This is a genomic window from Shinella sp. AETb1-6 (genome assembly GCF_009826875.1).
GTDB lineage: Bacteria > Pseudomonadota > Alphaproteobacteria > Rhizobiales > Rhizobiaceae > Shinella > Shinella sumterensis.
Genome location: NZ_WUMM01000013.1, coordinates 56,114 through 111,964 on the forward strand (window position 1 = coordinate 56,114; position 55,851 = coordinate 111,964).

General features: G+C 62.6%; 55 protein-coding genes. 21 read left to right on the forward strand and 34 right to left on the reverse strand.

The genetic code is table 11. From position 1 onward, the window contains the following. The first annotated feature begins 176 nt into the window (after window positions 1-176). The 8 genes from GR158_RS20275 (at window position 177) to GR158_RS20310 (ending at window position 9,866) form a co-directional block, all read left to right on the forward strand. Window positions 177-1,982, forward strand: a complete 1,806-nt coding sequence (locus GR158_RS20275; protein WP_160872399.1) for a sensor histidine kinase — start codon at window positions 177-179, stop codon at window positions 1,980-1,982. After that, a complete protein-coding gene (locus GR158_RS20280; protein ID WP_160872355.1) occupies window positions 1,979-3,322 on the forward strand; it encodes a sigma-54 dependent transcriptional regulator in 1,344 nt (447 codons plus the stop codon). The genes GR158_RS20275 and GR158_RS20280 overlap by 4 nt, the downstream gene beginning before the upstream one ends. Window positions 3,323-3,527: 205 nt before the next feature. Then, entirely contained in the window at window positions 3,528-4,511 is a 984-nt protein-coding gene (locus tag GR158_RS20285; protein ID WP_134650305.1) for a tripartite tricarboxylate transporter substrate-binding protein, read from the forward strand. Between the two features lie 95 nt (window positions 4,512-4,606). Next, a complete protein-coding gene (locus tag GR158_RS20290; protein WP_160872356.1) occupies window positions 4,607-5,068 on the forward strand; it encodes a tripartite tricarboxylate transporter TctB family protein in 462 nt (153 codons plus the stop codon). Window positions 5,069-5,077: 9 nt separating this feature from the next. Beyond that, window positions 5,078-6,583, forward strand: coding sequence for a tripartite tricarboxylate transporter permease (locus GR158_RS20295; RefSeq protein WP_134650307.1), 1,506 nt, complete (start codon window positions 5,078-5,080; stop codon window positions 6,581-6,583). Between the two features lie 96 nt (window positions 6,584-6,679). Beyond that, on the forward strand, window positions 6,680-7,672 hold the full coding sequence (locus GR158_RS20300; RefSeq protein ID WP_134650308.1) for a tripartite tricarboxylate transporter substrate binding protein: 993 nt from the start codon (window positions 6,680-6,682) through the stop codon (window positions 7,670-7,672). A gap of 149 nt (window positions 7,673-7,821) precedes the next feature. After that, window positions 7,822-9,291, forward strand: coding sequence for a sensor domain-containing diguanylate cyclase (locus GR158_RS20305; protein WP_160872357.1), 1,470 nt, complete (start codon window positions 7,822-7,824; stop codon window positions 9,289-9,291). Window positions 9,292-9,488: 197 nt separating this feature from the next. Beyond that, window positions 9,489-9,866, forward strand: coding sequence for a response regulator (locus GR158_RS20310; protein ID WP_134650310.1), 378 nt, complete (start codon window positions 9,489-9,491; stop codon window positions 9,864-9,866). A gap of 23 nt (window positions 9,867-9,889) precedes the next feature. On the opposite strand, the gene GR158_RS20315 is transcribed toward GR158_RS20310, so the two are convergent. Next, window positions 9,890-10,777: a LysR family transcriptional regulator gene (locus GR158_RS20315; protein ID WP_160872358.1), complete on the reverse strand. Its 888-nt coding sequence runs from the start codon at window positions 10,775-10,777 to the stop codon at window positions 9,890-9,892. Window positions 10,778-10,931: 154 nt separating this feature from the next. On the opposite strand from GR158_RS20315, the gene GR158_RS20320 reads away from it, so the two are divergent. Further along, window positions 10,932-11,828 carry a DMT family transporter gene (locus tag GR158_RS20320; protein ID WP_160872359.1) on the forward strand — a complete coding sequence of 299 codons (897 nt, stop codon included), beginning with the start codon at window positions 10,932-10,934 and terminating at the stop codon, window positions 11,826-11,828. A 123-nt stretch (window positions 11,829-11,951) separates the two neighbouring features. Here the strand turns inward: GR158_RS20320 and GR158_RS20325 are convergent, their stop codons facing one another. The 8 genes from GR158_RS20325 to GR158_RS20360 form a co-directional block, all read right to left on the reverse strand. Beyond that, window positions 11,952-13,301, reverse strand: a complete 1,350-nt coding sequence (locus tag GR158_RS20325; protein WP_160872360.1) for an LLM class flavin-dependent oxidoreductase — start codon at window positions 13,299-13,301, stop codon at window positions 11,952-11,954. A gap of 9 nt (window positions 13,302-13,310) precedes the next feature. After that, on the reverse strand, window positions 13,311-14,546 hold the full coding sequence (locus GR158_RS20330; RefSeq protein WP_160872361.1) for an SfnB family sulfur acquisition oxidoreductase: 1,236 nt from the start codon (window positions 14,544-14,546) through the stop codon (window positions 13,311-13,313). 16 nt (window positions 14,547-14,562) lie between these two features. Further along, entirely contained in the window at window positions 14,563-15,795 is a 1,233-nt protein-coding gene (locus tag GR158_RS20335; protein ID WP_160872362.1) for an SfnB family sulfur acquisition oxidoreductase, read from the reverse strand. Window positions 15,796-15,814: 19 nt separating this feature from the next. Continuing rightward, complete coding sequence (locus GR158_RS20340) at window positions 15,815-16,468, reverse strand: methionine ABC transporter permease (protein WP_134650316.1); 654 nt, start codon at window positions 16,466-16,468, stop codon at window positions 15,815-15,817. Beyond that, complete coding sequence (locus tag GR158_RS20345) at window positions 16,449-17,585, reverse strand: methionine ABC transporter ATP-binding protein (RefSeq protein WP_202402374.1); 1,137 nt, start codon at window positions 17,583-17,585, stop codon at window positions 16,449-16,451. The genes GR158_RS20340 and GR158_RS20345 overlap by 20 nt, the downstream gene beginning before the upstream one ends. Further along, entirely contained in the window at window positions 17,573-18,376 is an 804-nt protein-coding gene (locus GR158_RS20350; RefSeq protein WP_160872363.1) for a MetQ/NlpA family ABC transporter substrate-binding protein, read from the reverse strand. Before GR158_RS20350 ends, GR158_RS20345 begins: the two co-directional genes overlap by 13 nt. Before the next feature lie 35 nt (window positions 18,377-18,411). Continuing rightward, complete coding sequence (locus GR158_RS20355) at window positions 18,412-19,251, reverse strand: MetQ/NlpA family ABC transporter substrate-binding protein (protein ID WP_160872364.1); 840 nt, start codon at window positions 19,249-19,251, stop codon at window positions 18,412-18,414. Between the two features lie 270 nt (window positions 19,252-19,521). After that, entirely contained in the window at window positions 19,522-21,963 is a 2,442-nt protein-coding gene (locus GR158_RS20360) for an FAD-dependent oxidoreductase (protein ID WP_160872365.1), read from the reverse strand. A 92-nt stretch (window positions 21,964-22,055) separates the two neighbouring features. Between GR158_RS20360 and GR158_RS20365 the strand changes: the two genes are divergently transcribed. Then, window positions 22,056-22,973, forward strand: a complete 918-nt coding sequence (locus tag GR158_RS20365) for a LysR substrate-binding domain-containing protein (RefSeq protein WP_160872366.1) — start codon at window positions 22,056-22,058, stop codon at window positions 22,971-22,973. Window positions 22,974-23,030: 57 nt separating this feature from the next. Here the strand turns inward: GR158_RS20365 and GR158_RS20370 are convergent, their stop codons facing one another. The 6 genes from GR158_RS20370 to GR158_RS20395 all read right to left on the reverse strand — a co-directional run bounded on the left by GR158_RS20370 (window position 23,031) and on the right by GR158_RS20395 (window position 27,562). Next, entirely contained in the window at window positions 23,031-23,765 is a 735-nt protein-coding gene (locus GR158_RS20370) for an aspartate/glutamate racemase family protein (RefSeq protein ID WP_160872367.1), read from the reverse strand. Between the two features lie 66 nt (window positions 23,766-23,831). Beyond that, window positions 23,832-24,671 carry an ABC transporter substrate-binding protein gene (locus GR158_RS20375; RefSeq protein ID WP_160872368.1) on the reverse strand — a complete coding sequence of 280 codons (840 nt, stop codon included), beginning with the start codon at window positions 24,669-24,671 and terminating at the stop codon, window positions 23,832-23,834. A gap of 23 nt (window positions 24,672-24,694) precedes the next feature. Further along, window positions 24,695-25,357: an amino acid ABC transporter permease gene (locus GR158_RS20380; RefSeq protein WP_160872369.1), complete on the reverse strand. Its 663-nt coding sequence runs from the start codon at window positions 25,355-25,357 to the stop codon at window positions 24,695-24,697. Then, complete coding sequence (locus GR158_RS20385) at window positions 25,357-26,001, reverse strand: amino acid ABC transporter permease (RefSeq protein WP_160872370.1); 645 nt, start codon at window positions 25,999-26,001, stop codon at window positions 25,357-25,359. Before GR158_RS20385 ends, GR158_RS20380 begins: the two co-directional genes overlap by 1 nt. Continuing rightward, window positions 25,998-26,762, reverse strand: a complete 765-nt coding sequence (locus GR158_RS20390; RefSeq protein WP_134650325.1) for an amino acid ABC transporter ATP-binding protein — start codon at window positions 26,760-26,762, stop codon at window positions 25,998-26,000. Before GR158_RS20390 ends, GR158_RS20385 begins: the two co-directional genes overlap by 4 nt. A 293-nt stretch (window positions 26,763-27,055) precedes the next feature. Then, window positions 27,056-27,562 (reverse strand): NmrA family NAD(P)-binding protein, encoded by a 507-nt coding sequence (locus GR158_RS20395; protein ID WP_160872371.1) that lies wholly within the window; start codon window positions 27,560-27,562, stop codon window positions 27,056-27,058. Window positions 27,563-27,741: 179 nt separating this feature from the next. On the opposite strand from GR158_RS20395, the gene GR158_RS20400 reads away from it, so the two are divergent. Further along, the gene (locus GR158_RS20400; RefSeq protein ID WP_160872372.1) at window positions 27,742-29,331 is read left to right on the forward strand and encodes an ABC transporter substrate-binding protein; all 1,590 of its coding nucleotides are present in this window, start codon (window positions 27,742-27,744) and stop codon (window positions 29,329-29,331) included. 85 nt (window positions 29,332-29,416) lie between these two features. On the opposite strand, the gene GR158_RS20405 is transcribed toward GR158_RS20400, so the two are convergent. From GR158_RS20405 to GR158_RS20470, 14 genes are all read right to left on the reverse strand, one after another. Further along, a complete protein-coding gene (locus GR158_RS20405) occupies window positions 29,417-30,109 on the reverse strand; it encodes an RraA family protein (protein WP_160872373.1) in 693 nt (230 codons plus the stop codon). Between the two features lie 28 nt (window positions 30,110-30,137). Continuing rightward, the gene (locus tag GR158_RS20410) at window positions 30,138-32,498 is read right to left on the reverse strand and encodes a molybdopterin-dependent oxidoreductase (RefSeq protein ID WP_160872374.1); all 2,361 of its coding nucleotides are present in this window, start codon (window positions 32,496-32,498) and stop codon (window positions 30,138-30,140) included. 26 nt (window positions 32,499-32,524) lie between these two features. Continuing rightward, window positions 32,525-33,547: an ABC transporter substrate-binding protein gene (locus GR158_RS20415; protein ID WP_160872375.1), complete on the reverse strand. Its 1,023-nt coding sequence runs from the start codon at window positions 33,545-33,547 to the stop codon at window positions 32,525-32,527. A gap of 41 nt (window positions 33,548-33,588) precedes the next feature. Further along, entirely contained in the window at window positions 33,589-34,968 is a 1,380-nt protein-coding gene (locus GR158_RS20420) for an FAD-binding oxidoreductase (RefSeq protein WP_160872376.1), read from the reverse strand. Between the two features lie 20 nt (window positions 34,969-34,988). Next, window positions 34,989-35,648 (reverse strand): 4-carboxy-4-hydroxy-2-oxoadipate aldolase/oxaloacetate decarboxylase, encoded by a 660-nt coding sequence (locus GR158_RS20425; RefSeq protein WP_160872377.1) that lies wholly within the window; start codon window positions 35,646-35,648, stop codon window positions 34,989-34,991. Between the two features lie 16 nt (window positions 35,649-35,664). Then, entirely contained in the window at window positions 35,665-36,855 is a 1,191-nt protein-coding gene (locus GR158_RS20430; protein ID WP_160872378.1) for a mandelate racemase/muconate lactonizing enzyme family protein, read from the reverse strand. Window positions 36,856-36,899: 44 nt separating this feature from the next. Beyond that, window positions 36,900-37,568: a 4-carboxy-4-hydroxy-2-oxoadipate aldolase/oxaloacetate decarboxylase gene (locus GR158_RS20435; protein ID WP_160872379.1), complete on the reverse strand. Its 669-nt coding sequence runs from the start codon at window positions 37,566-37,568 to the stop codon at window positions 36,900-36,902. Window positions 37,569-37,583: 15 nt separating this feature from the next. Continuing rightward, window positions 37,584-38,501: a DUF1932 domain-containing protein gene (locus GR158_RS20440; RefSeq protein ID WP_160872380.1), complete on the reverse strand. Its 918-nt coding sequence runs from the start codon at window positions 38,499-38,501 to the stop codon at window positions 37,584-37,586. A gap of 5 nt (window positions 38,502-38,506) precedes the next feature. Further along, window positions 38,507-39,295 carry an RraA family protein gene (locus GR158_RS20445; RefSeq protein WP_160872381.1) on the reverse strand — a complete coding sequence of 263 codons (789 nt, stop codon included), beginning with the start codon at window positions 39,293-39,295 and terminating at the stop codon, window positions 38,507-38,509. A gap of 150 nt (window positions 39,296-39,445) precedes the next feature. Then, the gene (locus tag GR158_RS20450; RefSeq protein WP_134650337.1) at window positions 39,446-40,333 is read right to left on the reverse strand and encodes a LysR family transcriptional regulator; all 888 of its coding nucleotides are present in this window, start codon (window positions 40,331-40,333) and stop codon (window positions 39,446-39,448) included. Between the two features lie 35 nt (window positions 40,334-40,368). Further along, window positions 40,369-41,271 (reverse strand): ABC transporter permease, encoded by a 903-nt coding sequence (locus tag GR158_RS20455; protein ID WP_134650338.1) that lies wholly within the window; start codon window positions 41,269-41,271, stop codon window positions 40,369-40,371. Continuing rightward, on the reverse strand, window positions 41,264-42,070 hold the full coding sequence (locus GR158_RS20460; RefSeq protein WP_134650339.1) for an ABC transporter ATP-binding protein: 807 nt from the start codon (window positions 42,068-42,070) through the stop codon (window positions 41,264-41,266). Before GR158_RS20460 ends, GR158_RS20455 begins: the two co-directional genes overlap by 8 nt. 74 nt (window positions 42,071-42,144) lie before the next feature. Then, window positions 42,145-43,155, reverse strand: coding sequence for an ABC transporter substrate-binding protein (locus GR158_RS20465; protein WP_160872382.1), 1,011 nt, complete (start codon window positions 43,153-43,155; stop codon window positions 42,145-42,147). A gap of 461 nt (window positions 43,156-43,616) precedes the next feature. Continuing rightward, a complete protein-coding gene (locus tag GR158_RS20470; protein ID WP_160872401.1) occupies window positions 43,617-44,708 on the reverse strand; it encodes a D-TA family PLP-dependent enzyme in 1,092 nt (363 codons plus the stop codon). Window positions 44,709-44,868: 160 nt separating this feature from the next. Between GR158_RS20470 and GR158_RS20475 the strand changes: the two genes are divergently transcribed. From GR158_RS20475 to GR158_RS20505, 7 genes are all read left to right on the forward strand, one after another. Further along, entirely contained in the window at window positions 44,869-45,708 is an 840-nt protein-coding gene (locus GR158_RS20475; RefSeq protein ID WP_134650342.1) for a transporter substrate-binding domain-containing protein, read from the forward strand. Between the two features lie 89 nt (window positions 45,709-45,797). Then, window positions 45,798-46,460 carry an amino acid ABC transporter permease gene (locus tag GR158_RS20480; RefSeq protein ID WP_134650343.1) on the forward strand — a complete coding sequence of 221 codons (663 nt, stop codon included), beginning with the start codon at window positions 45,798-45,800 and terminating at the stop codon, window positions 46,458-46,460. 4 nt (window positions 46,461-46,464) lie between these two features. After that, window positions 46,465-47,130: an amino acid ABC transporter permease gene (locus GR158_RS20485; protein WP_134650344.1), complete on the forward strand. Its 666-nt coding sequence runs from the start codon at window positions 46,465-46,467 to the stop codon at window positions 47,128-47,130. A gap of 11 nt (window positions 47,131-47,141) precedes the next feature. Continuing rightward, window positions 47,142-47,912: an amino acid ABC transporter ATP-binding protein gene (locus GR158_RS20490; RefSeq protein ID WP_160872383.1), complete on the forward strand. Its 771-nt coding sequence runs from the start codon at window positions 47,142-47,144 to the stop codon at window positions 47,910-47,912. Window positions 47,913-47,931: 19 nt separating this feature from the next. Beyond that, window positions 47,932-48,327, forward strand: a complete 396-nt coding sequence (locus tag GR158_RS20495; protein WP_134650346.1) for a RidA family protein — start codon at window positions 47,932-47,934, stop codon at window positions 48,325-48,327. A 13-nt stretch (window positions 48,328-48,340) separates the two neighbouring features. Continuing rightward, window positions 48,341-49,150 carry an IclR family transcriptional regulator gene (locus GR158_RS20500; RefSeq protein WP_134650347.1) on the forward strand — a complete coding sequence of 270 codons (810 nt, stop codon included), beginning with the start codon at window positions 48,341-48,343 and terminating at the stop codon, window positions 49,148-49,150. Window positions 49,151-49,262: 112 nt separating this feature from the next. Next, window positions 49,263-49,508: a hypothetical protein gene (locus GR158_RS20505; RefSeq protein ID WP_160872384.1), complete on the forward strand. Its 246-nt coding sequence runs from the start codon at window positions 49,263-49,265 to the stop codon at window positions 49,506-49,508. A 63-nt stretch (window positions 49,509-49,571) separates the two neighbouring features. Here the strand turns inward: GR158_RS20505 and GR158_RS20510 are convergent, their stop codons facing one another. Beyond that, window positions 49,572-50,108, reverse strand: coding sequence for an acyloxyacyl hydrolase (locus GR158_RS20510; RefSeq protein ID WP_134650348.1), 537 nt, complete (start codon window positions 50,106-50,108; stop codon window positions 49,572-49,574). Between the two features lie 223 nt (window positions 50,109-50,331). On the opposite strand from GR158_RS20510, the gene GR158_RS20515 reads away from it, so the two are divergent. From GR158_RS20515 to GR158_RS20520, 3 genes are all read left to right on the forward strand, one after another. After that, a complete protein-coding gene (locus GR158_RS20515) occupies window positions 50,332-50,634 on the forward strand; it encodes a DUF982 domain-containing protein (RefSeq protein ID WP_134650413.1) in 303 nt (100 codons plus the stop codon). Window positions 50,635-50,730: 96 nt separating this feature from the next. Continuing rightward, window positions 50,731-50,901 carry a hypothetical protein gene (locus tag GR158_RS25205; RefSeq protein ID WP_202402375.1) on the forward strand — a complete coding sequence of 57 codons (171 nt, stop codon included), beginning with the start codon at window positions 50,731-50,733 and terminating at the stop codon, window positions 50,899-50,901. Between the two features lie 160 nt (window positions 50,902-51,061). Further along, a complete protein-coding gene (locus tag GR158_RS20520) occupies window positions 51,062-52,543 on the forward strand; it encodes a phospholipase D-like domain-containing protein (protein WP_160872385.1) in 1,482 nt (493 codons plus the stop codon). 122 nt (window positions 52,544-52,665) lie between these two features. On the opposite strand, the gene GR158_RS20525 is transcribed toward GR158_RS20520, so the two are convergent. Genes GR158_RS20525 through GR158_RS20540 form a run of 4 tightly spaced genes read right to left on the reverse strand, consistent with a single transcriptional unit; the run spans window position 52,666 to window position 55,821 of the window. Then, window positions 52,666-53,346, reverse strand: coding sequence for a transporter substrate-binding domain-containing protein (locus GR158_RS20525; protein WP_160872386.1), 681 nt, complete (start codon window positions 53,344-53,346; stop codon window positions 52,666-52,668). After that, on the reverse strand, window positions 53,346-54,116 hold the full coding sequence (gene hpaI, locus GR158_RS20530) for a 4-hydroxy-2-oxoheptanedioate aldolase (RefSeq protein WP_134650351.1): 771 nt from the start codon (window positions 54,114-54,116) through the stop codon (window positions 53,346-53,348). Before hpaI ends, GR158_RS20525 begins: the two co-directional genes overlap by 1 nt. Window positions 54,117-54,124: 8 nt before the next feature. Beyond that, on the reverse strand, window positions 54,125-54,907 hold the full coding sequence (gene hpaH / locus GR158_RS20535) for a 2-oxo-hept-4-ene-1,7-dioate hydratase (RefSeq protein ID WP_134650352.1): 783 nt from the start codon (window positions 54,905-54,907) through the stop codon (window positions 54,125-54,127). Window positions 54,908-54,927: 20 nt separating this feature from the next. After that, entirely contained in the window at window positions 54,928-55,821 is an 894-nt protein-coding gene (locus GR158_RS20540; protein WP_134650353.1) for an intradiol ring-cleavage dioxygenase, read from the reverse strand. Between the last annotated feature and the right edge of the window lie 30 nt (window positions 55,822-55,851).

The following is a 55,851-nucleotide window of genomic DNA, read 5'->3' on the forward strand; positions in this document are numbered from 1 at the left end:
GGAAGGCCCCGTCGAAACCCGTGAGCCTGGCCCGTTCTCGAAGGAGAAAAGCGATCAGGGCCGTTTCGATCGGGGACTTGGAAAGCTGCCGATAGCCCTCTACACTTGCCCAACGGCCGAATGCCGCGACCGGGAAGGTGGGGAGGAGCCTGCGTTTCGTGACCTATCGTGTGATCATGGCGTTGTCTGGGCTGTGCGTGCTCGCCTATGTCGTGGTCGTGTATGGCGACCGGCTGGCGACGCGCAGCTATCTGGACGAAGCGTCGCTGCAGGCCGGATCGGCGTTGCGGCTGACGGTCTCGGCGCTCAGCGGCCATCTCAGCCGCTACGAGCCGCTGCCGGCGCTGATCGCCGACCATGACGACATAAAAGAGCTCGTCAGCGATCCCGACAATGCGGCCCTGGTGGAGGCGGCAAACCTCTATCTCAAGGAGATCAACGCGCTTCTGGAATCCTCGGACATCTATGTCATGACGATGGATGGCTCGACTGTAGCCGCAAGCAATTTCGAGTCGGAGACCAGCTTCATCGGCGAGAATTTCAGCTACCGGCCCTACTTCCAAGATGCCGCGAAAGGTGGCCAGTCGCGTTTCTATGCGCTTGGAACCACCTCCCTGAAGCGTGGCTACTACTTCGCCTCGCCCGTCCATGTTGGCGAGGCAATCCGCGGCGTGATCGTCTTCAAGGTCGATATAGACACGATCGAAACCTTCTGGCGCGGCGGCGAATACAAGATCCTGGTGTCCGATCCGGAAGGCATCATCTTCATGACCGGCAGCCCGGAATGGCTCTATTCGAGCCTTCTGCCCTTGTCGCCCGACCGGTTGGAACGCACGCAGGCGTCGCGCCGGTATGCGGAAGCCATGCTGAGGCCACTGCCGCTCAAACATGGGGAGCTTGGCTCTCATGACCTGATGACCGTTGCGGATGGCGGTTCGGCGCGGGAATATCTGGTCCTGTCGCAATACATGCCCCAGGCCGACTGGACTGTCAGTGTGCTCATGGACACCGGCTCGGTCCGCAGCCAGGCGCGGACGATGCTGATCGCCGTTGTTCTGTTCTTCTGCCTTGCAGGCCTCGCGCTGGCAATCGTCCTGCAGCGTCGGACGCGCGCCGCCGAGCGGCTGCGCATGCAGATCGAAGCGCGCAACGAGCTGGAGCGGCGGGTCGAGGAGCGGACGGCCGATCTTGCCCTCGTCAACCGGCAGATCGAGCTGGAGATTGCCGAACGGCGGCTGACGGAACAGGAACTGCGAAAGACGCAGGGCGATCTCATCCAGGCGGGAAAGCTTGCCGGCCTCGGCCAGATGTCGGCCGCGCTGTCGCATGAGTTCAACCAGCCGCTCACCGCGGCCAAGACCTATGCCGACAGCGCCGCGATGCTCATCGACCGCGGCCGCGTCGAGGAAGCGCGCGACAATGTTCAGCGCATTTCCCGGCTTGTCGACCGGATGGCGGCAATCAGCCGTCACCTGCGCAACTTTGCGCGAAAGCCCAACGAGAAGCTCGGGCCCGTCCCGATCGAAACCGTCGTCGGCGACACGCTGGAGATCGTCGCGGCGCGCCTCAAATCGGCCGATGCCCGGCTGGATATCGATCTCGGTCCCCAGCCTCTGTGGGTCCAGGCCGGGTCGGTACGGTTGCAACAGGTGCTGGTCAACATCATCACCAATGCCGCCGATGCCGTCGAAGGTCTGGAGGACCGCCGCATCGAACTTGTCGGACGGGCGCAGGACGGCAAGGTCATCCTGACGATCCGCGATCATGGTCCGGGGGTTCCCGCGGCAATTTCCGAACGGATATTCGATCCCTTCTTCAGCACCAAGGGCGTAGGCCGCGGCCTGGGGCTCGGCCTCTCCATATCCTATAATATCATCAAGGATTTCGGCGGCGGCCTGTCCGTATCCAACAAGGTTGAGGGCGGCGCGGAGTTCCGCATCGAACTGGACGGCGCATTGCCGGCGCAGGAGGCCGCCGAATGAGCCGGATCCTGCTGATCGATGACGAGGAGGAGATGCGTCGTTCGTCGGCCCAGGCTCTGGAGCTTTTCGGCATGGAGGTCGATACGTTCGCCAGTGCCGAGCCGGTGCTGGAGCGCGTCGGCTACAGTTTCGATGGTGTCGTGGTGAGTGATATCCGCATGCCCGGCATGGATGGAATGACGCTTCTGCAGCGGGTGCGCGAGCTTGACGCCGAAATACCCGTTATCCTGCTGACCGGCCATGCGGATGTCCAGCTGGCGGTGACGGCCATGCGCGCAGGGGTCTATGACTTCCTCGAGAAGCCGTTCACGGCGCAACATCTGGCCGGCATCATCCGCCGCGCGATGGATCGGCGCGGCCTCGTTCTGGAAAATCGTCGTCTTCGTGCGGTCGCCGGCAAGCGGGACGATATCGAGGCCCGTCTGCCGGGCCGCACACAGGTCATGGTCGATTTGCGCTACAGCCTGCGCGCCATCGGCGCCACCGATGCGGATACGCTGGTGATCGGCGAAACGGGTGTCGGCAAGGAGGTCGTCGCCCGGGCCCTGCATGACATCAGCGCCCGGGCGGACCGACCGCTGATCGCCATCAACTGCGCGGCGCTGCCCGAAAACCTGATCGAAAGCGAGCTTTTCGGCCATGAGGCGGGCGCCTTTCCCGGTGCCATCCGGCCGCGTTACGGCAAGTTCGAACATGCGCGCGGCGGCACGATCCTTCTCGACGAGATCGGCTCCATGCCCTTCGACCTCCAGGCGAAGTTTCTGCGGGTGCTGCAGGAGCGGGTGATCAGCCGGCTTGGCTCGAACGAGGTCGTTCCCCTCGACGTGCGCTTCATCGCCACCAGCAAGGTCGACCTGGAGGCCGAGGTCGCGGCCGGACGGTTCCGCGCCGATCTGCTCTATCGCCTCAACGTCGCCACGCTGCATGTGCCGTCGCTTGCGCAGCGCCGCGCCGATATCCCGCTGCTTTTCCTTCAGCTGGTGCGCGAGGCCTCGGCACGCTACGGCCGGGCCGACATGGAGGTTCCGCACGATGTGATCGCTGAGGTGGCGAGCCGCAACTGGCCGGGCAACGTCCGCGAACTGCGCAATGCCGCCGACCGGCTCGTGCTTGGCCTCGACCCCCAGCGCGATGAGGCGCAATCCGAACCGCAGCGACTGGCCGACAAGGTGGCGGCCTACGAGCGTAGCGTCATCGCCAGTGCGCTCGCGGCGCATGCCGGGCGCATCCGGCCGGTTTATGAAATGCTCGGCATCTCCCGCAAGACCCTGTACGAGAAGATGCAGAAATACGACCTCGACAAGAAGATGCCCTTCACCGACGACGACTACGCGGCATAGCTGAAATGCGTGTTGGGTGGAAATCCACCCATGCCTGTACCCGTTTGTTTCCATTTCGACCCATGCTGCGGCGCACCGCGGCAGAAAATGCCCGGTGACCGCCGACGCGCGATTGCCCGCCGGGCCTTCCTCTTCACAGATTGGGATATTACGACCGGTGAGGGAGGAGCCACACCGGCGGGAACCGTCCATCCGGGAGGATTCGATGAAGTTTATGAACGCCGTGCTGGCCATGTCAGCCGCTGCCGCCGTTTCGATGGTCTTTGCGCCGGCGATGGCGCAGACCTACCCCGAACGCAACATCACCATGGTCATTCCCTTCTCGGCCGGTGGCCCGACCGACACGGTGGGTCGCCTCGTCGCGGAATCGATGTCGAAGGATCTTGGCCAGCAGATCATTGTCGAGAATGTCGGGGGCGCGGGCGGCACGCTGGGTGCCGGCCGGGTCGCACAAGCAGATCCGGACGGTTACACCATTCTCCTGCACCACATCGGCATGGCGACCAGCGCCACGCTCTATCGCAAGCTTGCCTATGACACGCTGAACGCTTTCGAATATGTCGGTCTCGTCACCGACGTGCCCATGACCATCGTTGCCCGCAAGGATTTCGAGCCGGCCGACCTCAAGAGTCTCGTCGAGTATGTGAAGGCGAACAAGGATACGGTGACCGTCGCCAATGCCGGCATCGGCGCCGCGTCACATCTCTGCGGCATGATGTTCATGAGCGCCGTCGAGACGCCGCTGACGACCGTGCCCTACAAGGGTACGGGTCCGGCCATGACCGATCTTCTCGGTGGCCAGGTCGATATCATGTGCGACCAGACCACCAACACGACGAAGCAGATCCAGGGTGGCACCATCAAGGCCTATGCGGTGACCTCACCCGCACGCCTCGACGTGCTTCCCGACGTGCCGACCGCCATCGAAGGCGGGCTTGCCGATTTCCAGGTCGGTATCTGGCACGGTGTCTATGCACCGAAGGGCACACCGGCAGAGGCCATCGAGCGCCTGTCGAAGTCGCTGCAGGTAGCGCTCAAGGATCCGAACGTCATCGCCCGTTTCGCTGAACTGGGCACGGTCCCTTCGCCGGAAAGCGACGCGACGCCGGCGGCGCTGAAGGCGAAGCTCGAAAGCGAGATCGCCCGCTGGAAAACCGTCATCGAAGCCGCCGGCCAGTACGCCGACTGAGGACACCTTCCGATCCGGACGTGCCGCGTGGCTCCTCTGCCGCGCGGCTCGTCTGCTCAGGATCGGCCCCCTTCCGGTCGAGAACAGGAAACACCATGAAATCGCTCGCGGTTGATACCACCAATGCGCTTTGTGGCGCGATCTTCATCGCCCTTGGGGCCTTCTTTGCCTATCAGAGCTTCGAACTTGAGCTCGGCACGGCCTTGCGCATGGGGCCAGGCTATTTTCCCTTCGTGCTGGCGCTGATCCTGATGCTGCTCGGCATCGTCATTCTCATCCAGTCGGTGCGGACGGATAGCGGCCCGTTGGGGCCGATCGCGCTGCGCGGCATGCTCTTCATCCTTCCCGCACCGATCTTCTTCGGGCTGACCGTGCGCGGCCTCGGTTTTGCGCCGGCGCTCTTCTTCTCGGCGCTGATCGCCGCCTTCGCCTCGACGCGGATGCGGCCGCTGATGGCAGTCGTTCTTGCCGCCGCCATCACGGTCTTTTCGATTGCGGTCTTCAGTTATGCGCTGGGCCTGCCGTTCGAACGTTTCGGCCCCTGGGTTCGGTTCTAGGAGGCGGCCATGGATCTCGTCAGCAATCTCGCCCTCGGTTTCGCGACCGCCGCCTCTCCGGCAAACCTGCTCTTCTGCCTCATCGGCGTGCTGCTCGGCACCCTGATCGGCGTCCTGCCGGGCATCGGCGCCACGGCGACCATCGCCATGCTCCTGCCCATCACCTTCCAGCTGGAGCCGGTCTCGTCGCTCATCATGCTCGCCGGCATCTATTATGGCGCCCAGTATGGCGGCTCGACGACCGCCATTCTCATCAACATGCCCGGCGAGTCCTCGTCCGCCGTGACGGCCATCGACGGCTACCAGATGGCGCGCAAGGGACGGGCCGGCGCCGCATTGTCGATCGCCGCGCTCGGATCGTTTTTCGCCGGTACGGTCTCCACCTTCCTTGTGGCGATCTTTGCCATTCCGCTGACGGCGCTCGCCCTGCAATTCGGGGCGGCCGAGTACTTCTCCCTGATGATCGTCGGTCTCGTCTCCTCGATCGCGCTGGCGCACGGGTCGATCGTCAAGGCGCTCGCCATGGTGTCGCTCGGCCTGCTGCTCGGCCTCGTCGGCACGGATATCTATACCGGCACGCCGCGGTTCACCCTCGGCATTCGTGAATATGCGGACGGGTTGAACTTTGTCGCCGTCGCCGTCGGTGTCTTCGGCGTGGCGGAGATCCTGCGCAATCTGGAAGGCGAGAAGACACGATCGGTTCTGATGGCGAAAGTCAGCGGTCTCTGGCCGACACGCGATGATTTCCGTCGCATGGTCGCCCCCGTCCTGCGCGGCACGGCGATCGGATCAGCGCTGGGCATCCTGCCGGGCGGCGGCGCCATCCTTGCCGCCTTCGCCTCCTACACGGTGGAAAAGCGCATGTCTGCGACGCCGCAAGAGTTCGGCAAGGGTGCGATTGCAGGCGTTGCCGGTCCGGAATCGGCCAACAATGCTGGTGCGCAGACCTCGTTCATTCCGCTTCTGACGCTCGGCATTCCCGCCAATCCGGTCATGGCGCTGATGGTCGGAGCGATGATCATCCAGGGCATCGTGCCCGGGCCGAACGTTGCGGTCGAGCAGCCGGCGCTGTTCTGGGGCATCATCGCCTCCATGTGGATCGGCAACCTGATGCTCGTCGTCCTCAACCTGCCGCTCATCGGCCTCTGGGTGAAGCTGCTGACAATCCCGTACTACGTGCTCTTTCCGATCATCATGGCCTTCTGCTCGATCGGCGTCTACAGCGTCAATTCCAACGTCTACGACCTCTATGCCGTCGCCTTCTTCGGGCTCGCCGGCTACCTCTTGGTCAAGCTGCGCTGCGAGCCGGCACCGTTGCTTCTCGGTTTTGTGCTGGGACCGTTGCTGGAGGAGAACCTTCGGCGCGCCATGATCCTGTCGCGCGGCGATCCGACCACCTTCGTCACAAGGCCGATCAGCGCCATCCTGCTTTTGATTGCGCTCGCCGTGCTCGTCGTCGTCTTCCTTCCCTCGGTCAAGGCCAAGCGCGAGGAGGTTTTCCAGGAAGAGGATTGAGAACAGGGTTCATACCGCCTGGAGGGGCGGGCCCCGAGGTGGCGGGCGGGCGCGCGAGGCGCCCGCCTGCATGGTTTGAAAGAGAGGAGAAACGCAATGAAAATGTCCAAACTGACGCGCCGCATGGCGCTCTCTGCCGGATTGTCGCTGCTGTCCCTGCTGGCGGTGAATGCGCCTGCCTTGGCTGACGGCTTCCCGGAAAGGCAGGTCACCCTTGTCGTTCCCTTCGCCGCCGGGGGCTCGACGGATGTGGTGGCGCGGATCATCGCGCAGAAGATGTCGGAAGATCTCGGCCAGCAGGTGATCGTCCAGAACGTCGCCGGCGCTGGCGGCAATCTCGGTGCGGACAATGTTGCCCGTGCCGATGCAGACGGCTACACGATCCTGATGGGCACGGTTGCCACCCATGCGCTTAACCCGCTCATCCTCAAATCGACGCCCTATGATGCGGAAAAGGATTTCGCTCCGATCTCGCTGCTCGTCGTCGTACCGAACGTTCTGGTCGTCAACCCTGCGCTGCCGGCGAAGAATGTCGAGGAACTGCTGGCGCTGCTGAAAGGCGCGCCGGATCAATACAGCTACGCCTCATCGGGGAACGGCACGCCGCTGCACCTCTCGGGAGAACTCTTCAAGAGCATGGCGGGCGTCGAGATGGTCCATATTCCCTATAAGGGTGCGGGACCGGCGCTGAACGACGTCATTGCCAATCAGGTGCCGATCATGTTCGACAACCTGCCGTCCTCGTCCGGTCATATCAAGGCCGGCACGCTGCGCGCCCTGGCGGTGACGACGAAGGAGCGGGCCGCATCCTTCCCCGATGTCCCGACGGTCGCCGAATCAGGCATTCCCGGTTATGAAACCTATACATGGAACGCCCTTTTCGCACCGGCGGGCACGCCCCCTGAAGTGATCGCCCGCCTCAATCAGTCGGCGAATACGGCGCTGAAGGATCCTGCGGTGGCCGAGCGCATGAAAGAATTCAGCGCCACCATCGTCGGCTCCACGCCGGAGGAACTGGGCGCCCATGTGAAGGCCGAAATCGCCAAGTGGACGCCGGTCGTCCGTGACGCGAAGGTCCAGATGGATTGAGCGGAACAGAGCGCCCGGGAACCTGGCTTCCCGGGCACCATTCCTCACATATCAGGCATTCAGAAAGCAGCGGTTTACCTCTTCGTCTTAAGGTAATGTCTTCCCGACAGGGTTGCCACGGCAGCTCTAACTCTCTCTGGGCAATGCCGATGACCGCTGCTTTCGATTCCGATATTTTCAACCTCGCGCCGATCGCCATGTGGATCGAAGATTTCAGCGGGGTAAAGGCGCTTTTCGACGCGTGGCGCGCAGAGGGTGTCACCGATATCAGGGCCTTCCTGCGAGAGGATCGGGACCGGGTCATCGCCTGTTCCAAGTGGATCCGGGTTGTCGGCGTCAACGCCAAGACGCTGGACCTGTTCGAGGCCCAGGACCTTGAGCACCTGACGGCCAATATCGCCGCAATCTTCCGCGACGACATGCTGGATACCCATATCAACGAGCTGGCAGCACTATTCGATGGCGAGCTGACCTTTTCGAGCACGACCGTCAATTACACGATCACCGGCCGGCGGCTCGATATCCAGCTGCGCGGCGCCGTGCTGCCCGGTCACGAACATACGCTCGGCAGGCTGCTTCTGACGACCGAAGATATTACCGAGCGCGAGGATGCCCGCCGTGCGGAAGAAGAGCAGAGGCGTCAGGCGGAAGGCATCTTCGAGCACTCCCCTGTTTCGCTGTGGATCGAGGACTTCAGCCGCATTCGCACGTTGATTGAAGACATCCGCGATCGCGGCATCACCGACTTCCGCACCTTCATGGACGTGCATCCGGAGTTCGTGCAGCAGTGCATGAGCGAGATCAGGGTGATCGACGTCAACCAGGCGACGCTTAATCTCTTCGGTGCAAAAGACCTCCGCGACCTTCTGCAGCGGCTTGGTGAAATCTTTCGCGACGATATGCAAAAGCCGTTTCGCGAACAGCTCATAGAGCTTTGGAACGGCAATCTCTTCCACCACCGCGAGGTGATCAATTACGCGCTCGACGGCTCGGAGCGCCACATCCTGCTGCATTTTTCCGTGTTTCCGGGACATGAACACGATTGGTCGCGGGTTCAGGTGGCGCTTGCAGACATCACCGCACGCAAGAAGGCGGAAGCCTATCTCGAATATCTCGGCAAGCACGACGTCCTGACAAAGCTCTACAACCGCGCATTTTACGCCGACGAGATCAACCGGCTCGAGCGGAAATCGCTACGGCCGGTCTCGGCCATCGTGATCGACCTCAATGGCCTCAAGGTCACCAATGACCAGTTGGGCCATGATGCGGGCGACGGTCTGCTGCGCCGTTTCGGCGAAATCCTCAATGGCGCGGTACATGCCCCGAACCACGCCTGCAGGATCGGCGGAGACGAGTTCGCCGTTCTCCTGCCCGGCGCAGACGCGAAATCCGCCGGCACGATGGTGGAGACCATCCTGGAGCTTTTAAGGATCAACAATCAGTTCTACTCCACCGCACCGCTCAGCATGTCCTACGGCGTTGCGACCAGCGAGAACGGTGAGACCATCGAGTCCGTCATCAAGCGCGCCGATGCGTTGATGTACGAGTACAAGAGCGCGCATTACGCGACGATCGATCTCGGCACCGGCACGCCAAGAGCCAAAACCCGAACCCGGTAGAATGCCGGTAGAGGCCATCGGCCTTACGCCAAAAGCGCGCTTGAAAGAAATGGCCGCCCCACCCCGACATGGTTGGTTATCTGCGTGCCAACCGCACCGGGTTCACGCGCAGACGCACGCGGAGACGTGCAAATGGTCGATACGCCATTGACCGATCCGCTTGCCCGCCTAGATCTCCCGGGATGGAGGCATCACCAATGCGCGTTTTGATCGTCGAAGACGAGTTTCTCATAGCATCCCTTCTGGAAGCCATTGTCGAAGAACAAGGCCATGAGCGGCTCGGCCCCGTCTCAACCGTCGAGCAGGCGCTCGCTTATGCACCGCGCGCTGACATTGCCCTCGTCGATTTGGGCCTTGCCGACGGCAATAGCGGACGGTTGCTCGCCCGCCGGCTTGTCGATCGCTTCGGCATACAGGTGATTTTCGTGACGGGCGACGCCAGCTCGCTTCAGGATGGATTTGACGGTGCCATCGCAGTCATACAAAAGCCTTTTCGCGACGACGAGATCGCTTCCGCCCTCGCGGAAGCGCTCGATCGAAGGCGCCGATCGATGTGGCGGGCCAATTCCGGCTGACTATGATTTCGAGTGTCCTGCCGTCAGCCTGCAAGAGCCAGGCCGCCTTGGCGACCGACGTCCCTTTCGATTTCCCGTATGAGGGTATCGAGGGCGGGGTTTCTTGACTTGCGTGCGCGCCGCACAACATAGGCCAGGGACGGCGGCGGAGGCAGCCGGTCGGTGATGATTTGCATCTCGCCCTGGATATACCGGTCACTCAGCAAAGCGACGCCCATTGTCGCGTTCACGGCGGAAACGATACCGGCGGCACTTGAACACTCGAATACGGTTTCAAGGACGGGACCGTCCCGGCCCATGTCGAACGCCCATTTTCGGTAGAAGCAATCCTCGTCGAACGACAGAAACGGGATGGGTTCATCCTGCCGGATGACCAGTTCCGGATGCTTCACCCAGTGAAGCCGTTCTCTGTAGAGGATGACATCGGCCGGTCGCACTTCATGGTCGAAGACCTGAACAATCGCAGCATCGAGTTCGCCACGCTCCAGCATGGCACGAAGAACAAGGCTCATGCGGACCTTGGTTCGCACCGTAACGTTTGGATGAAGCCGACGGAAGCGGCCAAGAATTCGAGCAAGGTCGCTGCAAGCGGTGTCTTCTGTGAAGCCGAGCAGAAGTCTGCCCGCGAGAGGCGTCTTCGACAGGCTCAGGAGCGCCTCGTCATGCATCATCAGGATGCGTCCGGCATAGTTCAGGAGATCTTCACCTGCAGCCGTGAACATGGGTGCACCGGCTTTCCGTCCAAGCAGCTCACAGTCGAGACTGACTTCGAGCCGCTTGATCTTATGGCTGACGGCGGACTGCGACAGGCCCAGCGCGACGGCTGCTTTTGTTATGCCTCCGTGCTGCCGGATTGCGGAGAGCGCCCGCAACGCATCGATTTCCAGTCGGCGACTGTTCAGCTCGTTCATGGTCCTGTCCACCTCGGTCTTCAAGTGACCCTAGCATAAACCGAAACAGATATGACATGGATTACGCGATTGTCATCCCTCTATCGATATTTGTCATGTGCGTTGCCCACGCTTTCAGCCTAGCAGTGGTCGCGTTCCGCTTAACCGAGGCCCCATGTCTGAAGCCACTTCCGCACCGGTCGATACGAGCCGCTATCCGCTATTGTGGCCGTTGCTTGCGACACTTCTGATCATCGGATGGAGTTCCGGCTTCGTCGGCATCCGCTACGCGAACCAGGAAGCAAGCGTCATGCTTCTGCTTTTCTGGCGCACATTGCTGTCTGGATTGATACTGCTGCCCTTTGCCTTGTTCATGGGCCCCGGAATATCGATGCGCGCGGTCAGAGATCAGGCGCTGTTCGGCATCATGGCGGTTTTCCTGTATCTGGGGGGCTTCGCGCTGGCCATCGAGCAAAAGGTGCCCACCGGATTGGTCGCCCTTATCGCCGATCTTCTTCCGCTCGCCATCGCAGCTCTCTCGCAGCCCGTGCTGGGCGAACGGCTGACGGCGAGGCAATGGCAGGGGACCGCGATTGCCGTCGCCGGAGTCCTCATCGTATCCTTCGACAGCCTCAGCTTGGGCACGGCACCCATATGGGCGTACGGGCTGACGGTCGGTTCGATGCTTGTGTTCGCTGCCGCCTCCGTCCTCTACAGACGACACGAGAGGAGCCGGATGCCTGTCTACCAGAGCCTTTGCATCCACACGCTGGTGGGTTCGGTCCTCTTCGGCCTGTGCGCATCGGCGCAAGGCAGTCTCGCTCCGCCGATGACGCGGGACTTCGCGATCGGAATGGTCTGGCTGGTGCTGATCGCGACGTTTCTTGCCTATGCCGTCTACTATACCAGTCTACGGCTGTTCCCCGTCGCCAAGGTAAGCGCCGCTATCTATCTCAGCCCACCCGTGACGATGATATGGGCATGGCTGTTGTTCTCGGAGCCGTTGACCTTGGGAATGATCGCCGGCCTCCTCGTGACGCTGGTTGGCGTCTGGATGACCTCGCGGGGCTGAACGGTGTGATCGGCAACCAATGCACTCGCTGAACGAACGTAACCGGCCGCCTCCCGAGACAGCCGGCGCGCGCGTCCGATGCCAACCCCCGGACACGTGGCAACATCGCTCACTCGGTGGTACTCAAATCCGGTATGTCGCCCCGGGATGATCGAGCGGCAGGCGGTCACCCGACCGGAAAAGGCGGTCGCGCAAGCTCGAGCCGCCGTAACCGGTCTTGTATCGGCCGCGTTCCTGCAGGACCGGGACGACAAGGTCCACGAAATCCTCGTAGCATTCCGGTGTCACGGTGCGGGCGAGGTTGAAACCGTCGATCTCGCCCTCGTCTATCCAGCTCTCCAGTTCGTCGGCGATGATATCGGGCGTCCCCACGAGCAGCGGATATCGCCCGCCGAGCGCAAGCTCCTCCAGCAGCTGGCGTTTGGTCCACTGCTTCTTCTTCGCGAGCTCGGTCGCGGACTGTATGGCGTTGGACGTGCCGTATTCGATCGGCTCATCAAGCCCATAGCGCGAAAAATCGATGCCTGTGCTGGCCGCGAAATGTGCAAGGCCCGCTTCCGGACTGGCATGCCGAAGATAATCGCGATGTTTTTCCTGCGCCTCCTCGGGGGTGCGCCCCGGAATGACGGAAATGCCGATGAAGATCTTGATGTCCTCGGGTGCACGGCCAGCCTCGACGGCTTCCGCGCGCAAGGTGCGCGCCGTGGCCCGGGCGGCTTGCCTGTCGGTCGCCGTTATGAAGATGCATTCGGCGTGGCGCGCGGCGAAGCGGCGTCCGCGACCGGAGGTGCCTGCCTGGTAGAGGACTGGCGTGCGCTGGCGCGAGGGTTCCGCAAGGTGGTGGCCTTCGACCCGGTAGAACGGCCCGTCGTGCCGGATCGGCGTCACCTTCGAGGGATCGGCATAGACACGCGCCTGCTTGTCGCCCAGTACCGCGTCGTCGCGCCAGCTTCCCTCCCAGAGCTTGTAGAGGACTTCCAGATAATCCTCCGCGCGGTCATAGCGGGTATCGTGCGCCGTCAGCGCATCCTGCCCGACGGCGCGCGCCGCGCTGTCGAGATAGCCGGTCACGATGTTCCAGCCGATGCGACCGTCTGTGAGATGGTCAAGCGTCGAAATCCGCCGGGCGAACGTATAGGGCGGTTCGGCATTGGCGTTCACGGTGACGCCGAAGCCGAGATGCGTCGTAACGGCCGCCATGGCGGAGACGAGCAACAGCGGATCGTTGACGGGAAGCTGGATGGACTCCTTCAATGTCAGGTCGACACCGCCCTGGTAAACATCGTAGACGCCGATGATGTCGGCGATGAAGATGCCGTCGAACAGCCCGCGTTCCAGTGTCCTGGCCAGCGATGTCCAGTAATCGATCCTCTTGTAGTCGACGGAGCGGTCACGCGGATGCGTCCATAGACCATGGTTGATGTGGCCGACACTGTTCATGTTGAACGCGTTGAGAAGAATCTGCTTTTTCATGGGTGTCCGTCAGATCGCGCCGTGGCGCGGCGGGCGTTTGCCGTTGAGATGGAAATTGCCGACCGCCTGGTATTTCCATCGGACCGGATCGTGCAGCGTGTGCGTGCGCACGTTGCGCCAGTACCGGTCGAGATTATCCTCGCTCGCGGTGGCGGACGTGCCGGACAGCTCGAACAGCTTTTCTGCAGCCAGCAGGCCGGCCTTCGTCGTCAGGATCCGCGCCTGCGCGACAGCGATGGACGCATTCGCCACGCTGTCCTCGTCGGGCGCCGCCTGTGCCGCATCGACAAAGCGGCCGGCGCGCTCGACGAGCGCCTCGGCAGCCCGGAGCCGCAGGCGGACATGACCGATCTGATGCAGCGTCAGCGGATCGGCCGAAGCCTTGTCGACGCCCGAATCGAGCCAGGGCCGCGCCCGATCCCGCACGAAGCGCAGCGTCTCCTCGAAGGCGCCGAAGCCGATCCCGAGATCGATCGCCGCATGCATGATCTGCGCGTGCGGACCTATGGTCGTCGGCCGGTCGAACGATGCCTTGAACGGCACGACCCATTCCGGCTCCACCCGCACGCGGCCGAACTTCACCGAGCCGCTGCCCGTGACACGCTGGCCGAAACCGTCCCAATCGTCGATGATCGTCACGCCCGGCGCATCCCGGGGAACGAAGGCGAGATAGGACACCTCCGCCGCGTCTTCCTCCGCAACCACCAGGGTCGGTATCCAGTGGGCGTACAGGGCGCCGGTGCAGTAGAATTTTTCGCCTTCGACAAACCATCCGGCCGGCTCGCGCACAAGCCGCGTGCGGCGCTTGAAATCGCGCGTGCCGACTTCGGCAAGAGCGTTGCCCAGCCTGTCGCCGGCCAGCACCCTGTTGAAGAAGAACCGCTTCTGCGCCTCCGATCCGCCGACGCGCAGCACCTCCAGCGCATAGAAATGGTTCTGCGGAATTTGCGCCAGCGAACCGTCTGCGGCTGCGATGATGGCGATGGCCTTGGCGAGGGTCACGGTCGAGATGCCCGCGCCGCCATAAGCCTTGGGCACCGTCGCCCCCCAAAGCCCGCTCGCCGTGTAGCGTTCAAGCTCGTCCCAGGGAAGCCGCCGCTCGGCGTCCCGCACGGCGGCTTCCCGCGCGAAATCGGCAGCCAGGATATGTGCCACCTCCAGCGCATGCGCGTCATCGCGAATGATGTTCGGTGCGGTCTCGGCGGGCAATGCCTGCTGAACCGGTCGTGAAGCCGATGAAGTCATGTCCGTCGCCCTCCTCTCAATTCCACTGGTGGCGGGCGGGGTGGGCGCCGTTGAGGTAATAGTTGCCGAGAAGGTGGTACTTCCACCGAACCGGATCGTGCAGCGTATGGACCCGGGCATTGCGCCAGTGCCGATCGAGACCGTGTGCGGCGCGCGTCGAACTCGACCCGGCGAGATCGAAAAGCGTCTCGCTGGCATCCAGCGCGATTTCCGTGGTCAATATCTTCGCCTCCGCGACCGCGACCGAAGCCTTGGCGCTCGTCTCGGCAGTGACCGGCACGGCGCTCAGCTCGTCCAGCACGCTGGCGGCGTGGTGCAACAGTGCCTGCGCGGCCTGATAATCCGTTTCCAGCCGGCCGATTTCATGGAGGATCGTCGGGTCGTCGGCAGCACGCTCCAGCCCGGAGTCCATCCAGGGGCGTGCCCGATCACGCACGAAGGCGATGGCGTCGTCGATCGCGGCGCGCGCGATGCCGGAATCGATCGCCGCCTGCATCAATTGCGAGATCGGTCCCCAGAGTCCCGGCCTGTCGGCCGCCTGCCAGACCGGCAGGACCTGCACCGGTTCCACGGGCACATTGTCGAACTCGACCGTACCGCTGGCCGTGGTGCGCTGACCGAAGGAGGACCAGTCGTCGATGACGGACACGCCCGGCGCGTCGAAGCGCGCCCAGACCTGCACGGCGCGGCCCTCGTCGTCGATCGCCCGGGTCGGAATCCAATGGGCGAACAACGCGCCCGTGGAATAGAAGCGCCGGCCGGTAAGCCGCAGCCCGTCGGCGGTCGCCGTAATGCGCGTCGTCACGTGGCTGATGGCGTTCCGGCCACGCTCTGGGCCGGCATTGCCGATGCGCTCGCCGCGCAGGATATCGGCATAGAAGCGCCGCTTCTGTTCCTCCGAACCGAGGTCGTGCAACAGGGCAAGCACACCGAAATGGTTCTGGGGTATCTGGCCGGCCGAAGGGTCGGCGGCACACAGGATCTCGAACACCCGCACCAGCGTCACGAAAGAAAGTTCGGGTCCGCCATATGCCTTCGGCACCGTAATGGCGCCAAGTCCAGTCTCGCTGTAGGCCTCGATCTCATCCCAGGGCAGGATGCGCTCGCGATCCCGCAGCAGCGCTTGCGGCCGAAGCTTATCGGCAAGCGCAGTCGCCGCGGCGATCGCCTGCACGTCATTGTCGATCCGTGCAGCGGAAACGGCCGGCGCCGGACGCCGACCGGCATCGTTGGTGTTGCTCTTGCTCATTGTCGTTCCGTTCCGTTTTTCAGCGATCGCGCAGACGGCGCACGGTATAGTCACCGGCGAACTGGACGATCGTCACCATGGCGACGAGCACGATGATCACCGCCACCATGACTGCCGTGTCGAAGCGCTGGTAGCCGTAGCGGATGGCCATGTCGCCGAGCCCTCCGGCACCCACGGCACCCGCCATCGCGGAAGCGCCTATCATGGTGACGACCGTGATGGTGAAGCCGCCGACGATGCCGGGCAGCGCCTCGGGGAGCAGCACATGACGGACGATGTGCCACTTGCGGCAGCCCATCGCCTGCGCCGCCTCGATCAGCCCCTTGTCGACCTCGCGAAGACTGACTTCGGCGATGCGGGCGAAGAATGGCGTCGCGCTGATCGAAAGCGGCACGATCGCGGCCCACACTCCGATCGTCGTGCCCGTAAGGAAGCGCGTGAACGGCAGGAGCGCGACGAGCAGCACGATGAAGGGCGTCGCCCGGAACCCGTTGACGACGGCTGCCACGGCGCGGTTGAGCCGCGGCGCTTCATAAAACCCGCCCGGAGATGAAACGACGAGGAAAACGGCGATCGGTATGCCGACAAGCAGCGCAATCAACGCCGAAGCGCCCACCATCTGCACCGTATCGAGGAAGGCGGCCCACAGGCGGTTATACATCGCTGGCGACATAGCCCACCACCCTTGCGCTGCCGACATGCCCTTTCAGGGTGTCGAGGTCTTGTTCGGAAATTCCACGCGCGGCAACGAGGAGCGTGCCCTGCGCGTGTCCCTGGATGCGATCGATCGTGCCGTGCAGGAGCCGGAGCGACGTGCCGAGCGTGGCGGCAAGCCGGGCGAGGTCGGGATCGCCGCCTTGCGCGCCGGTATAGTGCAACTCGATGATGGTTTCTCCGCCGGCGACGGGGCGCGGCGCGAGGCGTGCGGCAAGATCTTCCGGAAGATCGCGGCTAAGCGGCCGCAGAAGCGCACGCGTGGCGTCGTGCTTCGGATCGCCGAAAACCTGCCAGACAGGTCCCTCCTCCGCAATACGACCCTGCTCCAGGACGAGGACGTTCTCGCAAACCTCGCGGATGACGCTCATCTCGTGCGTGATGAGGATGATGGTCAGCCCGAGGCTGCGGTTGATGTCCCTGAGAAGCCTGAGGATCGACAGGGTCGTCTCGGGATCCAGCGCGGAAGTCGCCTCGTCGCAGAGCAGGATTTCCGGTTTGTGCACCAGGGCCCGGGCGATGCCGACCCGCTGCTTCTGCCCGCCGGAAAGACGCGACGGATAAACGTCGTGCTTGCCTTCAAGGCCGACAAGCGCCAGCACCTCATCCACCCGCTGGTCTATCTGGCGACGCGGCAGACCGGCCACGACCAGAGGCAGCGCTACGTTTTCCCGAACGGTTTTCGCCGACAGCAGGTTGAAATGCTGGAAGATCATTCCGACGCGTCTGCGCAATTGCACGAGCGCGTTCTCATCGAAGCGGCCGATGTCCTGCCCGTCCACGATGACACGGCCTGACGTCGGTTCCTCGAGCCGGTTGATGGTGCGAAGCAGGCTGGACTTGCCCGCGCCGCTTCGACCGATGATGCCGTAGATGCGGCCCGTCGGGATTTCGAGGTCGATCTCCTCCAGCGCGCGTACGGCGCCGGCCGCCGAATGGTAGGTCTTGCCGAGGCGCTCGAAACGCACGGCTCCAGGGCCGGCCGGCGAGATCGCCCGCGCCCGCGCCTGCACCGTGTTCGCGACTGCATCGACCGGCAGAGGCGCCGCCATCGTTCCGAGCATCAGTGCTGCCATGACAATGTGTAGAGCTTGTCGTTACCGTGGTAGGCCTCGGCGATCGTCTTCTTCACGGCCGGTGAATTCTGATAGAGTTCGACCACCTTCTTGAGGGCGGGCTCGTCCTTGCGGTCTTCCTTGACGGTGAAGATGATGGAGAAACGCCGGTCGTCGATGCCGGAATAGATGAGACCCGAGCCGGGATCGAAAAGGCCGGATGCCGCGATGAAATGCGGATAGCCGAGCGCGAGATCGACGTCGGCGGTGATGCGGGCGAGCTGCGGCCCCTCGACCTCCGTGAATTCGAGATTGCGCGGATTCTCGGTGATGTCGTCAAGCGTTCCGGTAAAGCCGACGCCTTCCTTCAGCTTGATGAGCCCGGCCCGCTCCAGAAGCAGGAGACCGCGGCCCTGATTGACCGGATCGTTGGCAATCGCGACCTTGCCGCCGTCGGGTATCTCGTCGAAACTCTTGTGCTTGAGCGAATAGAGACCGATATTCGCCAATATGCCGACGCCGATGTCCGTCAGCTTGTAACCCCTGTCGGCAATGGCGTTGTCGAGAAAAGGCCGGTGCTGAAAGTAGTTGAGATCGATGTCGCCGGCGTCCAGCGCCACGTTCGGCGTGGTCCAGTCGGTGAACTCGACGGCTTCGATGTCGATGCCCGCCTCCTTCGCCTCCGGCACCAGGGCGGCGATCGAGTCGGCATAAGCACCAGGCACGACGCCGATCTTGACCGTTTCGGCCTGTGCCGCCGTCGCAAGCGATATCGCCGTGGCTGCCAGAAGGCCCATCATGCGCAATTTCATATCATCATCCCTTTCAAACACCGTTGCGGTTGCGGTCAGTTGACCGGCTGCCCCTGCGTCCAGGGCAGGCTGTAGAGCTTGTCGTTTTCGGCGAACGACTTGTGGATCTGCGCCTTCACGGCATCGGAATTCTGGTAGATTTCGACAAAGCGGCGCACGAGCGCGGAGTCCGCGTTGTTTTCACGCGTCACGAACCGGATCGCGTAATCGGTGTCGTCGATCCCGGAATAGAGCAGCGCCTGACCGGCGATGTCCGCAAGCCCCGCATTGACATAGTGCGCCGGATACCCCTGCGCGAGATCGACGTCCTCAAGCGCGCGGACGAGCTGCGGCCCCTCGATCTCGACGAACTGCAGATCTCGCTTGTTCTCGACAATGTCGTCGATCGTGGGACGCGCGCCGACGCCCTCGCGCAACTTGATGAGGCCGGCACGCTCGATGAGCAGCAGGCCGCGCCCCTGGTTGACGGGATCGTTCGCCACGCCGACACGCGCACCTTGCGGCACCTCGCCGAACGACTTGTACTTGGAGGAATAGAGACCAAGATTCGGCAGGAGCCCGACGGCGACGGACTTCAGCTTGAAACCGGTCTCCGAGACTGCGTTGTTAAGAAAGGCCTGGTGCTGGAAGTAGTTCACATCGAGGTCGCCGGCATCGAGCGCCACATTCGGCGTCGCCCAGTCCGTGAACTCGATGACCTTGACATCGATGCCTTGTTCGCGGGCTTCGGCCGCCGCCACCTCTACGGAATCGGCAAGCGATCCGGGGGTTACGCCCACCTTCAGCGTGTCTGCGAATACGGCCGTCGCCATGAGCGAAACGGCGACAGCCGTCCCCGCCAGTGCCCGGAAGGTTCCCAACAACCGATTTCGCATTACAATCTCCAAACGACGCCCGATATACGCAGGAGAATAGTCGATAATTTCTATACACAAAGGAGGAAATTATCTTTATGGCGACGGTCTCTGGAATTTTGTTCTCAAGCTGCGTGTCTGCAGTCGCCGGTGCTGGGCGATCGAGCGAAGATCGATGAAGACAGGGAGATCGATCGACTGCATCGTCTGGATGGCGTTGCCCCCATAGATCGGACGCCTTAACGCGAATCTTCACGTTGTAGTCAACGAGGGCAACTCCTCTCGGGTTCGTTACATGCGGCCGCGCAACGCTTCCGGATCGTAGGGCGATTCTGCGATCACTCGTGCCTTGCGCCACTCACCGAGGATAGGCACTTGCAGCTCCGTTCCAGGCGTGCCGAGCGCGACCGGGAGCAGCGCGAAAGCGATGTCGTGGCCGAGCGTGTAGGCGTAGCTGCCGGAGGTGATGCGCCCGACGAGCTTGCCGTCATGATAGACACCCTCGTGAATGAGCGAGCTTGCCCCGTCCGTGTCGATGGCGATGGTCACCGAACGCTGCTTGACACCTTCCTCTCGCTGGCGCACCAGCGCCGCCTTGCCGATGAAGTCGCCCTTGTCGAGCCGGATGAAGCGGTCGAGGCCGCTTTCCCAGGCCGTCAGCTCCGGGTTCATGTCGCGATACATGGCACGGTAGGACTTTTCGAGGCGCAGCGATTCCAGCGCGTGGTAGCCGACGAGGCGCAGGCCGTGTGGCGCCCCCGCGGCAAGGATCGCCTGCAACAGCTGACGCTGGTAGGGCAGTGGATGGTAGAGTTCCCACCCCAATTCGCCCTCATAGTTGACGCGCAGCATGCGCACGTCCGTCGCAAGGCCGACCGTACCGGACCTGACGCCGAACCATGGGAACGCGTCATTGGATAGGTCCATCTCCGTCAGTCCCTGCAGCACCTCGCGCGCCTTGGGACCGACGACGGTGAAGCAGCCGCGCTCATTGGTGACGTTGCGAAGCTGAACGCTGCCATCCTTCGGCAGGAGCTTCGAGAGATCGTCGAAGTTCCAGCGTTCGGCGCGTGGTGTGGAGATGAGATAGAAGCTTCCGTCCTCAAGGCGCGCCACGACGTATTCGGCCTGCACGCCACCGTTCTTCGTAAGGTGGTGGCTGAGATTGACACGGCCGGCTTTCGGCAGGCGGTTGGCAAGGATACCGTCGAGCCAGGCTTCGGCGCGGGGGCCGGAGACCTCGAACTTCGTCATCGGCGTCATTTCGACGAGGCCGACCGCCTCACGCACCGCCCGCACCTCTTCGGCCACGTAATGGCCCTTCTGCGTCCAGCGCCAGCTGTACTGGTCTTTGGCTTCCACACCATCGGGCGCAAACCAGTTGGGCACTTCCCAACCGTTCAGCACTCCCCAGACGGCGCCGCGCTGCGACAGGATATCATAGGAGGGCGCGGTTTTCTGCGGACGGGCAGCGGGCATATCCTGGCCGGGATAATGCAGCTCGGCATGGGTGCCCCAGCTTTCGCGCACCTTTTGACGCGTCCATTCCTTGTTGGCATAGGTGCCGAAGCGACGCGGATCGAGCTCGGACGTGTCGAGACTGTTTGCGCCCTCGACAATGCGTTCGGAAAGATAGTAGCCAATCGCACCGCCCCAGAGGATACCGCCGGGCACACCTTCGGCGATCCAGACATTTTCGAGCCCCCAGGCGGGTCCGACCAGCGGCAGCTCGTCCGCAGTCATCTGGAAGGGGCCACGGACATTCGCCTTGATGCCGACGCGACCGAGCGCCGGCACCATTTCCATGGCGGCCTCCCAGTTCCAGGCCACCGCGTCGAAATCCTCCTCTACAAGATCGGCACCGAACCACTCAGGCACGCCGTTTTCGGCAAAAAGCTTCAGGTGCTCGGTCTTTTCGTACGGACCGAACATCAGCCCATCGCCTTCTTCCCGCAGATAGCCCTCGAAACCTTCATCTCGCAGGATCGGCATTTCCGGCAGCCCCTGGCGCTTGCGCTCAATGATCTCCGGCACCGCATCGGTAATCCAGTATTGATGCAGGATGGGGATTGCCGGGATGTCGAGGCCGAGCATGGCACCGGTCTGACGGGCATAGTTGCCGGTCGCCGAAATAATGTGCTCGCAGATGATCTCGCCATTGTTGGTGATGATTTTCCATTCACCGCCGGCAAGCCGCTCAAAACCCCTCACCTCGGTATTGAGATAGATCTTCGCGCCACGGTCGCGCGCACCCTTGGCCATGGCCTGCGTGACGTCGGCGGGCGCGATGTGCCCGTCATCGGGATGGTAAAGCGCCGCCAGCATGTCCTTGTTGTTTTCCAAGAGCGGCCAAAGCTCACGCGCTTCTTGCGGCGTCACCAGTTCGGCACGAATGCCCTGCACGGCGGCAACGCTCATGTAGCTCTTGTACTCGTCCAGACGGTCGCGCGTGTTTGCAATGCGCAACTGGCCGCATTTGTGCCAGCCGACATGCTGGCCGGTTTCCGCCTCCAGGCTCTCATAGATCTCGATGGTCTTGGCGATCATCCGCCCGATATTGATGCTGCGCGCATAGGAGGGAATGAGGCCGGCGGCGTGCCAGGTTGAACCGGCGGTCAGTTGCGTGCGCTCGAGAAGCGCGACATCCGTCCAGCCACGTTTGGCAAGACCGTAGAGGATGGCAGCGCCAACGCAGCCACCGCCGATGACGACGGCGCGAGCATGAGTTTGCATGGAGAGTCCCTCGAATGAATTTTCACCAGCCTACAAACCGCCTCCAGGCCTGTAATCTTGCTAAAAATTCTTGAGGGGCATAACCTCAGATTATGCACAGACTCCGCTCGCTCGTTCCGTCCGCCAACTACCTCTTCTGCTTCGAGGCCGCAGCCCGACGGCGCAGCTTCACCGCCGCCGCGCAGGAGTTGAATGTCAGCCAGCCAGCGGTCAGCAAGACGATCCGCCTGCTGGAAGAGGCGACGGGACTGAAGCTCTTTCGCCGCGATCACACCCGGCTGGAACTGACGGCGGAGGGACAACGGCTTTACAAGGAAACGCAAGAGGCGTTCGACCATCTGCACATGGTAATCTCGTCGCTGCAGAAGAAGCACTCGAATGATGTGGTGCGCGTTTCCTTCTCCGCGTCCTTCGTGCAGCTGTGGCTTCTCCCGCGATTGAAGGACTTCAAGGCCAAGCACCCCGATGTATCGCTGCGCATCGAGGAAAGCAGCCGCGACGACCAGGACCTGGTGGAAGAGGATATCGATCTTTCCGCACGCCTCGGCAACGGCAAATGGCCGGGCATCCACTCCTGGCGTTTTGTGACGGAAGAAGTCATGCCGGTGTGCAGCCCCGACTATCTACGGGAGCACGGGCCGATCCACGAGCCGGCGGATCTCCTCCGGCATGCGCTGCTCAATTTCGAGGAAAGGCACCGCACCCGTCTTGGCTGGCGCGAATGGCTGGAGCGCCATGCCGTCCCGGTTGCCCGGCTGAAACAGGATTTCGTCTTCACCGATGCGCTCGGCTCCATCGAAGCGGCGGTGCTTGGCCAAGGCATCGCACTTGGCTGGAAGCACCTCATCCACGACCATGTACAAGCCGGACGGCTGGTCCTTCCCCTTCGGGAATCCTATCGGTCCGGACAAGCCGTCCACATCATCATGCCGGCGCAACGCCCACCAAAGCGCGGGGCTGAACTTTTCCGTGATTGGCTGATCGAGCAGGACGCTGACGGCGCGACCTAGAAGGAGAGCCGTGATCGAGCCGCATAACCGGTTCTGCATCCGCCTCAAGCTCGCTTGCTACATGGCGCCCGTATACGCGCGGCGCGCGATGCTTTGCTGCACGTAATTGATCATGGTGATGAAATCGAAGATCGGCCGACCGGTCGCCGCCTGCACGGCATGGGCATAGGGCGGCAAGTCACTGCACTCAAGCAGAATGGAGCGCACATCGGGATTGTCCGCAACGAGGCACCGGGCCACCTCCGTCACTTCCCGCTCGATGGCTGCGGAATCCAGCGTTCCACGCTCTTCCAGAATGGCCTCGCGAAACTCCGTCTGCCCCTCCATACCGGCCACGGCGAGGGGAACGTGATCGGTGACGTTGCAGGCGGCAAAGTGGCGCGGCGTCAATCGCGTGGCATTCGCGGTGATGACACCAACCCGCCCACCGCACAGAGCATGCATGAACGGAATCTGCATAAGGCTCGAAAGGAAGACAGGGACGTCGACCGCAGCGGCGACTTCCTCCTGAAAATAGGCCATGAAGCCGCAAGCGCCCGTGATTGCCTTGACGCCCCGGTTCTGCAACTCGACGGCGGCCTCGATGAAGACATCCTTCAAGGCGGGATCGCGCTGGTTCAGCAGGCGGTCGATCGAGGCGCCCCTCACCTCCTGGAAGCGCACGGGATAATCATAGGTCGTCGCATTGCCGACATTGCCGGGGATGCAGGGATAGGCGGCATCAAGGATCAGGATGCCGATCTGCTCACCATACCACGACTGCGTCTTGCGCGTGACCGTATAGACAGTCATCGTTATTGCCTCCGGTTTCCATGTCAGGGAAATGCGGGAGAGTTGCCTCCCCCGCCTGCTTCTTCGTTACTCGACGAGGCGCGGCGCACCCGTATCGGCCGCCGTGCCATCAAGGCCGTAGGACTTGAGAATGGTGACGATCGTGCCATCAGCATGCATTTCGGCAATCGCGGCATCGAGCGCGACGCCGAATTCCTTGGCGTTCAGCGAATAGGGGAAGGCTGCCTGAGCGGCTTCCTTGGTGGCCTTCACACGCTGGTCCGGAGCCGCGACATTGACCTTCACGTCGCCAAGCGCGCCCTTCTGTTCCGCGACGACGCCGGTCGAATAGCCGTCGACCGCGACATCGATGCGGCCCGACGAAAGGTCCTGCTGCATGTTGACGGAGTTCGGATAGAGCTTCAGCGAACCGCCGAGCATCGCCTTCAGGTCTGCGACCCAGAGATAACCCTGCACCGTACCGACCTGCTTGCCTTCGAGGTCGGAAACGTTCTTGAAGCCTTCCTTGGAATAGATGCCCATCTGGTCGGTGTAGAGCGGGGCGGAAAGGCTCATCACCTTCGCGCGTTCGGCCGTGCGGTACCAGTCTCCGGTCGCGATATCGGCTTGACCGGAAAGGACATACTGGATAGCCGCCGCCGGATCGACCGCGACAGCCTTGACCTTCAGGCATTCGCGCTTGGCGAATTCTGCGGCAATATCACCGTCGATACCTTTCATGTTGCCGCTGTCATCGACGAAGGAATGCGGAACATAGGTGGTGACCGCAACGGTCAGCGTGCCCGCCTCGATCGTGGTGAACTGGTACTTCGGCGTGCACTCCTGGGCGGATGCAACCCCGGCCGTCAGGGCCAGACCGGCAATGCCGGCAAGGAGGAACTGCGTGGTGGTGATTGTCTTCGGCATGCAGGTATCCTTTCAGCTTGGTTTCAACGTTGCGCGTAGAGGCCGGCGCGCTTTTCGACGTGGCTGACGAGAAGTGCGGCGGGAATGGAGATGGCGGCATAGAGCACACCCGCGGCGAGAAGCGCGGGGAAGTAGCGGAAGGTCGTCGACCCTATCTCGTAGGCCCGGCTCACCAGCTCCGGTAGCGCGATGGTGAAGCAGAGCGAAGTGCCCTGAAAGATCAGGATGGAGAAACCGAGCAACGCCGGAAGTGCCACCCGAAGACCCTGCGGCAGAAGCACGTAGCGCAGCTCATCGAACCGGTTGAGGCCGAGTGCTTCGGCCGCCTCCCGCTGGCCATGCGCGACGGACTGAAGGCTGGCGCGAATGATTTCGCTGGTATAGGCGCCGGTGTTCCAGGCAAGGGCGATGATCGCGGCCGAGAAGGAGCCGAGCGTCAACCCCGTCGTCGGCAGGCCGAAATAAATGAATTGCAGAAGCACCAGCGCCGGCGCGCCACGGCCGATCTCCACAAGGAAAAGACTGATAACTTGCAGCCAGCGGCTCCTGGCGAGAACCCCCAATGCGAGGAGAAGGCCCAAAGGAATGCCGATCAGCAAGCTGAAGACCGTTACCTGGAGGCTGATGGAGAGACCGCCGAGAAGGTCGGGTAGCCAGGCGGAGATTTCGTCTTGGGTCGGAAACATCAGCGTGCCACCTTTGCCCGGAGGTAACCGTCGGCTACGCGCGAGAGCCAGGCGATCGGCAGGCTCAGGAGCACGTAGAAGAGACCGACCAGCGCAAAGACTTCAAGGCCCCGGAACGTCAGCTGGGAAAGCTGATTGCCCTGATAGGCAAGTTCCGCCACGCCGATGGTCGAGGCGACCGCGGTCTCCTTCATCAGCCCTATCAGGTAGCTCGCCGCCGATGGCAGCGCGACGCGGAAGGCCTGGGGCGCGACGATATCGCGGAAGGTCGACCAGCGGCCGAGATCGAGCGCCGCCGCGGCCTCCCACTGACCGAAATGGATGGAAGCGACCGCGCCCCGATAGATTTCCGCCAAGTTCGCCGCTGCGATCAGGCCGAGGCCCATAAGGGCGGCGTTGAACGGGCTGATCGGCATCACGCCCATACCAAGGCCAAAGAAGATGATGAAGAGCCAGAGGATCGGCGGGATGGCGCGCACGATCTGGATAACGGACATGGCCATGAAGCGGAGCAGCCAGAGGCGGCTGCGGCGCGCCGCAAGCAACGGAACACCAAGCACCGCACCAATGAGAAAGGCACCGCCCGTGAGTGCGACCGTCCAGGTCAAGCCGCGCAGGAGCGGCAGAAGGTCCGCCGCGTTCATCGGTCGTGTACCGCGCGAAGGAAGCGTTTGGTCCGCTCCTGCTGCGGATTGCGCATGATTTCCTTGGATGGCCCCTTCTCGACGATATGCCCGTCGGCCATGATCATGACGGTGTCGGAGACGTTCTCGGCAAACCCCATTTCATGCGTGACGACGATCATCGTCATACCGGTTTCGGCAAGTTCCCGCATGACGGCGAGAACCTCCAGGCCAAGTTCGGGATCAAGCGCCGAAGTCGGCTCGTCGAAAAGCATGATCTCGGGGTCGAGGGCGAGAGACCGTGCAATGGCGATGCGCTGCTGCTGGCCACCCGAACAACGGACCGGGAACTGTGTCGCCTTGTCTGCAAGCCCTACCCGCTTGAGGAGTTGCATGGACCGCTCCTCCGCCTCTGCGCGACCGCGACCAAGCACCCGTTCCTGCGCAAGGCTGACATTGCGCAGAACCGACATGTGCGGGAAGAGGTTGAAGGACTGAAACACCATGCCGACCCGTCGACGCAGGCCGGAGAGTTCCGCCCGCGCAACCGGACGCGCAGCATCGATCGTCATCGAGCCGATCGTGATGGTCCCGCCATCCGGCGGCTCAAGATAGTTTATACAGCGCAGCAGGGTGCTTTTTCCGGAGCCGCTCGGCCCGATGATGGCAAGCACCTCGCCGGACCGCACATCGAGATCGATGCCGTCGAGAACCGTGTGGCTGCCGTAGTGCTTGCTAAGGGTTTTCAGGCGGATGAGGGCGTCGGTCGAAGCTGGCATCATTGCGGGCTGTACCCCGCCACGCTGCCAATCGTCGTCCGGCAAACAAAGGATGGCGCCATCCATATCATCGTGACCCCCAATAGATCAGCACCCCGCGCGCCGCCTCTGCGGGCCGGTTATCGCCTGCGCTGCCTGATTGTGATTGGCCGTCGGATTTCCGCTTGAGGCCGTGTTCCCGTCTTTATTATGAGGATGGTAGCATTCTGCCGTATGCTGAGCAGGGCGAAAAAATTGCTGCCCCACCAAACTTGAGGTTATGCCAACTCTGAGGGGGCGCGAAATCACACCCCTCTTCATGTTGTGGAGAGAAGAACGTTATCGCACGGAGCACAACGTCTCCGGACCGCGCTAACGCAGTGCCACCTCGGCCCCGTCATGATTGAGCGCCGCGTCGAATAGCGTTTTTCCGGGGCACCGAGCCATTCTTCGAGCGAAGCAAGACGGCCGAATTCGCGCGCGAGCCCTGTCAAGTCGGCCGCTCCGGCGAGCAGGCCGCTATCCTGAAGCTCGGCCAAACGGCGAAGGAAAGGATTGGCCGCAAGCAATTCATCCGAAAAACGCTTGTAGATGATCGGTCGACCCGCTGCCTTTGTGAACGCATCTTGCAAGTCCTTGCCGGTAACAGACGCACCGGCCAACTCGATAACTTTGCCGGAGTAGCGATCCGGAGCCATCAGGATTTCGGCATTGATGCGGCCTAAATCGGCGAGAGCAATCACCTGCATGGATTGGTCCGGTCTCATGAAGAAGGTGAACTCCCCTCGCGGCAGTCCCATGCCGGGCAGCAGCAGCATTTCCATGAAGGAGTGAAGGCGCGAACCAACCTCTTTGGCTCGCGGTTTTCGCAGACTTCCCGATAGAACCAGCCGGCCGGCTGGCCGCTTGCGCCCGCCTCTCAAAAAGTCGTTCTACCCACTTGGCAAAAGGCTCCGCAGGCATGCAAGATGGCCATGGAGATCTTGTCAGAAGGGAAGCGCGCATGTCCAGGGACCTCGATCAACTCAGCCGGCTTCTTCTCGGTGGGCGGCTGAACCGACGGGATTTTCTCGGACGTGCCGCAGCGCTCGGCCTGTCGGCGGCGGCTGCGAACACGATGCTCGCGCGCGCCGCTGCGGCCCAGTCTCCCGTAAAGGGCGGGGTATTGCGGGCCGGGATGGTCGGCGGTGCGGCAACCGACAGCCTCGACCCCGCGACATGGGCAAGCCAGGTGCCGTATACGCTCGGGCGCTGTTGGGGCGAACAGCTGCTCGAGATTTCGCCGGCCGGCGAGATCGAGTACCGCCTGGCGGAAGCCTACGAGGCCTCGCGCGATGCCAGGACGTGGACGTTCAGGATCCGCCAGGACGTCACCTTCCACAATGGCAAGGTCCTGACACCCGAGGACATCGTCGCGACTTTCGAGCGCCACGCGGATAAAAATTCCAAATCGGCAGCGCTGCCCTTTGTCTCCGCATTCGAGACGGTGAAGGCCGACGGGCGCAACATCGTCATCACGCTGAAAGAGCCCAATGCCGACCTGCCCTATGTGGTCGGCGATTATCACCTGATGATCCAGCCGAATGGCGGCAAGGACGACCCGACTGCAGCGATCGGCACCGGCCCCTACAAGATCGTCGTCAACGAGCCGGGCGTGCGCCATGTCGGCGAAAAGCACGAAGGCTACTGGGGCAGCGATGTGCGCGGCCACGCCGACAGCATCGAAATCATCGTGATGAACGATTCAACCGCGCGCACAGCCGCCCTGCAGGGCGGCCAGATCGACATGATCAACCGGGTCGAGCCCAAGGTCGTGGAGCTCGTGAAGCGCGTGCCGGGCGTCACGATCCGCAACGTGCCGGGCAAGGGTCATTACGTGATGATTGCCCATTGCGACACCGCCCCCTTCGACAACAACGACTTGCGGCTGGCCTTGAAATACGCCGTCGATCGTGAGGAGATGGTCGAGAAGATCCTCGGCGGCTACGGCACGGTCGGCAACGACACGCCAATGATCAAAGGCTACCCGCTGTTCGACGATGATATCGAACAGCGGGTGTTCGATCCGGAAAAGGCCGCGGAGCACTACAAGAAATCCGGCCACAGCGGGTCCATCCTTTTGCGCACGTCGGAGGTCGCCTTTCCCGGTGCGGTGGACGCCGCCCAGCTCTTCCAGCAGAGCGCCGCCAAGTGCGGCATCACGCTCGAGATCAAGCGCGAGCCGGGCGACGGCTATTGGTCGGATGTGTGGAACAAGCAGCCTTTCTCGATGTCCTACTGGACCGGACGCCCCACGCAGGATCAAGTGTATTCTCTCGCCTATCTCTCCGGCGCGGAATGGAACGACACAAGGTTCTTCCGGGAGGACTTCGACAAGCTGATCATCGGCGCACGCGCCGAACTCGATACCGACAAGCGCAAGGCTCTGTACCGCCAGGCAGCCGTCATCCTGCGCGACCAGGGAGGCGTGATCGTCCCCATGTTCAACAACTATATCGACGCGACGACCCCACGCGTCGGCGGCTGGATCGACGATCCGAACGGCGAGCTCATGGGTGGACATGCGCTGACAAAATGCTGGGTGGTCTCCTAGGCATTGACGACGCCGCGCGGCCCTTCGTCCAAGCGGCGGCGTCGTGCGCAGGAAGTCAGGTCAAGCGAAAGCAGAGCGCACCATCTCAGCGGACCTTGTATTTCTGGACCGCATCGTAGAGCGAGGCGCCACTGTCCATGAACGCCTGCATCTCCTTTTCGATGCCGAGGAGTTCGGCCGACTTGCGGGCGATGTCCCCGGCATGTTCCGGCGGAATGACGAGCACGCCGTCGCGGTCACCCAGAATGATGTCGTCGGGCCGCACATAGACGCCGCCGCAGATGACAGGCCCGTTGGCCACCGTGGTGGCGAAGCGGTGTTGTCCGGCGCGCACGGAGGTTCCCTGGGCAAAGACCGCCAGGCCATAACCTTCCATCTCTTCGACATCACGCAAGGCGCCATCGGTGACGAGGCCGACGGCGCCGAGATGGCTGGCGCGGTGGGCCATGTTGCCACCCCAGTTGGCGTGGCTCGCAATCCCCTGCGTCGCGATCACCATTACCGTGCCCGGCTTGCAGCCGTCGATGACCTGCTGGATCGCGAAGGCATAGTCCTTCGCCAATTCGGCCTGACCTGCATTGGCGGTGATCGGCGTGCGGCCGACAGTGCGGGCGCGGCCGAGAATGCGCCGTCCCGAAACCAGCCGGACGGTCGGATCCAGCGCGCTGTCCTTCAGGCCGAGCGAAAACATCGCATCCGAAACGGTGGCCGGCTGGAAAGCATCGAAAGCAAGGGCCAAGTGATCGGCAGAAAGGGCATGCGTGGCAGGCGCGGCCATGGTGGCTCCTGGAGAATGATGGGTTTCGTCAGGCCTTCGTGCCGCGCAGCCGAGACACGAAGGGCGGAGGGGTAAAGGCCTGGACGGGCGGCAGCGGCGCATCGAACCGCTCCACCTGGACGAGGCAGGATTGTGCACTCGGCCCCTGGGCCAGGCGCGATGTGCCGACATCCGCCGTCAGGACGTTGGGATTGCCGTGGATTTCCAAGGGCTGCGGATCACCGTCGGCGGCCGGTAGCGGATCGTACCATGCGCCGGTGGCGAGCTGAACGACGCCGGGCAGAAGATCGTCGCTTGTCTCTACAGCAGCCAAGCAGGCGCCGCGATCGTTAAAGACCTTCACCACGTTGCCATCGGCAAGCCCGCGTGCGGCCGCATCGTCGGGATGCATGCGCATCACCTCGCGGTCATGCACCTTGCCGCTCCGCGAATGGGCCGCAACATCATACTGGCTGTGCAGCCGGCGTTTGGGCTGGTTGGAGAGAAGGTGGAGCGGGTAGCGGGCGGCCAGCGGCGCCCCCAGCCATTCCCTTGGCGCAAGCCACGCCGGATGCCCCGGGCAATCGTCATACCCGAAGCCGGCGACCGTCTCGGAGTAGAGCTCGATCTTGCCGGACGGGGTGTCCAGCGCATGTTTTTCCGGATCGTCGCGGAAAGCCCCGAGCAGATCCGTCTGTTCCGCCGGCGGAGGCGGCGGCAGGAGGGCGACGCCTTGCGACCAGAAGCGCTCGAATTCCGGCAGTTCATGACCGATACCGGCCGCCATCTGCCGGGCGTTGGAATACATGTGCCGGAGCCAGGATTCGATATCCCGCCCACCGGTGAACGCATCGCGTGCACCGAGCCGATCGGCCAGGCCCGCGAAGATCGCGTGGTCATCCCGCGCTTCGCCGGCCGGAACGAGGCTTGCATGGGAGGCTGCGATGAACAGATCGCGCGCCGAGCAGGCGATATCGTTGCGCTCGAGCGTCGTCGTCGCCGGAAACACAATGTCCGCATGGCGCGCAAGCGGATTCCACCAGCTGTCGTTGACAATGACGGTCTCCGGCTTCTGCCAGGCACGGCGGAGCCGGTTGAGGTCCTGGTGATGGTGGAAGGGGTTTCCGCCCGCCCAGTAGATGAGCTTCAGGTCCGGATAGACCCGGCTCTCGCCGTTGAAATCGTAGCGCTCGCCGGGATGCAAGAGCGCATCGGCGATACGTGCGACGGGGATATAATCGGAGACCGCGTTCGTGCCTTGCGGCAGGGAGGGCCATTTGACGTCCGGTATCGCATTGCCGATACCGTTGGCGCAGGCGTAACCGAACCCGAAACCCCCGCCCGGCAGACCGATCTGCCCGAGCATTGCGGCGAGCGCGACGCTTGCCCAATAGGGCTGCTCACCGAAATCCGCGCGTTGCAAGGACCATGACATCATGAGGAAGCTGCGCGTACCGGCCATCGCAAGAGCGAGGCCCCGGATGGTCTCGCCGGGTACCCCGCAGATGTCGGCGGCCCATTGCGGCGTCTTCGGCAGTCCGTCCACGGCACCGGTCACATAGGCCGCGAGCTTGTCGTAGCCGACCGTGTAGCGCGACAGGACGTCGAGATCGGCACGTCCCTCGGCGATGAGAACCTGCATCATCGCCAGCAGCATGGCCGTGTCGGTTCCCGGCCGGATGGGCAGCCACTCGACGTTATCGCCTGCCGTGTCGTCCCTGATCGGCGAAACGGAGACGACCCGCACGCCATTGGCGGCGGAAAGCTCCATCGCCTCACGAACGATATGGGACGCCACGCCACCGGAGCCGACCTGCGCATTGCGCAGCGGGGCGCCGCCGAACATCACGACGATCTTCGCGTGCGAGACGACCCGTTCCCATGACGTGTGGCCGTCGATCAGGCCCTTCCGGCTTCCGATCACATGAGGAAGGATCATGTCCGCGGCGGCGAAGCTGTAGTTCTGCACCGACCGCGTATAGCCGCCGATGCTGTTGAGGAAACGATGCACCTGGCTCTGCGCGTGGTGGAACCGTCCGGCCGAACTCCAGCCGTAGGAACCGCCATAAATGCCCTTGTTGCCGAAGGTACGGCGTACGTAATCCAGCTCGGCGGCCGCGAGGTCGAGCGCCTCGTCCCAGGGCAGCTCGACGAAGGGCTCATAGCCCCTGCCCGCGCCGTCGCCGGCACCGCGGCGTCCTGCCTCGCGCGCCCGGAGGAACGACTGCCGCACCGCCGGCCTCAAGATGCGCGACGGCGCGGAGTGGGCCTCGACCAGCCCCTCTGCAAGCGGCACGGGATCCTTGTCCAGCTCGAAGGGATCGAGGCGCGCGATCGTGCCATCGACCATCTTCGGCCGGTAGAGACCCCAATGGGTCGCGATCGTCTGCCGCTCGGGCGTTGGCAACATGAGGCTCTGCTCCTGTTCAGTCGAGATCAACTGCCTTCGGTTTGCGTGATCGGGCCGGTGAAGAAGTCTTTCCAGGACGCGGGAACATCCTTCAGGTCTCCAAGCTCGCTCATGACATTCGCCACCTTCATGAGGCCGTTCGGCACGGTGGCATAGTCATCATTGCTCGCCGCGATGACAGCGCGCAACTCGTCAAACGACAGAGGCGTCTTTTCCGCGGCGGAATAAAGTTTGGTCGCCTGTTCGGGATCCTCGAGGATAATCTTGTTGGCACGGTTCAGGGTCTCGATGATCACGGCCGGAACATCGGGGTGCGCCATGTAAACAGGCTCGATGGCGCCGAGGAAAGCATTGGTGGTCGCCGGATCGGCAAAGTCGCGCGAGGTCGCCAGAAGGTGAACCCGCGGCGATTTCGCGACGAATTCCGAATAGGGGGAAATCCCCATATAGACCTGGATGGCATCCGACCGCGTCAGCGCCGTCACCGCCTCGGTGTGCGGCAACAGAACGAGCTGGTTGTCGAAGCGGTGTGCCTGATCCGGCCCGAAATAGTGCATGGCAGCCAGCTTGACGTAAAGCGCCTGCGCGCTTTTCGGCCCCTGGACGGCGATCTTGTCGTCCGGCCCGATGTCCGCGAAACTCTTGATCCTGTCCGTGTTGGAAAAGACCGAGAACTTGCCTTTCCAGTAGGCCGAGATACCGCGGAAGTTCACGTTGCCCCGCGTCTTGGCCCAGGTGTTGAGGAGCGCCTGATTGCCGAGCGTGCCGAACTGGACGTTCTGCGTGAGAATGGCGTCGATCAGTGCGGTGGCGACGTTGATGCGGCGGATCGCGAATGTCGCGTCCGTGACGCCGAGATCCTTCGCGGTCGTATTGAACAGGTCGAGCTGTTCGGCAACGGCGTAGGGAAGAAACGGCAGGCCAGTATTGATGCCGATATTGATTTCCCTCTGCGCGGCGAATGCCGGCAGGCCGAGCCCGATTGAAACACCGGCACCAAGGCCTGCGGCGAGAAGACTGCGCCGGGTCAATTCCGGGGACTGTGTCATTGCAAGTTCCTTCTCATGAGGATGTTTTATGGGAGATCCGGTTAGTCGAGCAGCGAGCCGAGCTTGCCGGGATTCATGATGTCGTTCGGATCGAAGGCGTGCTTGAGGGCGACCATGCTTTCCAGCGCGGGCCCGTGTTCGCGGCGCATGAATTTCAGCTTGCCGATGCCGATGCCATGCTCGCCGCTGGCCGTGCCCCCGCTTTCGAGCGCGCGTTCCACCACGCGCGCCGCCAGCCGCTCGGCTTCGCGGATCTCGTCCGTCGCACCCGGCATGACGAGGTAGTTGACGTGGAAATTGCCGTCGCCGACATGACCGTTGATCTTCGTGCGCAGGAACGACTGATCGGCATCCGCGCGCGCGGCCAGAATGTTGTCCGCAAGCGCGGAGATCGGCACGCAGGCATCCGTCACGAAGTTCGCCGAGCCAGGACGCAGCGCCCGTGTGGCGTGGCTGGAATCGTGCCGCGCCTGCCAGAGTCGATTGCGATCCTCCGGGCGCGTGGCCCATTCGAAGCCGTCCGCCCCATATTCGGCGGCGATGGCCTCGACCGTTTCCGCCTGCTCCTTGATGCCCGTTTCCGTTCCGTGGAATTCGAGGAACAGCGTCGGCGCGATCTTCAGGCTGAGCTTGGAATAGTTGTTGGCCGCCTCGATGGCGACCTCATCGAGAAACTCTATGCGGGCCATCGGAACGCCGGACTGCATGGTCGCGATGACCGCGTCCACAGCCCCCTGTAGAGAGCCGAACGTGCAGACGGCAGACGAGATGGCCGCCGGGATCGGATGAAGCCGCACGGTCGCCTCCGTAATGATGCCGAGCGTGCCTTCCGAGCCGACGAAGAGCTTGGTCAGATCATAGCCGGTCGAGGACTTGCGGGCGCGGGTTCCGGTCCGGATGACCTTGCCGTCCGGCAACACCACTTCCAGCGCCAGCACATTCTCGCGCATCGTTCCATAGCGCACGGCGTTCGTACCGGAGGCGCGGGTCGCCGCCATGCCGCCGATCGAGGCATCCGCGCCCGGATCGACAGGGAAGCTCAGGCCGGTGGCGCGAAGATGCTCGTTCAGCTGCTTGCGGCGAACCCCCGGCTGCACCACGGCGTCGAAGTCCGCCTCGTTCACGGCGAGGATATCGGCCATGCCCGAGACATCGATGGAGATGCCGCCCTTCAGGGCATGGGTCTGCCCCTCAATCGACGTGCCCGTGCCGAAGGGTATGACCGGCGTGCGATTGGCATTGCAGATCGCAAGCGCCTGGCTGACATCCTTCGTGCTTTCCGCGAAGAACACCGCATCCGGCAGCATGGCGGGAATATAGGAGAGATCGTCGCCATGGTGCTTTCGCACCGCTTCGGCGCGCGAAACACGGGTTCCGAAAAGGGCTTCGAGCTCATTGATCGTCTGATCGATAGTGGTCATGCCGTTGCAAGCCCCACCGCTTACAGGCGGAAGGCGCTTCCCTTCTTTTCCATCAGGGCGTTGAGGTTGAGCATTTCCCAGGTCGTGTTGCCCTGAAGGAGCGCTTCGCGGAAACGGATTTCCTTCTGCTCGCGCTCGAGGCAGGCGTCTGCGGTCTCGGCGATCAGCGCCTTCGGGATAACCACCACCCCATCGTCGTCGCCGATGATGAGGTCGCCCGGCGAAACCAGTTCGCCCCCGACGACGATCGGCTCGTTCAAGGGCCCGAGGGTTTCCTTGACCGCGCCCTTGATCGAGATCGAGCGGCTGAAGACCGGGAAGCCGATCCTGTGAATGTCGCTGGCGTCACGCACGCCGCCATCGACGATCAGGCCCGCAAGGCCCTTGCCCTTGGCGGCGCTCGCCATGACGTCGCCGAACAGGCCCTGTTCGGTAAAGCCCGCGGCCGCGCAGACGAGGACGTCGCCAGGCTTGGCAAGCTTCAATGCCGCATGAAGCGTCAGGTTGTCGCCGGGCGGGCAGACGCAGGTGAAGGCCGGCCCCAGCACGCGCATGCCGCTGCGGATCGGCTTGATCGCGGAATCGAGCGCGCCCTTGCGGCCCATGGCTTCATGCGCAGTTGCCGCGGTCACGGTTTCGTAGCGGGCCAGCAGTTCGGGCGTCAAAGCAAAATCGGTCATTTTCGGTCTCCGGTTCTCAACGGGTAACGTTCGCGACGCCCCAGACGTAATTCTTGCGCGGGAACTCTTCCCAGTACTGGCGCATGTCCTTGTGCGGGAAATCCTTGTAGGGATGCCGGCGGAGGGCATCGACATCGATGTCCACCCCAAGGCCCGGGCCGGTCGGCAGGTCGACCCAGCCATCCTCGATCATCAGGCCCGGCGAGGCGATTTCCGCGCAGGCGTCCGACAGGTTGATGAAGCATTCGGCGATTAGGAAATTCGGGATAAGCGCGGACAGATGCACCGTCGCGGCGAGGCCGACGACGGGGCTGTTGTAGTTGTGCGGGCTGATCGCGATCGCGTGCGGCTGCGCCATGGCGGCGATGTCGAGCATCTGGAGAACACCGCCTACGGCGCAGATGTCCGGATTGAGAATATCGGCCGCGCGCTTTTCGAAGACCTGCGCGAACTGCTCCTTCGTATAGAGCGTCTCGCCGGTCACGACGGGCGTGGCGATCGAGCGGCGCACTTCGGCGACGAGATCGATATTGTCCGAAAGGCAGGGCTCCTCGTAGCAGAAGATGCCGAACTCCTCGAGCCGGCGCGCCACGCGGATGGCGTGATGCGGCGCGACGCGGCGATGCGCGTCGATCAGGAGATCGATATCGGGCCCGAGTGCTTCGCGCACCGCGCGGACATTGTCGACCGCGTAGTCCTCTTCTTCGCGGGAGATGAAGGTTCGCCACGGGCCGGGGAACGGATCCCACTTCAGCGCGGTGTAACCCATGTCCTTGACCTGCAGCGCGCGCTCCACGGTCTCTTCGATATTGGTGACGCCATACCACCAGCCATTCGCATAGATGCGAACCTTTTCGCGCACCGGGCCCCCCAGCAGATTATAGACCGGCTGGTTGGAGAGCTTGCCGACGATATCCCAGAGCGCGATCTCGATGGCGCTCCAGGCGCAGAGGAAATCGACCGACGTGCGACGGATGGCGAAATCGTCGAACATGACCTGCGCCATGTGGCGGATCGTGTAGGGGCTGCGGCCGACGAGATAAGGCGCCATGGCGTTGACGTACTTCTCGACGATCGCTTCCTTCTTCACGCCGACATAGGCCTCGCCCCAGCCATAGGTGCCATCGGACGTCTCGACGCGCACGAACAGCAGGTTCTTGCCGCTGCCGGGATGAAACAGGAAGGTCTCGATATTGCTGATCTTCATCTTAAGGGTCCTGCGGCCGAACGATCGGCCGTGCTGTTGTCGTCTTAGAAATTGACCGCGACGCCCTTGGCGCGGAGGAAGCCGCCGAGATCGTTGACGTCCCAGGGCGTTCTGCCGTCGGCGAGAGCGGAGACCGTCTGGGCTTCCTTCTGCGCGCGCTTGCGGCAGGCATCGAGCACCGCCTCCGCCGTCTCCGCCGGTACGACGACGACACCGTCCTCGTCGCCGATGACAAGATCGCCAGGCCGGACGAGAACGCCACCGAGCGTGATCGGCGTGTTGACCGGGCCGAGCACCTCCTTGACCGTGCCCTTCATGCAGACATTGCCGGCGAAGATCGGAAAACCGACCTCGATGATGGTCAGCTTGTCGCGCACGCCGCCATCCGTGACGAGGCCGGCCAGACCGCGCCCGAGGCCGCAGCTTGCCATGACGTCGCCGAACATGCCCTGCTCCGTCGCCCCCATGGCATCGCTGACCAGCACGTCGCCCGGGGCCGCCATCTTCAGTGCGGCATGAAGCGTGAGGTTGTCGCCGGGCTCGCAGGCGCAGGTGAAGGCGGGGCCGGCGATCTTCATGTCGCGGTGAAGCGGCTTGATCGCCGATGCCAGCGCGCCCGTGCGGTTCTGCGAATCGAACACCACGGCGGAACCGAACGAGAGCAGTTCCTTGGCGAGGGCGATCGCGTTTTCTCTATCGTGAGACGAACTCATGGAAGTCTCCAATCTTCAGGATGGATCGGCGCCGGAGGCGGAGCCCGGCAACTCGGTTTCAAGAACGGCCAGCGCCTCTTCGAGGCTGCCCGGCTGGCGCCGGCCGACGCGATCGGCGGCGGATGTCGCAGCCGTCTGCCGCATCACGCGAATGATGGCGTCTGTCATGATGGGCTCGACGCCCGCCTCCAGAACGAGGTCGCGGGCCAGCGACACCTCGTCGGCCCGGCGCGCGGCGTGCACGACATGGGATTTGAGGAGGATCGCCGCCGTGTCCCGCGCGCTGCGCGCATCGAGAAAGGCGCAGAACGTGTCGAGCACCTCGCCGGTCACGCCCGAGCGTTCAGCCACGACCAGCGCCTCGACATAAAGGGCTTCCAGCCCCTTGGCGAGAATGCCGCGGACGAGCTTCGTTCCCGCAGCCGCGCCGACCGCATCACCGACCAGCGTGATGTCCATGCCAAGGGATGCGAACGTGTCGCGGAAAACGCCAGCATCCGCGCCGGAAGCGATGACCGGGACGCGGTGGCCGGACGTGGGCACCGAGCCGATGATGCCGGCATCGATATACCGGCCGCCGCCCGCCGAAACGATCTCGGCGGCAGCGCGCTTGTCTGCCGGCGCTGCGGAGGAAAAGTCGACGTAGAACGTCCCCGGAGTCAGGTACGGTCCGACGGATGCGGCGGCTTCGCGCGCCCTGACGGGCGGAACCATCGCAAAGATCCATTCGGCGTCCGAAAACTGCTCCGGCCCGAAGAGCAAAATCGTCCCCGCCTGCGCCGCACGATCGCGCAACAGGGCTTCGCCCGGACCGCCATGGACCGACGGACTGTAGGCTGCAAGCCGCTCCACGCCTTGCTGCGCAAAGCCTTTGGCGAAAAGCGAGGCCGCCTCACCGAAGCCGACGAACATGAGGCGTGGGAGCTGGGCCATGTCGCTCACCACTTGTCCGGCGAAATGATGGAGGCGCTTTCCTTGGCGGAGGCGCCGGCTTCGATGGCGCCGAGCAGGACCTTTTCCTTCTCTGCGACCTGCTCTGCGCGCAACAGCACCTCTTCGCACAGATCGTAGGGCACGATGATCACGCCGTCGGAATCCCCCAGCACCAGATCGCCCGGCAGAACCTGCACGCCGGCGACATCCACCTTGCCGTTGAATTCCACCAGCTCCATGCGGTGCTTGCCGGTGCGTGGGGTCGCTCCGCGCGCCCAGACCGGCAGCCCCATGCGTTTCATGTTTTCCACATCGCGGACACAACCATCGACCACCACGCCGGCAAAGCCCTTCGCGGCGACGGCGGTGGCCATGATGCCACCGATGTTGGAGGCGGTCGGAACCGCGCTGCCGTCGATCACCATCACGTCACCGGCTCTGGAGAGGGTCACTTCATCCACGGCACCGAGCTGCGGGCTGGTCCTGTTGGCAACGTTGTATCCCGCATTGAAGCGTGCGGGCCCGTGCTTGACGGTGACAGCCGGGCCGACCATGCGCTGGCCGGGCGCCAGCGGCGCCAGCAGCGTCGTCGGAATGGCACTGTCGACGCCGAACTGGTCCAGGATATCGGCGATCGAGGACGTGAGGTCGGGCAGACGCTTGTAGCGCTCGATGATATCGGGCGCCGGGCGCGGAAAACTCACCGCCCTGATGCGATCGACCGGGATAAGGCCGAGAAGCTGTCCTTCGAATGCCTTCAGCTGTTCGGCAACGGTTTGGGTGTTATCGGACAATCACGCCTCCATGGCCTGCCCGCGGCAGGCTTTTGCCGCCGAAAAGCCCGGCAAGGCCGCCCGCGATCAAGCGAAATAAGTCGGCCGCACCCGATCGATTTCCTCGATCCGTGATCGCGGCGGTGATGCTTTGCCGTGGCTTGAGGTTCGTCACGCGCCCGGCCTCGCAAATCGGCAATGGTCCTGCGCCAGGCGCGCGATCTGCGAGGCGATCAGGTCGTCCCGGTAGATCGCCGCATATTGCAGCGGGCGCATCGCCATGCTCGTATGGACCACGCTGAGGCCGCCATAGGCCTGGAAGTATTCGCGCGGGAGATAGGCGATGCCCAGCCCCTCGCGCACCAGCTCCGCCAGCGCGATCATGCTGCTACAGGTGATGGTCTGGCGCGCCGTGTGACCGTGTTCGGCCAGCGTCTTCACAACGGTCTGATGCAGGAGCGAGCCTTCGTTGAAGGTCAGGAGCGGCAGGCCGGCAATGTCCTGCGGCGAGAGGATGCCCTGGCGCCCGAGCGCAAACCCCGAGCCGCACATCCAGGCGGATTCCAGCGGCTGCAAGGGCACGGAGGGCTGCCCGGCCAGCGCCTCGCTGTGTGTCATCGGGCACAATACGAGATCCAGCTTGTATTCGCTGAACTTCGCCTGAAGCTCATGCGTCATGTTGATGCTGGTCTTGAGATTGATGTTGGGAAAACGTGCGGTGATGGCCCCGATCAGCTTCGGCAGCCACGTCAGCGCCACCATTTCCGTTGCACCGAGATGGAAGTAGCCGGAATAACCCTCGTCACTGCTGGCATAGTGCTCGATCTTGTGATGCAGGCTGAGCATGGCCGAAAAATCGTCCAGCAGGCCGCGCCCCTGTACCGTGAGCTGGGACATCTTGTGAGACCGGTCGAAGACGGCAAAGCCGAGCGACTGCTCCAGCTCCTGGATGCGCTTGGATATCGTCGATTGGGTGGTGTTGAGCCGTTCGGCAGCCGCGTGAAAGCTTCCGAGCTTTTCCACCCAATGGGCCGCTTCAACCTGCTTTATGGTAACCATGATTATCTGCCAACGAAGTTGAGCCGGGCGCCGCCCTAGCTGTTCTGCATGCCCCAGCGACGCACGGTGACGGCCTCGATGCTGCGGAAGACCACGCCCTCCACGAGAAGACCGATGATGATGACCGTCAGCAGGCCGGCGAAGACATTCGCGGTCTCCAGCGCATTTCGGTTCTGGAAGATGTACCAGCCGAGGCCGGCAGAGCTTCCGGAGACACCGAAGACCAGCTCTGCCGCAATCAGCGTTCTCCAGGCGAAGGCCCAGCCGATCTTCAGGCCGGACAGGATCGAGGGGAAGGCGGCGGGAACGAGAATGCGCAGCACGAAACCGACACCCTTCAGCCCGTAATTGCGCCCCACCATGCGCTGCGTCTGGCTGACGGAGAGGAAGCCGGTCAACGTGTTGAGCGACACCGCCCACAGCACCGAATGCACGATGACGAAGACGAGGCTCGTGACACCCAGCCCGAACCACAGAAGGGCGAGCGGCAGGATGGCGATGGCCGGGAGCGGATTGAACATCGCGGTCATCGTGGCCAGCACATCGGTGCCGACGCGGGTGCTGATGGCAAGCGTCGTGATGAGCGCGGAAATGCCGATCGCGACCGCGTATCCAAGAAGCAGCACCTGCATCGTGCCGTAGACGGCGCGGATGAGCACGCCGGAGCGAACGCCCTCCCACCACGCAAGCGCGGTATTGCTGAAGGAAGGGAACATCAGCTCGTTGCTGGCATAACGGGCGTAAAGCTCCCAGGCGATGACGAGCACGAGGATGACGGCCAGGCGGCGCAGCCACGTCTTCTCGCTCAGGCGCTCGAAGAGGCCGAGCTTCTGCGTCACGTCGCCGATGGCATTTGCCGCGGCCAATGGACGATGAATGTCCGGGCGGAAGGCGACTTCTATCACCTGCTTTTGCGCCTGTGTCGAAACGTCAGCCATTTGCCACCTTCTGCTGACCGAACAGCATGCCGTTGATCTGCTTGTGGAACGAGACGAATTCGTCGCTTCCCGACTGATCGTGGGCAAAGCGCGTCGCATCGAGTTCCGCGATGATCTGGCCGGGATGCGGGGTCATCACCACGATCCGGCTTGCCAGCAGGATGGCCTCCTCGATCGAATGCGTGACGAAGATCATGGAGAAGCGGATCTCCGCCCACAAATCGAGAAGCTCCTCCTGCATGCGCCGGCGCGTCAGGGCGTCGAGTGCCGCGAACGGCTCGTCCATCAACAGGACGGCCGGCTCCATCGCCAGCGCCCTCGCGATCGCCACACGCTGCTTCATGCCGCCGGACAGCGTATGCGGATAGGCATCGACGAACTTGCCGAGACCGACCTTGGCGATTGCGGCGCGCGCGCGGTCTTCCCACTCGCCACGCGCGAAGCGACCGGCCGTGCGCATGGGGAAAACGACGTTCTGCAGCACGGTCTGCCAGGGCAGCAGCTGATCGAATTCCTGGAAGACGATCATCCTGTCCGGTCCGGGCCGGGCGATACGCTGTCCTTTCAGCCGGATCTCGCCCTCGACCGGCGACAGGAAGCCGCCGATGCTCTTCAGCAGCGTCGACTTGCCGCAACCCGAAGGGCCCAGAAGAACGAACCGGTCATGCTCGTACATATCGAACGACACACGATGCGTGGCCGTCACGATCTGCTGGCGCGTCGCATATTGCAGCGTCACGCCATCGACCGCGAGAAGCGGCTCGCTCGGACTGGTGTTCCGGCCATTGGTTTGTTGCATGCGGGCTGTCCTTCCTGCGCCACGGCCCCGCGGGAGCGGGGCCGCAACGACAATGCTCAGCGCATTGTCCGCGCTTAGCTCCCCTCGCCTTCGTTGATCGGTGCGAAGAAGACGTCCTGCCACTTGGCCGGCACGGTCTTGAGCTGGCCGAGCTTGCTGATGAAATTGGCGGTGTCGATCACGCCATTCGGCGTGGTCGTGTATTCATTCGCATTGTTGCGGATGATCTCGACCTTCTCGTCGTCGGCAAGCTTGGACGGCTCGGCCGCGAAGTAGATTTCCGCCGTCTTCTCGATGTTTGCCGGAATGAACGCGTTGGCTTCGCCGAGTGCCGCCAGGAATGCCTTGATGACGACCGGATTTTCCGAAACGAAGTTCGAAAGGCCGGCCGTTACCCCGTTGGTGAGGCCAGGCGGATTGTAGTCGGCGGATTTGCCGATGACATGGACGTTGGGCGCCTTGGCAAGGATTTCGGTAAAGGGCGAGAGCGCGAAATAGACCTGAACCGTGTTGCCGGTCGAAAGTGCGGCAACCGCGTCCGGATGGGGCAGCGTGACGAGCTGCTCGTCGAACTTGTTCGCATTGCCGGGTCCGAAGATCTTCTCCGCCGCACGGCGCAGGATCACGGCCTGCGAGCTCGTCGGGCCGGGTACGGCGATCTTGTCGGTCGGGCGAATATCGGCAATCGACTTGATGGCCGGATCGTTCGCATAGATCGTGTAGGAGCCCTTCCAGTAACCGCTGATGCCGCCCATCTTGTAGTTGTTGAGCGTCTTTTCCCAGCCGATCAACAGGGGCTGGATGCCGAGGGCCGCGATCTGCACGTTGCCGCTGAGGATCGCTTCGGTAATTGCAGTGGGACCGCCAAGACGGGTGATCTCGAAGTCCGATTTCACGCCGAGTTCTCCTGCATGCTTCTCGAACAGGCCGAGCTTTTCGGCGACGATGAAGTTGAGGTAGGGCAGGCCGTTCTGCACGCCGATCACCGTTTTCGCCGCCTGCTGGGCGCGGCTGATCGATGGCAGGGAAAGCGTTGCCGCGGCGCCGGCCAGAAGGCCCAGTCCTTGGCGTCTCGTGATAAGCATGCTCGACTCCTTGGCGCCCGTTTCGATCGAAACGGGTCGCTGTGACGTGACGGGAATGTGGTGAACCGTCTTTGCGGTTACGCGATCGATTCAGACGTCGATCGCCGTTTCTAGCGCGTCCTCATGTCCAACCCTGCCGGACATGGGTTCATGCGGCTCATCCCTCTCATTCGAGGGGCATTCGAATATTCGATTGCCTTGGAGAACTGCATGGAATTTCTTTCATCAGAGATCGTCTGGACAAACACTTGCACAGGATATCGACCGACAAAAGCGGAATTATTCCGATCAAAAACGATCGAAAAAACGACTTTAACTCCCGATCGTCGGCAGCGCGGAACAGCTTTTCATAGCCGAACGGCGCCTGCGAACGATATTGCCCGGAGGGCGGGCATCGGCGGGATCAAAATTTTCTATAAAAAGAGTCGATTACATCCCCGACCGGCACCGAACTGCTTGAATCAAACCACCATGCCGCGCGCCGTGACGGGCCAGGCCTCCGTCCGAAGCAAACCGTTGCCGATGACGGATACGGCATCGACCATGTTGGTCACAACGCATGCGTGATTTGGCACGATACGGATCTTGTCTCCGACGGAAAGGGCAATCGGCCCGTTGCTCATCAGGCGTCCGTGTTCTTCGGACAACTGGTCGATGGCGATATCGTCGCGACCCAGGACATGCCCGTAGCCCGTCAGCCCGAGAAGATCGGACGTCAGGACTTTCGATCCGGCGTCTATGATCGCCCGGTTCTCTGCGGGCACCGAGACAACGGTCGCCAAGACCGTGAGGGCGCAGTCCTCCCATCCGCAGGCGCCGCGGGATACGAGCGACCGGTCATTGTAGACATAGGTACCGGGCCGGTACTCCGTTGTCGTTGGCGCCTCGGCCGCGTGCATCATGGAGGGGGTGCCGCCGGACGTGATGACGGGAACCTTTATTCCCAGGGCCTCGATGTCCGCTTTGGCCACGCGCATGAACGCCTCGACCGCCGCTTCGCCCCCAGCCGGCGGATAGGTCATCAAGCCGCCGAAAACCAGGCCCGGCATCTTGTGGATATATGCCGCGAGAGACGTTGCCGCATCAGGGGTCAGCACACCGCACCGGTTGGCACCGGTGTCGCATTCCACCAGCACCGTGAGCGGTTGCGCTTCATCGCGGAACGCTGATGAAAGGCCGTCCACGATCGCCACGCTATCGGCCACGACCGAAAGCTTCACGCGTGTCGCCAACGCCTTGAGACGCTGAAGTTTCTCCGCGCCGACGATGTTGTAGGTGATGAGAACGTCAGCGATCGAGCGACTACCCGAAACCATCGCCTCGGCTTCGGAAACCTTCTGGCATGTGATCCCGATCGCACCCGCCGCTATCTGCAGATCCGCGATCGCAGGCAATTTGTGGGTCTTGATATGCGGCCGGACGTTCAAGGCGTGGCTGTCGGCATATTCCTGGAACCGACGGATATTGGCGACGGCCACATCGAGGTCGATCAACACGGCCGGCGTCTGTATCTCGGCAATATCAGCAGGCGAAAATGTCACAAGGACCTCCATGCGGGATAGACGGCGAGAGGGGTTCCTCCGCGTCTCCATAATTATCCGTGAACCACTATTGACAATCCATCGGCTAAGGGACTTCATATGTCAATCCGGTAATGCAGACATGTGTCCAATATACTGGATTTAAGAAGCACTCAGATATCAGGGGAACACGATGAACAATTTCTCACGCGCCGGTATGATTGCGATGGCCGCAGCCACATTCTTCGCCACTCCGGTGCTTGCTGACGGAAGCAAGCTCGATGAAGTGCTCGCACGCGGTCATCTCGTTCTGGGAACCGGCAGCACCAATGCGCCATGGCATTTCAAAAGTGCCGACGACAAGCTGCAGGGTTTCGACGTCGACATGGGACGCATCGTCGCCAAGGCGCTGTTCGGCGATCCCGACAAGATCGAATATGTGAACCAGTCGTCGGACGCACGCATTCCCAACATCACCACCGACAAGGTGGACCTGACATGCCAGTTCATGACGGTGACCGGCGAGCGTGCTCAGCAGATCGCGTTCACCATTCCCTACTATCGGGAAGGCGTCGGCCTGATGCTCAAGGCTGATGGCAAATATGCCGACTATGACGCGCTCAAGGCCGCGGGCTCGTCCGTCACCATCTCGGTGCTGCAGAATGTCTATGCAGAGGCCATGGTGCACGCCGCCCTGCCGGAAGCCAATGTCGATCAATACGAATCCGTCGACATGATCTATCAGGCGCTCGAATCCGGCCGTTCCGACGCCGCCGCGACCGACCAGTCGTCGCTCGCCTGGTACATGACCCAGAACCAGGGCCGCTACAAGGACGCCGGCTACGGCTGGAACCCGCAGACCTATGCCTGCGGCGTCAAGCGCGGCGACCAGGATTGGCTGAACTTCGTCAACACCGCGCTCCACGAAGCGATGACCGGTGTGGAATTCGACTTCTACGCCAATTCCTACAAGACCTGGTTCGGCAAGGAACTCACGCCGCCCCAGATCGGCTTCCCGGTCGAGTACAAGTAAGGCGAATACAAGTAAGCCGAAGCTTACATTCTTGGGACGGAGGACAGCTGTCCTTCGTCCTCCCAACCCTATGATGGCAGGATGACGCCATGGGCTATTCGCTCAATTTCGCCGCCGTCTGGCGCAGCTTCGACCAGCTTCTGGAAGGTCTGCTGCTCAGTCTCGGCCTGGCTTTCGTATCGATACTGATCGGCGCGCTTATCGGCTTGCTCCTCGCCTTCGCGCTGATCTCGAAGAGTGCCTGGACCAAGGCACCGGCCGCCGCCTATGTCACCGTTATCCGCAATCTGCCGATCCTGGTTCTCGTGCTGTTTGCCTATTTCGCGCTTCCGCAGCTCGGCGTCCGGCTCGGCAAGATCGAAAGCTTCGTGGCCGTGCTCGCCCTCTATTCCGGCGCTTACCTCGCCGAAGTGTTTCGCGCCGGCCTGCTTTCGATCCCACGTGGACTGACGGAAGCCGGCCTCGCCATCGGGCTGACGCCGATGCAGATCCGCAGCTCGATTATCGCGCCGCTGATGTTTCGAAACGTGCTTCCGTCCCTGTCGTCGACGATCATATCACTCTTCAAGGACACCTCGCTCGCAGCGGCAATCGCCGTACCGGAGCTCACCTTCGAGGCGCGCAAGATCAATGTCGAGACCTTCCGCGTCATCGAGACATGGATCGTCGCATCCGGGCTCTATGTCGCCACCTGCTCCGTTCTTGCCGCGCTGATGCGTGTCGCAGAGCGCCGGCTTTCCGTTCCGAGGTGATGCCATGACGGAACTCTCCACCTTTCTCGAGCAGGTCTGGCTTGCCCGCGTCGTCATCCTGAAGGGGCTCGGCGTCACCGTATCGATCTCGCTGCTGGCGATTGTCGCAGGCTCGATCCTCGGCGTTTTCGTCGGCCTGTCGCTGGTCTATGGCAACAAGCTTCTGCGCTTCGTCGTGCGTGCCTACACCGATTTCATCCGCGGCACGCCGGTGCTCGTGCTTGTTCTGGCCAGCTATTACGTGCTTTCCACCATCGGCATCGAGCTCGGCCCGTTCCAGGCGGGCGTGCTGGCACTGGCCATCTTCTGCTCTTCGCATGTGGGCGAGATCGTCCGCGGCGGACTGCAGGCCATCCCGCAAGGCCAGACGGAGGCTGCCAAAGCGATCGGTCTGACCTTCGTGCAGACATTCGCTTACGTGCTCTGGCCCCAGGCACTGCGCCAGTTCCTGCCCGCCTGGGTCAACACGGCCGCCGAGATGGTGAAGGCCTCGACGCTTCTGTCGGTCATCGGGGTCGCCGAACTTCTGCTTCGCACCCAGGAGATCATTTCCCGCAACTTCATGAGCCTGCAGTTCTATTTCTTCGCCGGGCTTCTCTATTTCGTCATCAACTACAGCATCGAGCGCTTCGGCAAATATGTCGAACGCAAGACCGCCGTTCCGTCCTGAGGCCGCATGTCATGAGCAAGGTACTTCTCGAAATCCAGGGCCTGCGAAAGCAATATGGCTCGCTTGAAGTCTTAAAGGGCGTCGATTGCACCATGCGGGAGGGCGAGGTGATCTCGATCATCGGCTCCTCCGGTTCCGGCAAGACGACGATGCTCCGCTGCATCAACATGCTGGAAGAGTTCCATGGAGGAAGCATCCGTCTGGCAGGCGAGGAGATCGGCTACGAGCAATCCGGCTCGGTCCGCCGGCGCAAGAGCGAAAAGGAAATCGCCCGCCAGCGTGCCATGACCGGCATGGCCTTCCAGCAGTTCAATCTCTTCCCGCATATGACCGCGCTTCAGAACGTCATGCTCGGCCTCGTGAAGGTCAAGAAAATGAGCCGCGACGAGGCCCGCGCTGTCGGTGAGACGTGGCTCGACCGCGTCGGGCTCGGCACGCGTGGCGGACATTACCCCGGCCAGCTTTCCGGCGGCCAGCAGCAGCGCGTGGCGATTGCACGAGCGATCGCCATGGCGCCGCAGCTGATGCTGTTCGACGAGGTGACCTCGGCGCTCGACCCCGAACTGGTGGGCGAGGTGCTGCAGGTCATCAAGGGCCTCGCCGCCGATGGCATGAGCATGTTGCTCGTCACCCACGAAATGCGATTTGCCTATGAGGTTTCCAACCGCGTGATCTTCATGAACCAGGGCGTCATCTGCGAGGAAGGCGACCCGAAGGACATGTTCATCAACCCCAGGACCGAGCGGTTGGCCGAATTCCTCAAGACTTCCAGCTTCAACTAAAACAAAAGAGAGATACGACATGACGATCAAACGGTACGGCGCAGGCGAAACCGGCGCTGGCGGACAACCCCTTCCATTCGCACGCGCCGTCGAAGCCGACGGCTGGCTCCATGTTTCCGGCCAGGTGCCTATGGAAAAGGGCGAGATCGTCCGCGGCGGCATCGTCGCCGAGACGCGCAAGGCAATCGAAAACCTGATCGCCATCCTGCACGAAGCAGGCTACGGCGTCGAAGACGTCGTCCGCGTCGGCGTCTGGCTCGACGATCCCCGGGACTTCTGGAGTTTCAACGGCGTCTATACGGAGTACTTCGGCGCAAACCCGCCGGCACGCGCTTGTGTTCAGTCGCGGATGATGGTCGATTGCAAGGTGGAAGTCGATTGCGTGGCCTACCGCGCCGATCGCAAGCAAAGATAAACTGGAGAACAGCATGACCGAGGCCGCAGGCGATAGCGTATCGCGACGCACCCGGGGACTGGACCGCGCCTTCGAGATCCTCGAATTTCTGCGCGTAAAACGCCAGCCCATGCGCCCGAACGAGATCGCTGCCGAGATCGGTGCGCCGCGCTCATCGGTTTATGAGCTCGTCAACCTGCTGCTCAGCCACGGCATGCTGGATTACCAGGGCGGCGACGGACGCGTTTTTCTCGGCCGCCGCCTCTACTTCCTCGGCACGGCCTATGCCGAACAGTTCGATCTCATGCGCGAGTGCGACCGCATGCTGGTTCGGCTTGCCGAGGAGACCCGCGAGACGGCGCAGATGTGCCTTCTCGAAGGCCGGAAATATACGGTCGCCATGATGCGAGAGGGCGTTCGTCCGTTTCGCATTTCCTCCAATGTCGGCGAACTCGTCTCCATCGCCTGGACGGCGTCCGGCCGCCTGCTGGTCTCCCATCTCACCGACCAGCAGATTATCGACCTTATCCCGCCGGAAGACTTCGTCCTTCCCAACGGCCGGCGCATGGACCCGTCTGAATTCATCTCGCAGGTCCGTCAGGCCGACCGGGACGGTTTCTTCACATTCAACAGCGAGGTTGAAAATTTTACGCACTGCTTTGCCGTCCCGGTACGCCAGGCCGACGGCGCCTGTATAGCCACACTGTGCCTCGTCACCCCGCGTGAGGACGGTCTGCGAAATCGGACGGGGTATCTCGAAAGTCTGCTCAGTGCCGCGAATGAAATCTCCGATAAGCTTGGATATCAGCAGATCAGGGACCGATCGACAGCCAGAAGCGGGTAACGTCCAGCCCCTGCCCCACTTCCAACCTCCGCAGATGAGAAGCAGCGCGATCCGCCCGTCCGACGGAACCGGCGGCAGCCTGTCGGCATTTCCCTGAAAAGGGAGACCGGATATGACAAAATCCAACGACAGCCGGACGGTCGCACCGATACCGCAGGTGGAGGATCCTCACCCAGGCGGCATTTCGGATGGCACACATCCGGCGGCGATGGAACACAAGCAGCCGAAGCCGGACAAAGGCAGGAAAGAGGCTGAGCGCGTTTCCGGCTCTGCCGACAAGCGCCCTCTTGAGCCGGGCCGGAAAGCGGTCAACGCCGAAGCGCCGAGACATCCCAACAAGGGCGCTTACGGCTCCTGAAGCAGATGGCGCGAATGCGGCTTGGTTTCGGCGGAATGGTGCGGTGGTTCGACCGTACGCTGTCTAGAATTTTACGCCGATCGCCAAGCCGGCATGGGTGATGCCATCGTTCGGCCCGTCGCAGAGGTTTGCATGCGAGGAGTGGTCCGCGGTGGCCATGACACTCACAGTATCCGTCACCTTCATACCGAAAGCGACATGCTCGCGGAAAAGGAAGCGACAACCGAGAAGCGGGCCCTCGCCGGAATCAAGATTGCCATTGTGAACCGTACCGCCAAAGCCGGCTTCAGCGAAGAACGTTTCCCCGAGGGGCAGATGCCAGTTCAGACCGGTGTAAACTTGATCGGTACCGGAAGACCCGCCGGAGACGCCGAGCTGAACCCGCGGCTCCAGAAGAACCTTCGCAACGCCACTATGCGTGCTTTCGAACGGTGCGAGGAACACTTCGGCGGAACCGACGAACCCCTTGTCTCCCGATGAATCGCTATCGAGAATCCCGCTTCCGCCGATTCTGAACTCGTCCAGCAACTCTCCCGCCTGAGCAGCCGCCGGCAAGAAAACCAGCGGAGCCACCGCGAGTGAAGCAATCAATCGTTTCATTGCGAGCGCCCCGAATCAACCGCTTCGACTATTACCCGGAATGCACCCGATGTCACCGTGTTAACCTTCGGGTTAATCGCCGGCGTTTTTGCTCGTCCCCGCCCCAAAATAACACGTGCCGCAAGCTCCATCTTGAAACCGCAAACGACCGAAAATAGATTCTGAATCGGCGCCATCGTGAGCGCCATCCTTGTTGATCACCAACGTTTTCAGTGAGGTAGAAATGAATGCCAAGGTTTTCGATCGGCCGGTATATCTCAAGAAAGGCAGAGATCTGATCGAAGAAATAACGTGCCTGGAAGATGCCATCGACTTTCTCGAAGCGTGGCCTCGAAATGATCGTGATATCGTTCACGACGCAACGCTCAAGACCTGCCACATGGCCTTCGATGGCCTCAAACCCGTCAAAGTCGGGCGTGATGCCATCCGCGCATTCGGCGACAAAAAGGGCATTCTGGTGAAATCGCCCGGTGTGCAGCCGTGGATGATCCGCTCGCGGTCCGGCGGCGGCCGCGTATCCGCTTGATGCGTCGATGATGATGGGGAGGCTACGATCGTGGCCTCTCCACGGCCGGCGGAACATTCGGCCGCCGGCAGGCCTTTCCCTCAGAAGGAGATCATCATGGCCATTGCACCAGTCGACCCGACCCCGAAGAACCCGCCCGGCATCGTTCCCGATCCGACCCCCGACCTGCCCGAGCCGCCGATCCAGGAACCGGACCCTGACGTGCTGCCTGACGAGTTGCCGAACCCGAACCCGGATGAGAACGGCGATTTGCCGAAGAGGCTGTAGATCGCCGGCATGTAAGAGATTCGCACAGACTGGAGAAACGCTCCGAAGCGCCGTAAGAGCGATACAAGTGACCGGGAATTTTTCAACTTTCCACCTTTGCAGGATTGATTGAAGACGTCCCGGTTATAGGTATTGTACGCGCGCGTTAAGGGAGGTCTGAATGTCTGACGGGTCAATGTTCCGGCCCGGATCCAACTGCTGGAGTATTGCGCGGGCAGACGATTTTTCGATTATCGTCGATGCCGACGATTATTTCGGTGCGATCCGCAATGTCATGCGAACCGCTCGGCATTCCATATTCCTTGTAGGATGGGACTTCGATGCAGGTACGGCGCTCGGTCGACCGGATGTCGATGACGGCGCGCCGCGCAAGGTTGGCGACTTCATTCTCTGGCTGGCACGCCAAAATCCCGATCTCGAGATCAGAATACTCCTGTGGAGCCCCGCACTCCTCGCAAGTTGGATGAGGCCGTCCAACCTGCCCTACCTCCTGCGATGGAAATGGCATCCGCGCATTTCCGTGAAACTGGACGGAAAACATCCCGTCGGGAGTTCCCACCATCAGAAGATGCTGGTCGTCGATGACGAAATAGCCTTCTGCGGGGGAATCGATGTCACGCTGGACCGTTGGGATACGCGCGACCATCTTGACGACAATCGGCTGCGGCGCCGGCCAAGCGGCGCGCCTTACGGACCGTGGCACGACGCCTCCAGCATGTTCACCGGCGAGGCGGCCCGTGCCCTGGCAGAACTTTGTCGCATGCGATGGCGGCGGGCCGGCGGCGATGAAGTGCCTCGGGCTCCGTCACGAGAAACCGTTATCGACAGGCCGAATGCGGGCTTCTCGTTCGGTTCGGTGAACCTGGCCGTTGCCCGCACAGAGCCCTTGCATCTCGACGAGAGCCGGGTCGTCGAAATCGAGAAACTCTATCTCGACATGATCGCCGCCGCCCGCACATTGATCTACGCGGAAAGCCAGTATTTCGCGTCGCGGGCGGTGGCCCAGGCAATCGCCCACCGGCTGGCCGAGCCTGATGGCCCGGAGGTCGTGCTCATCAATCCCATCGCCTCCGACAACTGGCTTGGCGCGCTCGCGATGGACACCGCCAGAGCACGCTTACGGGAATCGCTGAGACGGCACGATCCGCACAACCGGTTCCGGATGTATCACCCGGTAACCGTGCGCAAGCAGCCGATTTACGTGCATTCGAAGCTGATGATCGTGGACGACGCGATTGTGCGTGTCGGCTCCTCGAACATGAACAACCGGTCCATGCGCTTCGACCGGGAATGTGATGTCGCATTCGAAGCCGGCGGCTCTGAAGAGAAGCGTCATCGGATTGCGGCGTTCAGAAACGACCTGCTCGCCGAACATCTCGGCGTGTCCGTTCACACCGTGGAGCAGGAAGCGGCGCGGTCCGGATCCCTGATCGCTGCGATTGAAACGCTCCGCACATCGCAGCCGGGACGCACCCTGATCCCTTACCAGACGCCCGATGTTTCGGATCTCGAGAAGTGGCTCGCCGATAATGAAATCTTCGATCCGGAAGGACCCGAGGAGATGTTCGAAACGATAGCACGCCGTGGCTTGTTTCGAGGCGGGCTGCACTTGCCGCGTCGGTGGCGAAAGCGCGAAGGCTGAGCCGGTGTCCTTAGCGCGCGGGCGCTCACGTCCCGAATATCTCCCGCGGAGCTATAATCTTTCGCTGAGATGGTCGCGAACCGCCGCCAGCTGGCGCATACATATATGCCATCGGTCGCTTGTTATTGGAGCGAACCCTTACGCAAATTGCTCTCGACGAACTTTGCGACGAAGGCCGCCGCGGCTTTGTTGTCCTTGAGGACGGCAACGGTCTGGGGAATTTCGGAAAACGCATCAGGCAGTGTGCGAAATGCGGGATCCCCGAGCGCCGTGGGTTCGAGGGACTGCCTCAGCCCGGCAGCAGCATCGCTTCCGCCGGCCCTCAGCATCTCCACAGCCGCCGATGGGGTTTCGACATAAACGATCGTCGCGTGTTTTACCTGACGTTCGATCTCTTTGGTGTAGGCGGCGCCACGAGCGGCCGCTATGCGACGGCCTGAAACATCCATGTCCGCCACGCATTTGGCATCGGACATCTCGGGCACCAGGTAGGTTGCCGTTACAAACGTGTAGGGCGGGGAAAACGCGAAGCGATCCGTCCGCGATGGATCTGCCGCAATAAGGGCGATATCCCATTCGTTCCGCTCCGCCGACGCCAGAATTGCTGCCGCCGACGGATATTTCACGATGGAAAGCGGGCAGCCGACTTCGTCTGCCAAAGCGCTTGCCAAATCGACGCTCGGTCCGGTCGGCACCCCTGTGCGTTCATCGATACGGACAAGGGCGGCATTGCTGCCGTTTACCGCCGCGCGGAGCGTGCCGATCGGTGCCAGTTCGGCGAGAACGCTGTCCGGGATCGCCATCAAGCCCGCCCCGCAAACCTGCCCGCCAAGGCTTCCGCACCGCGCGCCAGCACGGCGACATCGACGCCAACCGCCGTGAAAAGCGTTCCCAGCTCCATGCACCGCGCTGCGAATTTCTCATCCGGCGTGAGTATTCCGGCCGGCTTTCCGAGCCTTTTGAGCAGCCCGATGGCCTTCTCAATGGCCTCCACCACTTCCGGGTGGCCGGGCTGTCCGGGATAACCGAAGCTCGCGGCAAGATCCGCCGGGCCGATGAAGACGCCATCCACGCCATCGACCGACGCGATGGCTTCGATATGCGCCATCGCGTCGCGTGTTTCGACCTGGACGAGAACGCAGAGCTCCTGCGCTGCCTGCTGCGCATAATTCTTCACCCTGCCGAAGCGCGTGGCCCGCGTCAGCGCCGAAACGCCCCTGATACCTTCGGGCGGGTAGCGGGTCGCCTCGACGGCGGCCTTGGCTTCAGCTGCGTTCTGGACATAGGGAATGAGCAGCGTCTGCACGCCGATATCCAGAAAGCGCTTGATGAGGACCGGATCATTGATCGCTGGCCGCACGACGGGCGCGACATCATAGGCGGCAACGGCCTGCAACTGCGGCAACACCGTCAGCACGTCGCTCGGGGAATGCTCCGTGTCGAACAGCAGCCAGTCGAACCCTGCCGGCGCGACGATTTCAGCCGCATAGCTTCCCGGAAGTCCGCACCAGAGGCCGAGCTGGCTTTGGCCTGCCTGCAGCTTCGCTTTGAATTTATTGACGGGAAGATCCATCTGCCACCTCACAGAAACGAAACGCCGATAGACCCGACCGGACCGTAGTCGGCCTGGATAACGTCACCCGCGGCGATATCGACGGGGCGCGTGAACGAGCCAGCCAGCACGATCTGCCCCTTCTTCAGGCCGCCGCCAACGGCATGCAGCTTGTTGACGAGCCAGGCGATGCCGGCTGCGGGATGGCCCATGATCGCCGCCGACACACCCGACTCCTCGATAATGCCGTTCTTCGACAGCGTCGCGCCGACCCAGCGGATATCGATATCCATGGGTCGAATGACGCGTCCTCCGACCACGATGGCGCCGAAGGCTGCGTTGTCGGCGATCGTATCGGTGATCGCCCGCGGCACTTCCGTGCGATAGTCGATGATCTCGAGTGCCGGCACGACGAATTCCGTCGCGCGCATCACGTCGTAGATCCGGGTGCCCGGCCCTGAGAGGTCCTCGCCCATGATAAACGCGAGCTCGACTTCAAGCCGCGGCTTGATGAACAGATCCGCCTTGATCTGCGCGCCGTCGTTATAGAGCGCGTCGTCCAGAATGACGCCGTAGTCCGGCTCCGTCATCTTGGATGCCATCTGCATGGCGCGGGAGGTGAGGCCGATCTTGTGGCCGACGACCCGGGCGCCGCGGGAAATGCGCGACTGCGCCCAAAGCGCCTGAATACGATAGGCGTCCTCGAGGTCGAGATCGGGATAGGTCTTGCTGGGCTGCACGATCGGCTTTCGCTCGGTCTCCGCCTTCAATATGGCGTCTGCCGCCGCCTGACGTTGCTCTTCGGTGATCATGAACTGGCTCCGGGCGTTCGTTACTTGATGGGCGGGCGCGGCAGGACCGCCTCGCCCGGCTCCATGACATAGGTGTAGTCGAGCGAGTACCATTCGCCCTCGATGTCGCGGTCCGTCGGATGCGGTTCGTCATGACGGACGAAGTCCCCTGTGAGCGCGGCGGTCACGCCGAACTGCACATCCGATGCGATATGCGGGTCGCTGGGATCGAAGACCTGCGAGATGAGCGTCTTGTAGCCCTGCCTGAAGATCAGGGCGTGCAGGTGTGCCGGCCGATACGGATGACGGCCCTGCGCCTTGAGCATTCGACCGACGACACCATCGACGGGAATGGGATAGCCCACCATCTTCACGGTGCGGAACCAGAAGCGCCCGTCCGCATCGGTCAGGAACTTGCCGCGCAAGTTCATCTCCGCCTGGTCGGGATCCTGGTTTTCGTAAAGACCGACAGGCGATGCGTGCCACACATCCACTTCGGCGCCGACGATCGGCTTGCCCTCCCGGTCGACGACGCGGGCATGCACGAAAAGCGGCGTACCGGGCGTATCGGAACGAATGATCGTTCCGCCGTTTTCGACCCGTGGAGAATTCAGGCGCCAGAACGGACCAAGAAGCGACTGGGACGTCTCTGTCTGCCCCTTGTCACCATTGTTGAGCAGGCAGACGAGCGAGGAAACGCCCAGCGAGCCCGACATCAGCACGAACTCGTTGTGACTGTCGGTCTGAAGCTGCCCGATCTCGTTCAGGATGGCGGTGGCGTCGCGAAACTCCGCCTCCGTCAGACGCACTTCGCGCACGAAGGCATGAAGATGCTTCACGAGGGCCACGAGGATTTCGCGCGTCCTTGGGTCGGACGTCTGCTGCATCGCCGCCACCACGGCGGGCGTTACGTCGCTTTCAGTTTTAATGACCATATGCCACCTCCCGATAGCGGACCGATACAG

Bases quoted from the DNA above. Each gene is read 5' to 3' on its own strand.
- GR158_RS20275 (WP_160872399.1), top strand. From the start codon at position 177: ATGGCGTTGTCTGGGCTGTGCGTGCTCGCCTATGTCGTGGTCGTGTAT.
- GR158_RS20280 (WP_160872355.1), top strand. From the start codon at position 1,979: ATGAGCCGGATCCTGCTGATCGATGACGAGGAGGAGATGCGTCGTTCG.
- GR158_RS20285 (WP_134650305.1), top strand. From the start codon at position 3,528: ATGAAGTTTATGAACGCCGTGCTGGCCATGTCAGCCGCTGCCGCCGTT.
- GR158_RS20290 (WP_160872356.1), top strand. From the start codon at position 4,607: ATGAAATCGCTCGCGGTTGATACCACCAATGCGCTTTGTGGCGCGATC.
- GR158_RS20295 (WP_134650307.1), top strand. From the start codon at position 5,078: ATGGATCTCGTCAGCAATCTCGCCCTCGGTTTCGCGACCGCCGCCTCT.
- GR158_RS20300 (WP_134650308.1), top strand. From the start codon at position 6,680: ATGAAAATGTCCAAACTGACGCGCCGCATGGCGCTCTCTGCCGGATTG.
- GR158_RS20305 (WP_160872357.1), top strand. From the start codon at position 7,822: ATGACCGCTGCTTTCGATTCCGATATTTTCAACCTCGCGCCGATCGCC.
- GR158_RS20310 (WP_134650310.1), top strand. From the start codon at position 9,489: ATGCGCGTTTTGATCGTCGAAGACGAGTTTCTCATAGCATCCCTTCTG.
- GR158_RS20315 (WP_160872358.1), bottom strand. From the start codon at position 10,777: ATGAACGAGCTGAACAGTCGCCGACTGGAAATCGATGCGTTGCGGGCG.
- GR158_RS20320 (WP_160872359.1), top strand. From the start codon at position 10,932: ATGTCTGAAGCCACTTCCGCACCGGTCGATACGAGCCGCTATCCGCTA.
- GR158_RS20325 (WP_160872360.1), bottom strand. From the start codon at position 13,301: ATGAAAAAGCAGATTCTTCTCAACGCGTTCAACATGAACAGTGTCGGC.
- GR158_RS20330 (WP_160872361.1), bottom strand. From the start codon at position 14,546: ATGACTTCATCGGCTTCACGACCGGTTCAGCAGGCATTGCCCGCCGAG.
- GR158_RS20335 (WP_160872362.1), bottom strand. From the start codon at position 15,795: ATGAGCAAGAGCAACACCAACGATGCCGGTCGGCGTCCGGCGCCGGCC.
- GR158_RS20340 (WP_134650316.1), bottom strand. From the start codon at position 16,468: ATGTCGCCAGCGATGTATAACCGCCTGTGGGCCGCCTTCCTCGATACG.
- GR158_RS20345 (WP_202402374.1), bottom strand. From the start codon at position 17,585: ATGGCAGCACTGATGCTCGGAACGATGGCGGCGCCTCTGCCGGTCGAT.
- GR158_RS20350 (WP_160872363.1), bottom strand. From the start codon at position 18,376: ATGAAATTGCGCATGATGGGCCTTCTGGCAGCCACGGCGATATCGCTT.
- GR158_RS20355 (WP_160872364.1), bottom strand. From the start codon at position 19,251: ATGCGAAATCGGTTGTTGGGAACCTTCCGGGCACTGGCGGGGACGGCT.
- GR158_RS20360 (WP_160872365.1), bottom strand. From the start codon at position 21,963: ATGCAAACTCATGCTCGCGCCGTCGTCATCGGCGGTGGCTGCGTTGGC.
- GR158_RS20365 (WP_160872366.1), top strand. From the start codon at position 22,056: ATGCACAGACTCCGCTCGCTCGTTCCGTCCGCCAACTACCTCTTCTGC.
- GR158_RS20370 (WP_160872367.1), bottom strand. From the start codon at position 23,765: ATGACTGTCTATACGGTCACGCGCAAGACGCAGTCGTGGTATGGTGAG.
- GR158_RS20375 (WP_160872368.1), bottom strand. From the start codon at position 24,671: ATGCCGAAGACAATCACCACCACGCAGTTCCTCCTTGCCGGCATTGCC.
- GR158_RS20380 (WP_160872369.1), bottom strand. From the start codon at position 25,357: ATGTTTCCGACCCAAGACGAAATCTCCGCCTGGCTACCCGACCTTCTC.
- GR158_RS20385 (WP_160872370.1), bottom strand. From the start codon at position 26,001: ATGAACGCGGCGGACCTTCTGCCGCTCCTGCGCGGCTTGACCTGGACG.
- GR158_RS20390 (WP_134650325.1), bottom strand. From the start codon at position 26,762: ATGATGCCAGCTTCGACCGACGCCCTCATCCGCCTGAAAACCCTTAGC.
- GR158_RS20395 (WP_160872371.1), bottom strand. From the start codon at position 27,562: ATGGAAATGCTGCTGCTGCCCGGCATGGGACTGCCGCGAGGGGAGTTC.
- GR158_RS20400 (WP_160872372.1), top strand. From the start codon at position 27,742: ATGTCCAGGGACCTCGATCAACTCAGCCGGCTTCTTCTCGGTGGGCGG.
- GR158_RS20405 (WP_160872373.1), bottom strand. From the start codon at position 30,109: ATGGCCGCGCCTGCCACGCATGCCCTTTCTGCCGATCACTTGGCCCTT.
- GR158_RS20410 (WP_160872374.1), bottom strand. From the start codon at position 32,498: ATGTTGCCAACGCCCGAGCGGCAGACGATCGCGACCCATTGGGGTCTC.
- GR158_RS20415 (WP_160872375.1), bottom strand. From the start codon at position 33,547: ATGACACAGTCCCCGGAATTGACCCGGCGCAGTCTTCTCGCCGCAGGC.
- GR158_RS20420 (WP_160872376.1), bottom strand. From the start codon at position 34,968: ATGACCACTATCGATCAGACGATCAATGAGCTCGAAGCCCTTTTCGGA.
- GR158_RS20425 (WP_160872377.1), bottom strand. From the start codon at position 35,648: ATGACCGATTTTGCTTTGACGCCCGAACTGCTGGCCCGCTACGAAACC.
- GR158_RS20430 (WP_160872378.1), bottom strand. From the start codon at position 36,855: ATGAAGATCAGCAATATCGAGACCTTCCTGTTTCATCCCGGCAGCGGC.
- GR158_RS20435 (WP_160872379.1), bottom strand. From the start codon at position 37,568: ATGAGTTCGTCTCACGATAGAGAAAACGCGATCGCCCTCGCCAAGGAA.
- GR158_RS20440 (WP_160872380.1), bottom strand. From the start codon at position 38,501: ATGGCCCAGCTCCCACGCCTCATGTTCGTCGGCTTCGGTGAGGCGGCC.
- GR158_RS20450 (WP_134650337.1), bottom strand. From the start codon at position 40,333: ATGGTTACCATAAAGCAGGTTGAAGCGGCCCATTGGGTGGAAAAGCTC.
- GR158_RS20455 (WP_134650338.1), bottom strand. From the start codon at position 41,271: ATGGCTGACGTTTCGACACAGGCGCAAAAGCAGGTGATAGAAGTCGCC.
- GR158_RS20460 (WP_134650339.1), bottom strand. From the start codon at position 42,070: ATGCAACAAACCAATGGCCGGAACACCAGTCCGAGCGAGCCGCTTCTC.
- GR158_RS20465 (WP_160872382.1), bottom strand. From the start codon at position 43,155: ATGCTTATCACGAGACGCCAAGGACTGGGCCTTCTGGCCGGCGCCGCG.
- GR158_RS20470 (WP_160872401.1), bottom strand. From the start codon at position 44,708: ATGGAGGTCCTTGTGACATTTTCGCCTGCTGATATTGCCGAGATACAG.
- GR158_RS20475 (WP_134650342.1), top strand. From the start codon at position 44,869: ATGAACAATTTCTCACGCGCCGGTATGATTGCGATGGCCGCAGCCACA.
- GR158_RS20480 (WP_134650343.1), top strand. From the start codon at position 45,798: ATGGGCTATTCGCTCAATTTCGCCGCCGTCTGGCGCAGCTTCGACCAG.
- GR158_RS20485 (WP_134650344.1), top strand. From the start codon at position 46,465: ATGACGGAACTCTCCACCTTTCTCGAGCAGGTCTGGCTTGCCCGCGTC.
- GR158_RS20490 (WP_160872383.1), top strand. From the start codon at position 47,142: ATGAGCAAGGTACTTCTCGAAATCCAGGGCCTGCGAAAGCAATATGGC.
- GR158_RS20495 (WP_134650346.1), top strand. From the start codon at position 47,932: ATGACGATCAAACGGTACGGCGCAGGCGAAACCGGCGCTGGCGGACAA.
- GR158_RS20500 (WP_134650347.1), top strand. From the start codon at position 48,341: ATGACCGAGGCCGCAGGCGATAGCGTATCGCGACGCACCCGGGGACTG.
- GR158_RS20505 (WP_160872384.1), top strand. From the start codon at position 49,263: ATGACAAAATCCAACGACAGCCGGACGGTCGCACCGATACCGCAGGTG.
- GR158_RS20510 (WP_134650348.1), bottom strand. From the start codon at position 50,108: ATGAAACGATTGATTGCTTCACTCGCGGTGGCTCCGCTGGTTTTCTTG.
- GR158_RS20515 (WP_134650413.1), top strand. From the start codon at position 50,332: ATGAATGCCAAGGTTTTCGATCGGCCGGTATATCTCAAGAAAGGCAGA.
- GR158_RS25205 (WP_202402375.1), top strand. From the start codon at position 50,731: ATGGCCATTGCACCAGTCGACCCGACCCCGAAGAACCCGCCCGGCATC.
- GR158_RS20520 (WP_160872385.1), top strand. From the start codon at position 51,062: ATGTCTGACGGGTCAATGTTCCGGCCCGGATCCAACTGCTGGAGTATT.
- GR158_RS20525 (WP_160872386.1), bottom strand. From the start codon at position 53,346: ATGGCGATCCCGGACAGCGTTCTCGCCGAACTGGCACCGATCGGCACG.
- hpaI (WP_134650351.1), bottom strand. From the start codon at position 54,116: ATGGATCTTCCCGTCAATAAATTCAAAGCGAAGCTGCAGGCAGGCCAA.
- hpaH (WP_134650352.1), bottom strand. From the start codon at position 54,907: ATGATCACCGAAGAGCAACGTCAGGCGGCGGCAGACGCCATATTGAAG.
- GR158_RS20540 (WP_134650353.1), bottom strand. From the start codon at position 55,821: ATGGTCATTAAAACTGAAAGCGACGTAACGCCCGCCGTGGTGGCGGCG.